The following is a 55821-nucleotide window of genomic DNA, read 5'->3' as shown; positions in this document are numbered from 1 at the left end:
CAATCTCTCGGGCGGACAGCGGCAGATGCTGGCCGTCGCCCGGGCGTTGATCGTCCATCCCACGGTGCTGGTGCTCGACGAACCGTCGGCCGGCCTGTCACCGAAATTCGTGGCGATGGTGTTCGAGATGCTGGCCGGTATCCGCAAATCCGGCGTCACCATTCTGCTGGTCGAACAGAACGCCAAGGCAGCGCTTGCGATCGGCGATCGCGCCTACGTGCTGGTCGAGGGCAAGGACCGGCACCAGGGCATCGCCTCCGAGCTCTGGAACGATCCTGTCGTCGCCGAGCTCTATCTTGGCCAGCGCCGCCCCGACCTTGGAAAAGGAGGCGCGGCATGAACCTGCAATTCGTCGCCGACGGGCTGCTGGCAGGCTCGATGATCGGCCTCGGCGCCATCGGCGTGACGCTCACCTATTCAATCCTGCGCTTCTCGAACTTCGCCCATGGCGACTTCATGGCCTGGGGCGCCTATGCGACGCTCGCCGTGGTTGGCGCTATCGGCGCGATGTTCGGCAAGATCGCGCCGATCGCACCCCTCTCCTTCGGCTGGCCGCTGATCGTCGCGCTCATCATCGGCATGGCGGCCACCGGCCTGCTGGCGCTGGCGCTCGACATGGTGCTGTTCGCGCGGCTGCGCGCCAAGGGCCAGGCGATCATCGTGGTGATGGCGAGCTTCGGCGCCTCGATGGCGCTGAGAAGCCTGCTCGAATTCATCTTCACCTCGCGTCCGACCTATTTCAGCCGGGCGATCCAGATCGCCATGCCGATAGGCTTCGGCATTCGCATCACCCCGGACCAAATCGCGCTGCTGCTGCTGACCGCCGTTCTGGTGCTCGGCGTACATCTTTTGATGACGCGTACCCAGACCGGCCGCTCGATGCAGGCGTTGAGCCAGAACGCGGCACTTGCCCGCATTGTCGGTATCGACGTCGCCAAAGTCGTGCGCGTCACCTGGATCATCGGCGGGGGGCTGGCCTGTGTCGCCGGCGTCATGATCGGCATGCTCATTCAGATCCGCCCGTTCATGGGTTTCGAGATGCTGCTGCCGATGTTCGCGGCCGCCATCCTCGGCGGCATCGGCAGTGTACCCGGCGCCGTTCTCGGCGGCTTGATCATCGGTTTGGCCGAAGCCGGCGCGGTGCAATTGATCGGCGCCGAATGGCGGGCGGCCATCTCCTTCATCATCCTGATGGCGGTGCTGTTCGTGCGGCCTATCGGCCTTTTCGGAGTGGGGGAACGCTGATGGATCTGCTCGGCTACGGCGCTTTCTTCCTGACCACCGCGCTGATTTTTTCGCTCGTCACGCTCGGGCTCAATTTGCAATGGGGGCTGACCGGGCTTTTCAATGTCGGGGTCGCCGGCTTCGTTGCCATCGGCGCCTACACCTCGGCACTGCTGACCACGCCCGACGATGCCGCGCGACTCGGCGGCTTCGATCTGCCGATCCTTGTCGGCTGGCTCGGCGCCATGCTGGTGGGCGGTGTCGCCGCCGCCATCACCGGCATCGCCACGCTGCGCCTGAGATCGGACTATCTGGCGATCACCACCTTTGGCGTCGCCGTCGTCGTGCAATTGGTGGCTCTCAATGCCCAGACGCTGACCGGCGGCCCGTTCGGCATCGGCTTCATTCCGCGTCCGTTCGGCGGTCTTGCCGAAACCCCATTACTGTTCAACCTGTCGAATCTTGCCGTCGTCTCGGTGGTGACGCTGATCGTCTATCTCGCGCTGGAGCATCTGTCGCGCAGCCCGTGGGGGCGCGTGTTGAAGGCGCTTCGCGAGGATGAGCGGGCCGCGATATCCCTGGGAAAAAGCGCGCGGTTCTACCGGGTCCAGGCCTTTGCCGTCGGCGGCGCCATCATGGGGCTGGCCGGTGCGCTGCAGGCGCATTTCACCGGCTTCATCGCCCCGGACAATTATTTGCCGGCGCTGACTTTCCAGGTCTGGGTGATGCTGATCGTCGGCGGCTCGGGCAGCAATATCGGCGCCGTCATCGGCAGCATCCTGGTCTGGGCGATATGGGCCGGATCGGGAGCCTTGACCAGTATGTTGTTCTCGCCGGAACAGCAGGCCCGCGCCGCTTCGCTGCAGATCGTCGCCATCGGCGTGATGCTGTGCGTCATCCTTCTGGTCAGGCCGAACGGCCTGTTTGGCGACAGGCCGCGGCGTCCAAGGTTCGGCAAGCGTGCACGCGTGGCCCCGAGCGAGAGCGGCTCATGAACGCTGTGACCCGGCCGCACGGCGTTTCCCTTTGGCATGCCGTCAGCCGCAGTCGCCGCGACCGGCCCACCCTCGAAGGCGCACTCGATGTCGATCTGGCAATTGTCGGCGGCGGGTTTTCGGGCCTTTCAACCGCGCTGCACACCGCCGAAAGAGGCATCTCGGTGGCCGTCCTCGAGGCGGAAATCATCGCCTGGGGGGCAACCGGCAGGAACGCCGGCTTCGTCGTGCCGAATTTCGCGAAAAGAGACCCCGACGATATCATTGCCCAGCTTGGGCCCGAACGCGGCGAACGCCTTGTCGATTTCGCCGCCGGCAGCGCCGACCTCGTCTTTGCCCTGATCAAGCGGCATGCCATCGAATGCGATGCCGTCCAGAGCGGCTGGATACAACCAGCCCATTCACCGGCCGCTTTGCAAAAGACCAGATCGCGCGCCGAACAATGGGCACAACGCGGAAGACAGACTGTCGCGCTGGACAGACAGGCGGTCGAAGAGCTGACCGGCGTTCGCGGTTATCTCGGTGGCTGGATGGACAGGTCGGGTGGCGTCCTCAATCCGGTCGAATATGCGCGCGGATTGGCCGACGCGGCGGAAAAGGCCGGAGCGCGCATCTTCGAGCATACGCGTGTCGCGTCGATCGATCACATAGGCGATGGTTGGGCTTTGAAGACGGCCGCCGGTTCGGTGCGTGCCGAAAAAGTGCTGGTCGCCACCAACGCCTATGGCGGGGCGCTGGATCGCGCGCTGCAGCGAACCTATTTCCCGCTGAAAATCTTCCAGATCGCGACGGCGCCGCTGCCGCGCGAATACCGCACCCGCCTGCTTCCAGGAGGGCAAGGCGTCGGCGACACAAGGCGCAATCTCTTCACCTTCCGCTTCGATGGCGAAAACAGGCTGATAACCGGCGGCATGCATGTTCTTAGCCTCGGTGCCGACACTCGGGTGCCGCAGGCAATCTGGCGACGGCTTGCCAGGCATCTCGATCTCCCGGGAATGCCGCCGATCGACTACAGCTGGTCGGGTATGGCTGCAGTCGAGCCCGACTTCCTGCCGCGCCTCGTCGATCTCGGCCCCGGCCTGGTTGCGGGCTTTGCCTGCAATGGGCGCGGCATCGCCATGACGACTGCCATGGGCCAGGTGCTTGCCGACTGGGCTGATGGAACAAAGCCTCAGGATTTGCCGCTGCCGTTTGGACCGTCGTCGCCGATCCCGTTCCACAGCCTGATGCGGCATGCACCAAACATGGTGCTCCCCTGGAGCATGCTGCGCGACCGGCTGGATGGCTGATCGACGCGCGTGTCCGTCCGCCGTCCTGATACCCGAACTGCTAGACTCGCCCACATCATGTTGTTAACGACAGCGGATGAAGCAGAACTATCTTTATCTCATCATCGGCGCTTTGGTCGTCGCCGTCATTGCCTTGGGCATCTATGTTTATCGCGAGGAGACTAAGCCGAAAGGCGTGGAACTTCGTATCGACGATTCCGGCATTTCGGTTCAGGAAAAATAGACCAGGTATTCGTGTTGCCCGACTTTACGGTAGACGTCGGCTTGCACCGTTTCAGCCAAGCTCCAACGTCGTTATCGCAAAAACCCCGGACTGCATGAGCTGCGGCGCCCTTCCCTTGTACATCCGAGCTGTCTCGAAGCCGGGTTGAAGGCCGGCGGACGACAGCAAATCTGCAAATTGCCCGCTGGTCTCGGGCACGTCGAGATGGACGTTTCCGGGACCGGACATGTGCGCGAGTGCGGCGAAGAGACGGCTCGCTGCATCCAGGCTGTCGGCAAAGAGCGGGCCGATCTTGCAGCCGTCCCGGCATTGGCGCGCGACGCCATATCCTGCAATGGCGCCGTGCTTGACGATCGCATGGGCCATATGCGGCGGGCGCAGCCAGTGCTCCAGGAAGGATCGCCTCGGGCCGGGAAAGAAGCGGCGGTCATAGTCCAGTATGTCCGGCACGAGTTCCGGCCCTACGGCGCGAATGTCGCTGCCGGCGGCTGCCGGGGCATTCGACGACCCCATGAGCCGTATCGTCCGGTAGGCCGGCGCAAAACCCATGCTGCGGTAGTTGGCCTGTTGTTCGACGACGCCGTCGAGGCCGATCGTGCGGTTGTCGAGCCGCGCCATGCCGGCATCCCAAACGGCCTTACCATGGCCTTGGCCACGCCTGTCCGGCCGGCAGATATACAGGCCGATGAAGCCGAATTCCTCGCCATAGGCAACGGCTGAAATGCCGGCCGCCATCTCGCCGTCGACAAAGGCGCCGATGAAGCCCTGCGGGTCGGCTGCCTGGAACAGCGCGGCGTCGCTGAGGCCGGGGTTCCAGCCTTCCGCCGCCGCCCAATCGACAAGGGTTTGCACTTCTTCACGTGCGAGCGTTCGGATCGTTCGGGGCATTGCGATCACTCGGCGGCATCAGGCGCGAAGGACTTCAACGCACCATGATAGGGCTTTGCCAATGGGCTTGCATAGGCGCCGCGCTTGGATGTCGTCAGGCCAAGCGTTATCAAGGCCTCGGCCTGCTTGACTGCGGCGCCGACGCCGTCGATGACCGGAAGCCCGAATTCCCGCTGCAGCGCGGCCGCCAAGTCGGCCATGCCGGCACAGCCGAGCACGATCGCTTCGGCGCGATCCTCGTCGATGGCGCGCGCAATCTCGTTGCGCAGCTTCAGGAGCGCATCGGATGCCGGATCTTCGAGGGCAAGAACCGGGATATCGGCAGCGCGCACGCGCGCGCGCCCCGCCATGCCATAGCGCTGCACCAACCCTTCGACCGGCACGTGCGAGCGTCCGGTGGTGGTGACGACGGTGAAGCGCTGGGCGATGAACGAGGCCGTGCTGAGCGCTGCCTCGCAAATGCCGATGACCGGAATGTTGGCCATGGCGCGTGCGGCGTCGAGGCCGGTGTCGTCGAAACAGGCGATGATCGCAGCCTGCGCGCCTGAGCGCTCGCCGGCAGCGATCTCGACCAGCAGGCCGGGTACGGCAAGCGCTTCATCATAATAGCCTTCGATCGAAACCGGGCCCATCGTCGAGGTGACGGCAACGATCTTCGTCGATTGACCAGCGACCGATCGGGCCGCCGCCGCAATAGTCTCGGTCATGCTGGCGGTGGTGTTTGGATTGACCACGAGGATCTGCACTGTCAGGCACGCTCCCGGCGGCGGCCGACATAGACGATTGCGCCGAGCGTCAGCAGGATCACCAGAAAGGAAAACACGGTCGTCACTGTACCGAGCGCATAGAGCACCGGCGTCGTCACATTCGTCGTCATGCCGTAGATTTCGAGCGGCAGCGTGTTGAAGGTCCCCGAGGTCATCAGCGTGCGGGCGAACTCGTCATATGACAGAGTGAAGCCGAACAGGCCGACACCGATCAGGCTGGGCGCGATCATCGGCAGAACGACATGGGCGAAGGTCTGCCACGACGATGCTCCGAGATCCCGCGCGGCTTCCTCATAGGCCGGCGAGAACCGGTTGAAGACCGCGAACATGATCAGCACGCCGAAAGGCAAGGTCCAGGTCAGATGGGCGCCGAAAGCAGAGGTGTACCAGGCGGGGCGGAAGCCGACCTGCTGAAAGACGACGCCGATGCCGAGGCTGATAATGATCGACGGCACGACGAGGCTGGCGACGGCCAGATAGAACAAGGCAGTTGCGCCGCGAAATTTCTGCCGGAAGGCAAGGCCGGCAAGCAGCGACACGACGACCGTGACGATCATCACCATCAGGCCAAGGACGAGCGAGCGTTTGAAACTGCCGCCGAAATCGCCGACCGCCTGGCGCTCGAACAGATTGGCGAACCAGTGCAGCGAAACGCCGTTCAACGGAAACGTCAGACCGCCATTCTCGCCCTGGAAGGACAGGATAAGGATCGCCGAAAGCGGGCCGTATAGGAATAGCACGAAAAGCGCGAAGAAGGCCGCCAGCACGTAGAATTCGAAGGTGCGCTTGTCGTGGCTCATCGCCTCACAGCTCCTTGCGAATATCGACGATGCGCAGGATGCCCGCGACCATCAACAGCACCAGCACCAGCAGCACGACGGCGTTGGCGGCGGCTGCCGGATATTGCAGCAGCGACATCTGGTTTTTCATCATCAGCGCGACAGAGGCGCTCTGGCCGCCGGACATCACCTGCACCGTCGAAAAGTCGGCCATCACCAGGGTGACGACGAAGATGGTGCCGATCGCCATGCCGGGCTTGGCAAGCGGGATGACGACGTTCCACAGAACCTGCCAGCCGGAAGCGCCGGCGTCGCGCGCGGCCTCGACCAACGACTTGTCGATGCGCATCAGCGTGTTGAAGATCGGCGTCACCATGAACAGCGTATAGAGATGCACCATGGCCAGCACCACGGCGAATTCGGAATAGAGCAACCATTCGATCGGCTTCGGGATCAGCCCCATCTGCACCAGCGTCGAGTTGACCAGGCCATTGCGGCCAAGCACTGGAATCCACGAGATCATGCGGATGATGTTGGAGGTCAGGAACGGCACGGTGCAGACGAGGAACAGCACCATCTGCATGGCTGTGGTTCTGATGTGGAAGGCGAGGAAATAGGCGACCCAGAAACCGATGAACAGCGTCAGCGCCCAAACGATGGCGGCGTATTTCAGCGTGTTCAGATAGGTTTTCCAGGTGACCCAGGAGCCGAGCGTGTCGGCATAGTTGGTGGTCAGGAAATCCGGATACATCGCCGCGAAATCGTAGTCCCAGAATGAGACCACGGCGATCATCAGGATCGGCAACAGGAGGAACGCGCCGAGGATCAGCGCCAGCGGTGCCGCCTGGAGATAGGGTGCGACGCCGGCAAAGGAGCGCCTAGGTCTGGCCGGCTTCGCAGACGTAACGTGCGTGGATTGTTCGAGCGCTACTGCCATCTATCTCTCGGTCCAAGTCGGCGATGCGACTGAGGGGTGTTCCCTTCTCCCCCTGTGGGAGAAGGTGGCCGAGCGAAGCTCGGTCGGATGAGGGGTGTTCCAGCGTGGCACCAACAGTGCTCCGTCCAGCACCCCTCAACCGTCTTGGCGCTGCGCGCCAATCCACCTTCTCCCACAAGGGGAGAAGGCAGAGGGCATCAAGCAGCGATGAACTCGTTCCAGCGCTTTACCATATAGCGGTCCTCGTCCATGACCGAGTTCCAGCAGGCGACCTTGCCCATGCGCTCTTCGAACGAGCCGCCGTCACGCACGGCGCCTGCCTTTTCCATGACCTTGCCGTCCGGCGACAGGATATCGCCCTTTGCTGGCTTACCTTCGATCCAGTAGCCCCATTCGTCCTCGGACATGAACTTCTTGGCCGACACCATGTTGGCCGAGTAGTAGCCCTGGCGATTGAGGTAGCCGCCCACCCAACCGGACGTGTACCAGTTGATGTATTCATAGGCGGCATCGAGTTCGGCGCCGGAGAGATGGGCTGCCAGGCCAAGCCCGCCACCCCAGGACCGGTAGCCTTCCTTGAGCGGCTGGAACCGGCACGCGATGCCCTTGGAGCGGACCGCGGCCACGGCCGGCGACCACATCGACTGGATCACCACTTCGCCTGAAGCCATCAGGTTGACGCTTTCGTCGAAGGACTTCCAGAAGGCACGGAACTGGCCGTCCTGCTTGGCCTTAATGAGGAAATCGATGGTCTTGTCGATCTCCTCCTTGGTCATGTTGCCCTTGTCGGCATATTTGATATTGCCAGTGGCTTCCATGATCATCGCCGCATCCATGATGCCGATCGACGGGATGTTGAGGATGGCTGTCTTGCCCTTGAAGGCCGGATCCATGATGTCGGCCCAGGTGGTGATGTCACGGCCGACGAGGTCGGGGCGGATGCCGAGCGTATCGGCATTGTAGATCGTCGGCACCATGGTGAACCAATTGGTCGGCGCCTTGGCGAATACCTTGCTGTCCTGCGCCTCGACGTAACCGACCGTGTGCGGCGCGGTGCCCTGGGCGATGACGCTGTCCGGCGTCAGCTTGCCGGTTTTGAACAGCGGCACGAGCTCGTCGTAGTATTTCAGCTTGGTGACATCCATCGGCTGCAGGACGCCTGTCGGAAACACCTTCTTGCAGATCCAGTATTCGATATCGGCGATGTCGTAGCTGTCGGGCTGCGTTACCGCGCGCTGGGCGGCGGCATCGGAATCGGTTGCCGTCATCTCCAGCGTGATGCCGAGATCCGCCTTGCACTTGTCGGCGATGGCATTGAGGTTGGACACGCCGGTGCCGAACTGGCGCAACGTGATGTTCGATTGCGCCCAGATGGTCGGAAAGCCTGATATAGCGCCGGAACCGGCGGCAAAACCGACGGCGGCGGCGCCTGTCTTGAGCAGCGAGCGACGCGATATTCCAGTCTTCTTGTCTGTGGTGTTGGTCATGTTCAGTTCCCCTGTTTTGGTTGGTTATGCTGGATTTCAGGAATCGAGACGGCCAAGGACGATCGCGTCCTCGGCGTCCCAGGCGATCGGCACTGCGTCGCCGACGGCAACCGGGCTGGCGAAGAAGCTGGTGTCGTCGACGATCACCGTGAAATCCTCGATGCCCGCGCCATTGACCGAGAGCTTCACGGTCGAACCGCGGTACTCGACGTTTGAAACGATGCCAGTGAAGCCGAGCCCCGCCGCGGGCGGCTCGCCGATCCGCACGTGGTCGGTGCGAATGGCGATGTCGATGGGCTCCCCGGTCTCCCTGCCCTGCCCACTGGCGGCGAGCGTGACGCCGCCGGGCACATCGAAAACGACCATGCCGTCGCGACTACCGGTGACGCGGCCGGAGAGGACATCGTGGTCGCCCATGAAACGAGCGACGAAGGCCGTAGCCGGCCGCTCGAACACCGTGCGAGGGTGCGCCGCCTGCTCGATACGGCCATCGTTCATGACCACTATCAGGTCGGCCAGCGCCATCGCCTCTTCCTGGCTGTGGGTGACGTGGACGAAAGTGATGCCGAGCGACGTCTGCAGCTTCTTCAGTTCGGCCCGCATGCGGATCTTCAGGAACGGATCGAGCGCCGAAAGCGGTTCGTCGAGCAACAGCGCCTCGGGATCGGTGATCAGCGCGCGGGCGAGAGCAACACGCTGCTGTTGGCCGCCGGACAGCTGCGCCGGACGGCGGCTGGCATAAGCCTCCATCTGCATCAGCTTCAGCATGTCGAGTGCCTTGGCGCGGCGCTCCTCCTTGCCGACGCCTTTCATCTTCAGGCTGAACGCGACATTGTCGATCAGGTCGAGATGCGGAAACAGCGCGTAGGATTGGAACATCATGGCAGTGCCGCGCCTGGCCGGCGGCAGGTCGGTGACCACTGTGTTGCCGAGCCGCACATCGCCGCTCGATATGCTCTCGTGCCCGGCGATCATGCGCAGCGTCGAGGTCTTGCCACAGCCGGACGGACCGAGCAGGCAGCAATAGGTTCCCGCAGGGATTTTCAGGCTGATGCCTTCGACGGCAGTCGTCGCGCCATAGACTTTCGAAACGGACACAATGTCGATTTCGGCGGCTTTGGACATCCAGCTTCCCCTTTGGTCGGATTAGCCAAAGCATCATGTGTGCCAGTTGCGCGCCGGTGCACCAACCGACTGAATCCTCGAAGAAATCAGGGCTGCATCTACATGGCTGCCGATACGGCATCCTTGTGCAATGCACAAATTATAGGCGATCGCCGCCGATCCTCGCAAAAATCGTATGCAATCTTTTCCATCCCTGTATTCACTTTGTCTCTCGTCCAAGCGATGCGATTCAGGGTAGAAGAACGCAGGACCATCGCCATGAACATTGCCGACCAGACTTTCCCTGCCATCGAGGCCGCCAACGAGGATCGCGCGCAGGCGATTCGCGACCAGTTGCGCGACGCCATCGTCGATCGCCGGCTGGCGCCGGGAACCAAGCTTTCCGAAGGCGAAGTCGGCACGCTGTTCGATGTCAGCCGCACCGTGGCGCGCGCCGCACTGCAGATGCTCTCCTTCGAGGGATTGGTGCGCACCGAACGCAATCGCGGCGCCTTCGTCGCCAATCCGTCGCCGGAGGAAGCGCGGCAGGTCTTTGCTTCGCGCCGACTGATCGAGCCCGGAATCGCAATCGCCGCGGCTGGGCGGATGACGCCGGCGCATGTCGCCGCGTTCAAAGCCCAGCTCGATGAAGAGGGCCGCTTCATTGCCGAACGCGGACCGAACGCAAGGCGATCGGAGATCAAGGCGTCGGGAGATTTTCACCTGCTTCTGGCGTCGGTCGCCGGAAACGTCATCCTGCAGCGCTTCATGGAGGAGCTGGTCGCTCGTTCATCTCTGGTGATCGCACTCTATGGCCGCTCGGGTATCTCGAGCTGCGGCCACAACGAACACACGCAGATCCTCGAGGCGCTGGAAAATGGCAATGCCGAACGCGCCAGCGCGCTGATGCTGCACCACATCGACCATATCGAGGCCGACCTCGATTTGCGTGTCAGGAGCGGCCCGGCACTCAGGCAGGCGCTCGAGTTCTGAGATCGCGTCAACGCACGATCCTCACGCACATCGGCGTGCCAATGCCGATGGATCGGCCGGTGTCGGTCAGCCGGCCGGTTGCGGCATCACGGGCGAAAATCGAGATGCGGTCGGCATTCTGGTTGGCCGAGAACAGATGGCCGCCCGAGGGCGTCAGTGCCAGATTGCGCGGCGTGGCACCGCCGCAAGGCGTATAGTCGACAAGGGCAAGCCTGCCGGTTTGCTGGTCGATCGAAAACACGGCGATGCTGTCATGGCCGCGATTGGAGCCGTAGAGAAAGCGGCCGTCGGGCGAGATCTGGATGTCGGCACAGTGATTGCCGTCGCGTGCCTCGGCCGGCACGGCCGGCTTGCTGTCGACCACTGTAAGCTTGCCTGATGCTTCGTCCAGCGCCAGCGAGACGACCGTCGAATCCAGTTCGTTCATGACGAACACGAAGCGGCCGCCGGGATGCAGCGCGAGATGGCGCGGACCTGCGCCCGGCGCAAGCGCCGACTCGGCCAGTTTGGTCAGGCTGCAGTCTGAGCCGATGCGGTAGGACACCAGCCGGTCGATGCCGAGGTCGGCGACGATCGCAACACCGCCGGCAACCGTCTCGGTTACGCTATGGGCATGCGGCCGCTCCTGGCGTGCGAGGTCTGGTCCGGTCCCGCTATGGGCGACGCTCGACAATGGCGCGGTCAGGCCGCCATCATCGCGCAGCCCGAAGACCACGACCGAGCGATCGGGGCCACCCTCGCCCATGCCGTAATTGGCGACCAATAGCTTCGTCCGGTCGCGCGTGATGGTGTTGTGCGCCGTTATGCTGCCCAGCGTCGGCTGCTTATTGATGTAGGACAGCGTGGCGGCCTGCCTGTCGAAACGGTAGGCCGAGACCGCGCCTTCGCGCCAGGTGAACACTTCGGAATTGGCGTAGATGTAGGAGCCATCCGGCGTCACCGACAGGAAGGTCGGATTGTCGATGCCTCCCGTCTCGGCCAGTTTCTTCGTCTCCAGCGCCCCCTCGTCGAAACTATAGACGCCCAGCCCGACGCCGCGCGCGCCCTGAAAATATGGGGCGTCGCGGTTGAGGCTGCCGACGAAAACCAGACAGGCATTCTGCATCATTTCCTCCTGTTCCGCCGGCGTTGGCCGCCGCGGATCGCAGCAAAATTTCGCTGAGACTCGCTTGCAACACAACCCCATATGTGAAAATACTATTCACAAAAGAAGATTGACGGGAGGATCGATGATGCATTTCGCTGGTCTGCGGCGCGCCCTGATGGACGATTCCCGCTCCCAGAGGAAGTCGTCATGAGCGGCTTCGCGCCGACCGTTGGCGTGGCATCGACACACCCCGCCAACATGCCGAAGGAACACGCCGACCTTGCCGTCTGGAACGCGGAGAACTGGTTCTACGAAGACTGGCCGGTCGGCCAGAAAATCCGTTCGCTGCGCCGGACCATTGCCGAGGGCGACAGCCATCTCTTCAATACGCTGGTGCTCGACATCCATCCATACGTGCAGGACCAGATGTTCGCTGAAACGGAAGGCATCTTCGGTAAGCGGCTGGTCGCCGGCGCCTTCGTGTTCTCGGCCGGGCTCGGGCTCGTCGCCACCAATTGCATCAACGCCTTTTCGTATGGCTACGACAAATTGCGCTTCATCAAGCCGGTGTTCATCGGCGACACGATTTATTCGATCCGCTCCAACCTCGACAAGAAGCCGAAATACAAGGAAATGGGGCTGATCCGCGCCAGCTATGAAGTCTTCAAGGGCGAAGGCGAGCTCGTGCTTTATTGCGAGCACCTGCAGACGGTGAAGTACCGCAATCCGGCCGATTTCGCCGGCAAGACGGAGAGATAGGCAATGGCTGCCATTGCCGAACTGCCGCTGACCGGGCTCATCGTCGTCGATATGAGCCAGTTCCTGTCCGGGCCTTACTGTTCACTCAGACTGCTCGACCTCGGCGCCCGCGTCATCAAGATAGAACGGCCGGATGGCGGCGACCTGTCGCGCCGGCTTTATCTCAGCGACACCGAGATCGGTGGCGATTCCACCATTTTTCATGCCATCAACCGCGCCAAGGAAAGCCTTGCCATCGACTTGAAGGACGAGGCCGATCTTGCGGCGCTGCGCGGCCTGCTGGCCAAGGCCGACGTGCTGATCCAGAATTTCAGGCCCGGCGTCATCGAACGCCTGGGCTTCGATTACGAGGCGGTGCGCAAGATTAATCCGCGCCTGGTCTATGCCTCGATCAGCGGCTATGGCGAGGAAGGCCCCTGGGTCAAGCGGCCCGGTCAGGATCTGCTGGCGCAGGCCCGCTCCGGCGTGATGTGGCTGAACGGCGACGAGGACCAGGGGCCGGTGCCCTTCGGGCTGGCCATCGCCGACATGCTGGCCGGCTCCGCCGCCGCGCAAGGCATCCTTGCCGCACTGGTGCGGCGCGGCGTGACCGGCAAGGGCAGCCATGTCGAGACCAGCCTGCTCGAAGCACTGGTCGACTTCCAGTTCGAGGTGCTGACGACGCATCTCAATGACGGACGCCGGCTGCCGCGGCGGTCATCTTTCCGCAGCGCCCATGCCTATCTGTCGGCGCCCTACGGCGTCTATCCGGCCAAGGACGGTTATCTGGCGATCGCCATGACGCCGATATCGAAGCTGGCCGATCTTCTGGGCCTCGAAGAGCTTGCGCCCTACCGCGATCAGCCGTCGACCTGGTTCACCGCCCGCGACGAGATCAAGGCGATCATCGCGCAAAAAATCGCGACGAAGACGGTCGACGAATGGCTTGCCATTCTCGAACCTGCCGACATCTGGTGCGCCAAGGTTTTGACCTGGCCGGAAATGATGGCCAGCGAAGGCTTCAAGGTTCTCGACATGCTGCAGACGGTGACGCGCGAGGATGACGTTTCGATCCTCACCACGCGCTCGCCGCTCAGGGTCGACGGCATCCGCGCCAAGGTCGAGCGGGCCGCGCCACGCATCGGCGAGCACAGCGCAAAGATCCGCGAGGAGTTCGGGCTGTGAGCGACGTGACGCTCAAAGGCATGACCTGGAGCCATCCGCGCGGCTATGACCCGATGGTCGCCTGTTCAGCGCTGTGGACGGAACGCACCGGCGTCGCCATCGAATGGGACAAGCGCTCGCTGCAGGATTTCGAATCCTTCCCGGTCGAAGAACTGGCCCGTGCCTACGACCTGATCGTCATCGACCATCCGCATGTCGGCCAGATCACCGCCGAGAATTGTTTGACGCCGCTCGATGCGGCCGGCCGGGAAGCCGAACGTGCAGCACTTGCGGCGGGCAGTGTCGGCCGGTCCTTTCCGAGCTACAACTGGCAAGGCCGGCAGTGGGCGTTTCCGATCGACGCGGCAAGCCAGGTGGAGGCCTGGCGGCCGGACATGCTTTCGGCTGCACCGGCGAACTGGGCCTATGCCCTCGATCTGGCCCGGCAAGGCCACGTGCTGTTGCCGCTCAGGCCGCCGCATTCGCTGATGGTGTTCTACACGCTTGCCGGCACTCTCGGCCGGCCCGCCGGTGAAGGCCCTGGCGACCATGTGGACCCGGCAACCGGCAAGCAGGTTTTCGAGATGATGCGCGAGATCGCGGCCCTCGTCGATCCGGCCTGCCTTGGCATGGATCCGATAGCGGTTCTGGAGCAAATGGCCGGATCCGGCTCGCGGATCGCCTGTGCACCGCTGATCTATGGCTATGTCTCCTATGCCATCGCCGGGTTTCGACCCAACCGCCTGGCTTTCACGGATATCCCGGCGGCGGGCAATGCCGGCCCCAAAGGCTCGGCGCTCGGCGGGACTGGCATTGCCGTGTCAGCTTTTTCGAAGGCCAGGCAGGAGGCCATCGACTTCGCCTACTGGATCGCCAGCGGTGACGTGCAGCGCGGCCCTTACGCCTCGGGCGGCGGCCAGCCCGGCCATGCGGCAGCCTGGGAGGATGCCGCCGTTAACGCTGCCACCGGCAATTTCTACAAGGACACCCGAGCCACACTCGAAGGTGCCTGTGTCAGGCCGCGGCACGACGGCTACATGGCCTTCCAGCAGGCGGCGTCAGATCGCGTCAATCTTGGCCTGAGCGAAAGGCACAATGCCGCTCGCGTCGTTGCCGATCTCAATCGCCTGTTTCGGGAGAGCCTTTCGACGCAGGTGTCCGGCGTTGCCGGCGGAGGAGCCTGAAAACAACCGAACGGAGGAGAACATGAACAGCCTGATCCGCGGCCTTATGGCCGCAACCGCACTTGCATCGCTCACGACCATAGCCTGCGCTCAAGACGTTTCGGGCGTGATTGCTGGATTGCCGACCGAACTGAAGGCGCAATATGACGGCGCGCCGCAGAAGATGCTGCCGTCGGCCTGGGACAATTTCACGCCGCCGCCAAAGCCGTGGAAATGGTGCCACTCCGAGTCCTACCAGGGCAATCCGTGGCGCGTCACCGTCACTAAGGAGTTGAAGCGGCTGGTCGACGGGCTGATCGCCGACGGCACGGTGGCGAGTTTCGAAGTGTCGGATTCCAACAACGACGCCAGTCAGCAGATCAACCAGATCCGCGCCTTCATCGATAAGAAATGCTCGATCATCACCTCGATCCCCGGCTCGGCGACGGCGTTGGACGATGCCATCGATGCCGCAGCCAAAGCCGGCATCCCGTTCATCACGGCGGCTGGGTCGGTGACCAGCCCGAATGCCATCAATGTCGATTCCAACTATGCCCGCTGGGGCTACGACATGATGACCGCGATCGGCAAGGCGATGCCGGACGGCGGCAGCGTGCTTCTGGTCGAAGGCATCGCCGGCCATCCGATCGTCGTGCAGGAGCGCCAGGGCGGCGACAAGGCGCTGGCCGAAAATTCAAAGCTCAAGGTCTCGCGCAGCGTCAACGGCAACTGGACGGCCAATGTCACCAAGACGGCGGTGCTGCAGGCGATCGCCACCAATCCGGCGCCGATCGATGCGGTGTGGACGACCGGCAGCGAAAGCCGAGTCGTCGCCGAGGCCTTTGCCGAAGCCGGCCGCCCTGCCCCGCTGATCACCGGCTCGATCACCGGCGATGCGCTCGGCTACTGGAAGGCCAATCCCGACAAATACCGCTTCGAAGGCCATGCGGTTCTGCCGCACTGGACGGCCGAGACGCTGTTTCGTGTCGGCGTGCGCATGCTCGATGGGCAGAAGCCGAAGCTCAACACGCTGCTGATCCCGATTCCGCCGGTGCACAATGCCGACCTCGGGGCCTGGTACAAGGACTGCATGACGCCGGACGCCGTCTCGATCTTCCCGGTCCCGCCGAAGGATCCGATGCCGGAGGAATGGCTCGATGCCTACTTCGCCAATCCGGCACCGACCAAGGGCTGGGATTATTCGAAGGTGCCGGACGCCTGCGCCAAGTAGCATTTATGAAGGCCGGCTCCGCACGGGCGGTGCCGGTCTTCTCCATCAGGATTGCTCATGCTGGAAGTCCAGGCCATCTCGAAGCGCTACGGCGAAACGATTGCGCTGGCCAATGCCTCCATCGCGTTCCGCGCCGGCACGATCCACACCATCCTGGGCGAGAACGGCTCGGGCAAGAGTACCCTGGTCAAGCTGCTGTCCGGGATCGTCCAGCCGGACAGCGGCGCGATCCTGCTCGACGGAGCGCCCTTTGCCGGCCTCTCGCCGGCGGCGTTCCAGGGCGCCGGGTTGGCCACCGTATTTCAGGAAGTGCTGATCGCGCCTGACCGTTCGGTGACGGACAACATCCTGCTCGGCCTCGACGGCTTGCTGACGCGCACGGTGCCGCGCGCCGAGCGGCGGCAGCGCGCCCAAGCGGTGCTGAAACAATTCGCAGTGACCGAGATCCCGCTCGACCAGTTGGCCGGCCAATTGCCGCTTGCCGTTCAGCAATTGGTAGTGCTCGCCCGCGCCGTGGTCCGCAACCCGCGCATTCTCATCCTCGACGAGGTGACGGCGGCGCTAGACTTTGCCGATCGCGAGGCGGTTTTCGCCATGATGCGCAAGCTTGCTTCGGAAGGCTGCCTGATCCTGTTCATCACGCATCGCATGGACGAGGTGAGGGCGCTGTCCGATCGGATTTCCGTGCTGCGCGGCGGCAGCGTGGTGACGACCGAGGAACGCGGCACGTCCACCGCATCCGAACTTCTCAGGGCGATGGCGCCTCGTACGGCGGCGGAGCTGGCGCATGGCTGATCGCGCCGGCCTTTCGGTGCGCGGCCTGGTGATCGCGCCCGGCGTAAGCCCCACGACGCAAACCATTGCGCCAGGCGAGATCGTCGGCCTTGCCGGTCTCGACGGCCATGGACAGGAGCGGTTCCTGAAAGTGCTGGCCGGTCTGGAACGCCCGGCTGGCGGCGAGGTGACCGTCGAGGCGCCAACCGGGGCGCGCGCGATCACCAATTTCCGCAAAGCGGTCGCCTGCGGCATCGCCTATTTGCCGCGCGACCGGCGCACCACCGGCATCTTTCCGACCCAATCGGTACTCGACAATTTTGCCGTTTCGACGTTGTCGCGCGACATGCGGTACGGCCTGCTCAGCTTCGCCGGGCGACGGCAGCGCTATGAGAGCTACCGGGACAAGTTGTCCATCGTCGCGCCGCGACCGGACGCGCCGATCACCACGCTGTCGGGCGGCAATCAGCAGAAAGTGCTGCTGGCCCGTGCACTGGCGCTGGAACCGGCGATCCTGCTCCTCAACGATCCGACGCGCGGCGTCGACGTGGCGACACGGCATGTCCTTTATGACGTGTTCCGTGGGCTCGCGGCGGACGGCATGGCTCTGGTCATCCTGTCGAGCGAGATCGAAGAGATTCTGCTGCTTTGCCATCGCGTGCTGGTGTTCCGCGAACAGCAGGTCGCGGCTGAAATCACCGGCGACGAGATGAAAAGCGATACGGTGATCGCGGCCATGTTCGGGCGCGCGGCATGAGCGGGTTGCGGCGCATGGCGGCGCGATGGCGCGGCGCTGGCTTTGCGGCAGTGCTGCTGGTCATCCTGATCGCGGTCAATCTGCTGCTCAATCCGGCGCGCTTCCATCCCGCCGCCTGGGGCGCGCTGATCGGGCTCGCCGCACCGCTGATCGGCGCAGCGCTCGCCTCGGCTCCAGTGATCCTCGCCGGGCGCGGCGGCATCGACATTTCCGTCGGGCCATTGATGGGCTTCGTCAATGCGATGGTGATCCAGGTGCTGTTTCTCAGGCTTGGGATGTCTTCGCCGCTGGTCATCGTGCCGGCGGCGCTTCTGATCGGCGCGGTCGTCGGCGCCGCCAACGGCTTTCTGGCGACCATCGTCCGCATTCAGCCGATCGTTGCAACGCTCGGCACCTACCTGATCCTCACCGGCGTGACATTGACCATCCTGCCAGCGCCGATCGGCCCGGCGCCGGGCTGGCTGAAGGCAATGGCCGGACCCTGGTCGGCACTGCCGCTGGCGCTGATCTTCCTGTTCTGGTGGCTGGTGCGGCAGACGCCCTATTACGACCAGCTGATGGCGGTGGGCAGCGACGACCGCGCCGCCTACACGGCCGGCGTTCAGGTCACCAAAGTCCGTTTCATCGCCTATGTCATGACCGGCATACTTGCCGCCTGTGCCGGCCTGATGCTGACCGCGCTAATCGGATCGGCCGACCCCAACATCGGGCCAACCTACACACTGATCGCGATTGCCGCGGTAGCGCTCGGCGGCGTCAGCCTTGCCGGCGGACGCGGCGGGCTCGCCGGGGCTGCGATCGGCGCCATTGACATCTTCCTGCTGCAGAGCGTGCTGACCGCCTTCAACGTCTCCACCTATGTGCTGCAGATCGCCTATGGCGCGATCCTGGTCGTGGCCGTCATCATGACGGCACTGCAGGAGCGGCTCTCGGGGCGGAAAGGCTGAGAAGCATGAGCCGGAACTGGTTCCAGTCTACCAATGCCCGCGTCGCCGGCGCCTTTGCCGTCGCTGCCGCCTTGCATCTTCTTGGCACCTTGCTCATTCCCGGCTATTCCCAGCCATTCGCCATCCGGGCGCTGTTGGTCATCGCCTCGCTGCTGGCGGTGGCATCGATCGGCCAGACCCTCGTCGTCATTCTCGGCGGCATCGATCTGTCGATCCCCTTCATCATCGGCTTTGCCAATGTCGTTGCCGCGCAGCTCTACGGCGGCGGCTGGAATTTTGCCCTTGTCTGCGCGATCGTCGGCGTGCTCGCCATACTGATCGGGGCGCTGAACGGCCTGATCTCGCGCGGGCTCGACATCCACCCGCTGATCGTCACGCTCGGCGTCGGCATGATCGTGCAAGGTGCCGTCCTGTTGTGGACCGGCGGCTTTCCATCCGGATCGGCGCCTGCAGCGGTTTCCGCCTTCGTTTCGATCGGCGGTTCGGTCGGACCGCTGCCGGTGCCGGGGCTGGTGCCATGCGTCGCGGTGCTGACCTTGCTGGTGGCGCTGGTGCTGGCGCGCACGCGATACGGGCGCCGTCTCTACGCGCTGGGCAGCAATCCAGGTGCTGCGCCGCTGGCGCTGATCGATCCAGTCCGAATGTGGACCGTCACCTATGCCGCGAGCGCCTTCTTCGCCGCCGCAGCCGGCGTGCTGCTGCTCGGCTTCACCGGCTCTGCCTATGGCGATGTCGGCCAGCCCTATCTGTTCCAGACGATTGCGGCAGTGGTGGTCGGCGGCGCCGCCCTTGTCGGTGGCCGCGGCAGCTATTTCGGCACCATCGCCGGCGTGCTGGTGCTGACTGAGATCAGTACGCTGCTGATCGGCCTCGGCTTCCGGCCTTCGACCGTGCAGGCGGCACTTGGCCTGGTCATCGTGCTCCTGGTTTCGCTCTACGGCCGCGAGCGGCACGTGTCGGCGACGATCTGAGCCGCTTACAAACGCCACAGCCGCTTTGCATTGCCGGACAGCAGCTTTTGCCGTTCGTCATCGCTTGCACCGGCGAGCAGCGCGTGCGTTGCCGCAATCCAGGTCGCAAGCCCGCCGCCGAGCGTGCAGACCGGCCAGTCGCTGCCCCACACGACGCGGTCCCAGCCGAAGCATTCGATGGTGTGCTCGACGTAGGAACGCAGCGTTTCGACAGTCCAGGATCCGGCATCCGCATACGCGACCACACCAGAAATTTTGCCGACGACGTTCGGGCGCCGCGCGATCTCCGCCATATGCTCGCGCCAGGGGTGCTCGGCACCGCCCTTGATGTCGGGCACGCCGCAATGGTCGAGCACGAACTGCACATCCGGCGCGAGATCGGCGAGTGCGATCGCCTTGGGGATCTGGTGCGGCAGAACGACAAGATCGAAGGTCAGGCCGCTGCCGGCTAGCCGCTTGATGTTTTCACGAAACAGCGCGCCCTCCGACAGCTCATCGGGCATGACGTGCAGCACACGGCGAAAGCCCTTGACGAAAGGATCTGCGCGCTGCGTTTCCAAATAAGCGGCAAAGCCGGGCTCCTCCGGACGGCAGGAGGCAATCGCTCCCCTCAGCAAACTGCCCTTTTGCCGCGAGAGCGCTTTGACATGGCCGGTTTCGGCCTCGATATCGGCTGGATCGACATCGACCTCCATATGGAACGCGCCGTCGATGCCAGCGCGACGGGCCTGGACTGCATATTCGTCGTAGGGGAAATCGCGGTTGAGCGCCGGCACGCCGGCCAGCCATGGATAGCGCAGGGCGGACTGGTCGATCAGGTGCAGATGGGTGTCGAAGATCATGGCGGCGCGCTCCTCCTTGGCGACTTCGAGATCATCTCACGGAGAAATTCTTCATTCAAATAAGAATTCATCGCGATTGCTTGACAGTCGATCCCGCCAGTTGCGACAGCTTTTCGGTCGCTGCCAGCAGCAGCTCTATCGTCCTGGTGATGTCGGGCGCCTTGGGTGCGTTGACCAGGGTTATGTAGGGGATCGACAGTGCGGCGATTGCCTTGCCGTCCGAGCCGAGAACGGGTGTCGACAGGTTGAACACGCCGGCCGTCTGCATCGACGCCATCATCTCGTAGCCGCGTTCACGAATCTGGTCGAGGCGGGCGAAAAACTCTGGCGATTGCGGTGGCTTGTCGGTGCTGCGCAGATGTTCGGAGATCATCATCTGCCGCTCTTCCGGCGGGCGGAACGCCAGCAGCACATGACCGGACCCGGTGTCGAACAGGCTGATATGCGAGCCGACGCGGATAGAGATGCCCCAGTAATCCGGCGCTTCCTGCTGGGCAATAACCACTGCGGAGCCGCGATCGAAGACGACAAGCTGGTTTGCCTGCTGTGAGGTTTCGGCCAGTTCGCGCATCAGCGGCGTCGCATAGGAAACCAGCCGGCGCACTGGCGCGTGCAGCTGCGCCAGGCCAAACAGCTTGAGCGTCAGCGAATAACGGTCGCCATCCGGCCGCGTGACGTAGCCGCGCCGCACCAGCCGATCCAGCATGCGATAGAACTCATTCGGGCTGCGGTCGAGTTTCTTGGCGATTTCCGCCTGCGTCAGGCCGCCGTCGACGCCGGCCAGCAGCTCGAGGATGTCGAGCCCTTTGTCCAGCGCCGGAGCTCGATAGCGGTCGTCTTCCTCGTCCTCTGCCATTGCGCTTCTCCAGTGAATTTCACTTTTCATATACGCAACAGCCTTGCTTCCGAAAGAACTTTCGGCTTGACGATCCTATAAATGTTTTGTTTGTATATGAATGAAGCTGCCGATCGACCTCGCTACGCGATCGATGCAGGCTCTTTGGGAGGATACCAATGACGAAACTGTTTTGCGGCCTGTCGGCCGGCGTAACGCTGCTCGCATTTGGTGCGAGTGCTGCCCTTGCTGCCGACCTGCCCGGCAAATTCGACGGCGTCACCATCGACGCCAAGCTGATCGGCGGCCAGCAATATGAAGGGCTCTACGCGCGGATCGGCGAATGGGAAAAACTGACCGGCGCCAAGGTCAACGTGATCTCGAAGAAGAACCACTTCGAGCTCGACAAGGAGATCAAGTCGGACATCGCCTCCGGCAGCATCAACTGGTGCGTCGGCTCGAACCACTCGTCCTTCGCGCCGCAATATCCTGATATCTACACCGACCTGAACAAGCTGCTGCCGAAGGAGGAGATCGACGCCTTCGTGCCGTCGACGATCAAGGCCTCGACGCTCGACGGCAAGCTGGTGATGCTGCCGCGTGCGCAGTTCGATGTCTCGGCGCTCTATTACCAGAAGAGCCTCTATCAGGATGAAGCCAAGAAGGCCGCCTACAAGGCCAAGTACGGCAAGGAGCTGACACCGCCCGACACCTGGGACGAGGTCGCCCAGCAGGCGGAATTCTTCGCCAGCCCGCCCGATTTCTATGGCACCCAGTTCGCCGGCAAGGAAGAGGCGATCAACGGCCGTTTTTACGAGATGCTCATCGCCGACGGTGGCGAGTACCTCGACAAGGACGGCAAGCCCGCATTCAATTCGGAGGCCGGCGTGCACGCGCTCGACTGGTTCGTCAATCTTTACAAGGCCAAGGCAGTGCCGGCCGGCACCACCAACTATCTGTGGGACGATCTCGGCCAGGGCTTTGCCTCGGGCACCGTCGCCATCAACCTCGACTGGCCGGGCTGGGCAGGCTTCTTCAACGATCCAAAGTCGTCGAAGGTCGCCGGCAATGTCGGCGTGAAGGTGGCGCCGAAGGGATCGGCCGGCATTCGCACCGGCTGGTCGGGGCACCACGGGTTTTCGGTCACCGAAAACTGCGCCAGCAAGGAAGCGGCCGCTTCGCTGGTCTGGTTCCTGACCAATGAGGACAGCCAGAAGCTCGAGGCGGCAAGCGGACCTCTGCCGACCCGCACGGCGGTGTGGGACTGGGACATCCAGCAGGCGGCAAACGATCCTTACAAGAAGGAAGTGCTGGCGGCTTTCCAGGAAGAGGCAAAGCACGCTTTCGCCGTGCCGCAGACACCTGAATGGATCGAAATCTCCAACGCCGTCTATCCCGAATTGCAGGCCGCCATCCTTGGCGACAAGACCTCCAAGCAGGCGCTGGACGACGCTGCCGCCAAGGCCACCCAGATCCTCGAGGACGCCGGCAAGCTTTGACCATTCTCCCAAGGGGGCGCCGCGCTCATTGAAGAGCGGCGCCCCCGAACTTTTTTCGAACCATGCGCAACCCGCTTTGTCTTGATCCCAGCTCGCCGATGGCGGGCTTCGGTGTCCGGGCACCAACCAGAACCGGATCGCCATGAAAGGCTGGAGACCCTCGCCACCATTGCTGCTCCTGCTGCCGGCGGTGATCGTGCTGGCGGCCGTGGTGATGGTGCCGTTGCTGCTGTCGCTCTACTCCAGCTTCACGCCGTTCCGGCTGACCAGGCCTGAGACGTTCTGGGTCTTCATCGGCGCCCGCAACTACGTCACCATCCTGACCAGCCGCGATTTCTGGATCGCCTTTGCCCGTACTGTGGTGCTGCTGACGGTGGCGCTCAACCTGGAAATGCTGATCGGGCTCGGGCTGGCCCTGCTGGTGGAAAAAGCTTCGCGCGGCCAGCGAGTCCTGCGCACCATCATGATGTTTCCGATGATGTTTTCGCCGATCCTCGTCGGCTTCCAGTTCAAATTCATGTTCAACGACAATATCGGCCTGGTGAACAACGCCCTGCAGGCGCTCGGCCTGACCGATCGCGCCATCCCGTGGCTGATCGACGGCAATCTCGCCTTCATCGCCATCCTGACCGCCGAGATCTGGTCGTCGACTTCGGTGTTCGCGATCCTCATCCTAGCCGGGCTGCTGGCGATGCCGCGCGAACCGGTCGAGGCGGCCCGCGTCGACGGCTGCACGCCATGGCAGACATTCCGCTATGTCACCTGGCCGTTCATCATGCCGTTTGCCTTCATCGCCATGACCATCCGCTCGCTCGACGTCGCGCGCGCGTACGACATCGTCAAGATCATGACCGACGGCGGCCCTGCCGGCCGCACCGAGCTGGTCTGGACGCTGGTCGCCCGCACCGCCTATGGCGATGCCAGAATGGGCATGGCCAATGCCATGGCCTATTTCTCGATCCTGCTGTCGATCCTGTTCACCGTCTATTTCTACCGCAAGCTCGCCGCGGCGCGCACGCAGATCGCGGCGGAGTGGTGAGGATGGACCAGAACAGCCTGCATCGCGCCGGCAACAAAGCGCTTCGGATCGTCCATGGCATCGGGCTGTTCCTGGCCATGCTGGTCATCTGCCTGCCCGGCATCTGGATCGTGCTGTCGTCGCTGCGGCCGACTGTCGAGATCATGGCCAAGCCGCCGGTGTGGATTCCGCAGCAACTCTCGCTCGATGCCTACGTCGCCATGTTCAGCGGCGTCGGCAAGGGCGGCATTCCGGTGCTCGACTATTTCCGCAATTCGCTGATCATCTCGGTGACCTCGACGCTGATCGCCATCGCCATCGGCATGGCGGGCGGCTATGCCTTTGCGCGCTATCGCTTCCACGCCAAGTCGGCGATGTTTCTCGGCCTGATGCTGACGCGCACGGTGCCCGGCATCGCACTGTCCCTGCCGCTGTTCTTCGTCTTTGCGCGGCTCGGCATCATCGACACGCATTTCGGGCTGATCCTGGTCTATGTCGCGCTCAATGTGCCCTTCACCATCTGGCTGATCGACGGCTTTTTCCGCCAGGTACCGAAAGACCTTGCCGAGGCGGCGCAGATCGACGGCTGCACGCGCTGGCAGGCCTTCTGGCAGGTCGAGTTTCCGCTCGCCGGGCCCGGCATCGCCTCGGCCGGAATCTTTGCCTTCCTCACCTCGTGGAACGAGTTCGCGCTGGCCTCGCAGCTGACACGCTCGATTAACTCCAAGACCCTGCCGGTTGGCCTGCTCGACTATACGGCCGAATTCACCATCGACTGGCGCGGCATGTGCGCGCTCGCCGTGGTCATGGTCATACCGGCGCTCACGCTTACCTTCATCGTCCAGAAACACCTCGTCGGCGGCCTCACTTCCGGCGCGGTGAAAGGCTGACATGGCAACCGTATCGCTCAAGAATCTCACCAAAAGCTACGGCCCGGTGGCGGTGGTGCACGGCATCGATCTCGAGGTCGCTGACCGCGAGTTCATCGCGCTGGTCGGGCCGTCCGGCTGCGGCAAGTCGACAACCCTGCGCATGATCGCCGGCCTCGAGGCGATCAGCGACGGCGTCATCGAGATCGGCGGCCGCATGGTCAACGACCTGCCGCCGCGCTCGCGCAACATCTCGATGGTGTTCCAGTCCTACGCGCTCTATCCGCATATGACGGTGCGCGAAAACCTCGGCTTCTCGCTCAAGATCGCCGGCGCCGCGAAAGAAGAAATGGACCGTCGCGTCGCCGAAGCGTCCGGCATTCTCGGCCTCGACCAGTTGCTCGACCGCCGGCCGTCGCAACTGTCCGGCGGACAGCGCCAGCGCGTGGCCATGGGCCGCGCCATCGTGCGCGATCCCGATGTCTTCCTGTTCGACGAGCCACTTTCCAATCTCGACGCCAAGCTTCGGACGCAGATGCGCACCGAGATCAAGAAGCTGCACGCCAAGGTCAAGTCGACGGTGATCTACGTCACCCATGACCAGGTCGAAGCGATGACATTGGCGGACCGCATCGTCATCATGCGTGACGGTTTTATCGAGCAGGTCGGCACACCCGACGAGGTCTTCCGCCGGCCGCAGACACGCTTCGTCGCGGGCTTCATCGGCTCGCCACCGATGAACCTGCATGAGGCGGTTGTCGACGACGGACAGCTGCTGTTCGCCAGCGGCGAGAAGCTGCCTCTGCCCAGCCAGTTCAAAGCCAATGTCGAAACCGGCGACAAGGTCGTGTTCGGCCTCAGGCCCGACGACATCTATCCGACCGGACACGGCATCAGCTCCGGCGAAGATGTCGACGTCCACCAGGTCGAGTTGCCGGTGACCGTCACCGAGCCGCTCGGCAATGAGACGCTGGTGTTCGCCGAATTCAACGGCAGCGACTGGGTATCACGGATGCTCAATCCAAAGCCGCTCAAAGCCGGCGACCGGGTCAAGATGAGCCTGGACCTGTCGCAGGCCCATCTGTTTTCTGCTGAAACGGGCAAGACATTGCGAGGTTAAAATCATGGCAAAGATCGAGAAAGTCGAACTGCGCATGGTCGACTTGGTGCCTAAGGTCAAGCGCACCGATGCCATCCAGAGTTTTGTCAGCCAGGAAACACCGATCGTCACCATCACCGATGCCGACGGCGCGGTCGGCTCCGGCTACAGCTACACGATCGGCACCGGCGGCTCGTCGGTGATGCGACTGCTGGCCGACCACCTTGCGCCGCGGCTGATCGGCCGCGACGCCGACATGATCGAGGCGGTCTGGCGCGAGTTGGAGTTCGCCACCCATGCCACGACGATCGGCGCGATCACGGCAATCGCGCTGGCGACCATCGACACTGCTCTTTGGGACCTGCGGGCGAAGAAACAGAGACTGCCGCTGTGGAAGCTGGCCGGCGGCGCCAAGGACCGCTGCCCGCTCTACACGACCGAAGGCGGCTGGCTGCATATCGAAACCGAGGCGCTGGTCGAGGATGCGCTGGCCGCCAAGGCCAAGGGTTTTCGCGGCTCGAAGGTCAAGATCGGTAAGCCGCACGGTTCCGAGGATCTTACTCGGCTGACGGCGGTGCGCCGGGCGGTTGGAGACTCCTACGAGATCATGACCGACTGCAACCAGGGCTTTTCGGTCGACGAGGCAATCCGCCGGGCCGAACGCTTTCGCGACCTCGACCTCGCCTGGATCGAGGAACCGCTGCCGGCCGACGACATTGACGGCCATGTGCGGCTGTCGAGTGCGACGTCGACGCCGATCGCGGTCGGCGAGTCGCTCTATTCGATCCGGCATTTCCGCGAATATATGCAGAAGGGCGCTTGCTCGATCGTGCAGGTCGATGTCGGCCGCATCGGCGGCATCACGCCGTGGCTGAAGGTGGCGCACGCGGCCGAGGCGTTCGACATCCCCGTCTGCCCGCATTTCCTGATGGAACTGCATGTCAGCCTGACATGCGCCGTTCAGAACGGCAGATATGTCGAGTATATTCCCCAGCTCGACGAGCTGACCGGCAAGAAAATGCGTATCGAGGACGGGCATGCATTGGCGCCGGACGAGCCCGGCATCGGCATCGACTGGGACTGGGATGCGATCAAGGCGAAGAGCATCGCGGAATTCACCACGACGATAGTGAAATAGGAGGCGGACATGCAGCGAATGGGAATGGTGCTCGGCCTCAAGCCGGAGAAGGTCGCCGAGTATGTGCGGCTTCACGCCGCCGTCTGGCCGGACGTCCTCAAGATGATTTCCGCCTGCAACATCAAGAATTATTCGATTTATCTGAGGGAGCCGGAGCACCTTTTGTTCAGCACCTTCGAGTACCACGGCACCGACTATGCCGCCGACATGGCCAAGATGGCCGCCGATCCCACGACGCAGGAATGGTGGGCGCTGTGCATGCCATGCCAGGAGCCGCTGCCGACCCGCAAGGAGGGCGAGTGGTGGGCGTCGATGGACGAAGTCTTCCATTATGACTGATGACATTTTCGATCCTGCCTCGCTCTCCCAGGCCTGGGCACAGCCGTCAAAGCCCAGGCCGATCGTGATTTTCGGCGCCGGCTCGATCGTCGGCGATGCGCATTTCCCGGCCTATGGGAAGGCCGGTTTCCCGGTTGCCGGGCTTTTCGACCCCGACCTGGCCAAGGCCGAAAAACTGGCGCAGAAATGGGGCGTCACCGCTTACCGGTCGGTCGAGGAAGCTGCTGCGATCAAGGACGCCGTCTTCGATCTGGCGACACCGCCGGCCTATCATGCCGGCGTGCTCAGGGCGCTGCCCGATGGTGCGGTGGCGCTGATCCAGAAGCCGATGGGCAGCAATCTCACCGAGGCGACCGAGATCCTCGAAATCTGCCGCTCCAAAGACCTCAAAGCGGCGGTGAACTTCCAGCTCCGCTTTGCACCGATGATGCTGTCGCTCAGGGATGCGATCGCCAAGGGCTGGTTGGGCGACGTGGTCGATTTCGACGCATGGCTGGCGCTTGCGACACCCTGGCAGCTCTGGGAATTCCTGTTGCAGGCGCCGCGCGTCGAGATCGCCATGCATTCGATCCATTATCTCGACCTGATCCGGCAATTGCTCGGCGACCCCAAGGGGGTTCACGCCAAGACGCTCGGCCATCCCGGCCATAAGGTTGCGCAAACGCGCACCAGCGCGATCCTCGACTATGGCGACACCGTGCGCTGTGCACTGTCGATCAACCACGATCACAAATTCGGTCGAAAACACCAGGCCTGCGAATTCCGCATCTGCGGCACCGAAGGCGCCGCCTACCTCAAATTGGGCGTCAACCTCGACTATCCGCGCGGCGAGCCGGACATCCTCGAAATCTACCCCAAAGGCGTCAAGGACTGGATTGCGGTTCCACTCGTCGGCGCATGGTTTCCGGACGCCTTTGCCGGCCGCATGGCCAATGTCCAGCGCTACGCGTCGGGCGAGGACGCCGAGCTTGTCAGTTCCGTCGAGGACGGCTGGAACACCATGGCGCTGGTCGAAGCCGCCTACCAATCGAGCGCGGCGCCGGCAACACCGATCGCGGCGAGGCCCTGACTTGGAGCAGACTGTCTATTTCGAGGACTACCAGATCGGCTCGTCGCGCATGACCAGCGGGCGCACCATCACCGAGACCGATTTCGTCGTCCATGCCGGCCATACCGGTGATTTCTTTCCCCATCACATGGACGCCGAGTTCATGAAGACGACGCCGTTCGGCCAGCGCATCGCGCACGGCACGCTGGTCTTTTCCGTCGGCGTCGGGCTGACAGCAAGCGTCGTCAACCCGGTCGCCTTCTCCTATGGCTACGACCGGCTGCGCTTCATCAAGCCGGTGTTCATCGGCGATACGATCAAGACCCGCGCCACCATCTCGGCCAAGGAAGACGACCCGAAGCGGCCCGATTCAGGCCGGGTCGTCGAGCGCTGCGAGGTGATCAACCAGCATGGCAACGTGGTGCTGGTCGCCGACCACATCTACATCGTCGAGCGTCGCGACAAGCCGAGCAGGGCCTCGACGGACGGCCCCGAAACCTGAAACAAAAAAACCGCCTTGCGGCGGGTCCTCGGTGCGAATCAGCACCATACGCAAATTAGTAGCATAGCTGCCGGCACAAAGCAAGAACAAAATGTGGCGCTGTCCGCAAAAAAATGCGAATTCACTTCACCCGTTCCCGTCTTTATCCGCTTGCCGAGATCGCGCTCAAGGCTGCCTGCCCCGGAACGTTAAGGTGGAACTGTCGGCAGGCAGCGGATGGTGCCGGCATCGGGAATTGGTCACACCCGGTTGACCGGATATACCGCCTTGCCGCCGCGCAGGACCGCTGCGACGTCGGCAAACACCTTGTTGCGAACCTCCGCGTAAGATTGCGTCGAGTAGTGCGCCGCGTGTGGACTGACCAGGACGGTGTCCAGCGCCAGCAGCGGATTGTCGGGCGAAGGCGGCTCCTGCTCGAACGTGTCGATGCCCGCGCCTGCCAGATGGCCGCGCCGGATCAGATCCGCCAACGCGACCTCGTCGACGAGGCCGCCGCGGGACACGTTAATGAATATCGCTCCTTCCTTCATCCGCGACAGGGCATCCGCCGACATGATGTTTCTGGTCTCCGGTGTCGCTGGAACGTGCAGCGAGACGATGTCGGCCCTGGCTAGCAGCTCGTCGAAGCCGACCGGTTCGGCACCGCCGGCCGTGATGCGCTCTGCCGGCATATGCGGGTCGTAGGCGATGATATGATAGCCGAAGACCCGCGCCCGCTCGGCAGTCAGGCGCCCGATCTGGCCGAAGCCGATCAGCCCGAGAATCTGCCTGTCCGGCCGCGTGATGCCGGCACCGTCGGTCATCGCCGCCCAGCGGCCGGCGCGCACCGCGCTGTCGAACTGCTTCAGCCTGCGCGCCAAGGCCAGGATCAGGGCCATGGCGTGGGTGCTGACTTCCACCAGATTGGCGTCCGGCACGTAGGTTACCTGAACACCGGCACGGCTAGCGGCCTCGACGTCGATCGAGTCGAGCCCTACGCCGAACCGCCCGATGACCTTGAGGTTCTTCAGTTCCGCCAAAACGCGAGCCGTGATCGGCTCCCGCAATACCATCAATGCGTCGGCGTCGCGGCAGTGTTCGATCAGGGCATCTTCTGTGAGCAGCGTCTTTTCGACAAACTCGGCGCTCAAGCCGTCGAGGTAGCGCAGCTGCTCCTCCTCGACTGACAGCACACCGTCGGTCTTGATGATCTTCATGGCAAACTCTTGCTATGAGGCGCTGCGCGCCGAGGCGACGCCGGCGGCAAGGCCGGCGCCGAGAAACATCGTGTCGCTGGCCAGCATGTAGAAGCTGATGCCGTGCCGCGACCATTTGCCGACATCATCCGCCGAAGGGCGAAAGATGCCGACGGCCTTGCCGGCCGCGCGCGCTACGGCCGCAATCCTGGTAATCGCGGCATTGAGCTTGTCCTGGCCGGCCGGCCCCATGGCGTCGATCGAGACCGACAGGTCGCCGGGGCCAATGAAGACCACGTCGACGCCGTCGACCTGGACGATGTCGTCGATGTTGGCCAGGCCCTCTGCCGTCTCGACCTGGATGGCGACCGTCAGGACCTCGTTGGCCGATTTGAGGTAGTCCGGAATCCTGTAGCCATAGCCGGCGGCGCGGCCCGGGCCGACACCGCGTGCGCCGACCGGCGGGTAACGGCAGGCCATGACCACCATGCGGGCTTGCTCGGCCGTCGAGACGCGGGGTACCAGGACGCCCGACGCGCCGGCGTCGAGCGCGGCCGCCATCCATTCCGGCGTGTGGCCGGGAACGCGCACCATCGCGGGAACCTTGTGGACATCGGCGGCGCGAACCAGATCCTCGAGCCGTTCGCGGCCGATCTGCGAATGCTCCCAGTCGATGCACAGGAAATCGACCCCGCTGGCGGCCGCCACTTCGACCGCCACCGGGTGCGGGATGGCGCAGAACGTGCCGATGAGGCGATCGAGAGAGACACATTTCTTGCGAAAGTCGTACATGAAATCTCCAGAGATTTTTCGGCGTCGGCAAAACCTGTTTGCGCTATGTGGCCCGCGGCAAAGGATGCACGGCTTCCGTCGACATCGGGAAATGCCGGCTGCCGCCTGAAAACGGCGGGAAAGTCTTGTAGTCGGCGCGCATCTCCAGCCGCGCCGGCGACTGCAGGGCGTGCGTCAATGCCGCGGGGCTGTCGAACATGACCCGGTTGCGCTGCATATGGTCGATGCGCGGCCAGGGCAGCGAACCGCACCAATCCAGTCGCGACAGAACCTCGATGTGGCGAATGCCGGGGAAGCCCCGCATCAATTGCGGATGATGCGTCACATAGTGGTAGAGCCAGACATTCATGTCTTCGGCCGGCCCGGGATAGTGGACAAGATAGCTGCAGGGGAGTCCCGACGTCTGGACGCCAGCGTCGTCGACGGGAAACGGACGCACGCACATAGCCTGTTGCGTCGGCCTCGAACCGGCGACGCTCGACAGCATACCCGGTGCGGCAAGCGCCTGCAGATGGCCGGACGGCGCCAGCGCCGCCTCCATGTCCGCCAATTCGTCGAAATAGAGCTGGAAGCCAAAGACCGGCGGTGGGCCATCCTTGTTGAACATGTCCGTCGCCACTTCGGGCAGATAGATGTTTGCAAGCGCAAGGCCCGGCGTCGATGCAATCACCCGCCGCACGGCATCAACGTCTTCACCGGCGATGGCCAAATTTGCCTCGCGGTCATCATGGAAGAAAGCAAGATAGGCAAAGCGCATTTGGACACCTGCTGGATCGAGTTCGACTAGATCAAATTCGGAAGAAAGAGAGCGATCTGCGGAAAGAGGACAATCAGCAGGATCAGCAAAAGCGTCAGCGCGATGTAGGGTGCCGCTGACATGGCAACCGTCTTGAGCGATGTGCCTTTCGGCGCAACACCGATCATGATGAACAGCAGCAGACCAAACGGCGGCGTGGTGAAGCCGACCTCGTAGGCGAGCAGCAGGATCAGCCCGAACCATACCGGCTCGTAGCCGAATTGGTGGGCGATCGGCAGGAAGATCGGCAGCGTGATCAGCATCATCGAGACCTGATCCATGAACATGCCGAGCAGCAGGATGACGAGCACCATCATGAGCAGCATGGGATACGGTCCAAGATCATAGCCGACGATGAACTGGATAAAGCCGTTGGAGGCGCCGGAGAAGGCGAATATCTGCGAAAACGTCGTCGAAGCCGAGATGATCAGGAAGGTCATGCCGGTGACCTTCATCGCATCGTCCAGCGACCTCCAGACAACCGCCCAGCTGAACCGCCGGTAGACAAACAACAAGGCGAACACGGCGGCACAGCCGAGCCCCGCCGATTCCGTCGGCGTCGCTATTCCAAGGATGATCGTGCCAACCACCATGAACACGATGACGCTCATCGGAATGATGTTGACGGCAACCGCCCTCACCTTCTCGGCCGCAGGAACGGCGGGCACCGGATAGTGCGGAGAGGCGTCCGGATCGATCTTCGTCTGTGCGAAGATCAGCGCCGCGTACATGACAACGAGGAGCAGCCCGGGCAAAGCCCCCGCTATGAGCAGCGCGCCTACGTCGATCTGGGCCAGCGAGCCGAGCAAGACGGCCAGCGAGGATGGCGGGATGATGACGGCAAGGCTTCCGGCGCCAAGCACCGGGCCGTAGGCCATATGCGGCTTGTAGCCCCGCTTCAGCATCTCCGGCACCATCAGCGAACCCATCATGCCGGTATTGGCGAGGCTCGAGCCCGACAGCGCGGAAAAGATTGTGCCGGCGGCGAGAACGACATAAGCGAGGCGTCCGCGCAGATTGCCGATGCACAGGTCGAGCGCGTAGATGACCTTCTCGCCGAGGCCGGAGCGGAAGAACAGGCTGCCCATGACAAGAAACATCGGCAGCGGAGCGAGCGCATAGGTCGAGACGGCGTCGGAGAAGTTGGCGACCATCTGCGTCACGCCGATCGAACCGCCGAAGAACAGGTACAGCCCGATCACATTGGTGACGAAGAAAGCGAAGGCGACCGGCAGCCCAAGCCCCATCAACACGAGGATGGTGCCAACAAGCACGGCGAATGGAAACAGCCAGGCCACCGGTCAGAGCCCTTCCATTTCCAGCGGATCGAGCGTGTACAGCGTGTCACGGCCGAGGAGATATCTGAGCCATTCCAGCGCAGAGAGGTAGAAGGCGAGCATGATGGGCAGAAAGACCAGCCATTTCGGCATGTCGAAACTGCGCGTTTCATATTCGCCGCCCGCCACGGCGCTTGTCAGGGAAAACAAGGCGACGCTGCCAAGGTAGAGGCTGACGCCGATGCAGGCGAGATAGACCAGTTTTTCAAGCACCGCCCGAGCCCGCATCGGCAGCGCCTTGCGCAGGAACTCGACGAAGACATGGCCCTTGCTGTGGACCAGCCAGGGCATCGGCAGGAATGCCGCGTAAAGCAGGCCGTATTCCGTCGCCGATACTGCCCAGGCAAGCGGCCTCAGGCCCAGATTGCGGACGCATACATCAGCAACCACCGCGACGATGATGAGGCCAAGCACCACTTTTGCCGTCGCCGCCAACGCAAGGCTCAGCTTCGCAATCGCTGCAAACAATCTGTCCATGTCCGACGACCCTCATGTCCACCGTTGCCCCGCTTTTGCCCAGCTTTGATGGAGGGCTTACAAGGCAGCCTCCGCTCGGCTACTGGAAGAATTTCTTCAACTGATCGATGTTGGTGGGATCGCGTTTGGCCATTCTCGCCCAGCTCGCCTGCGTGGCAGCCGCCAGGAATTTGTCGCGGCCGGCACCGGTCAAGCTGATCACCTTCTGCCCGCCGTCGATCATCGCCTGTGCCTGCTTTTCCGACTCGGCAAGATTGGCGTCATAGCTCGCGCGCTCGTATTCGACGGCCGTGTCGGCAAGCAGCTTCTGCGCCTCGGGCGACAGCGTGTCCCATTTGGCCTTGTTGATCGAGATCAGCACGTCGGTTTTGAAGAATTGCGGGTCGACACGGTATTTGGTGAACTTGTCCCAGCCGAACGACGCATAGCCAAACACGGTATAGGCGTTGGCATTGACGACGCCGCGCTCGAGCGAGGTGTAGACGTCCCCTGGCGCTTGCACGATCACCGTTGCGCCCAGGGATTCAAGGAAATCGCGATAGAGCGGCGACGAGCGGATCTTCAGGCTGCTCCAGTCGATGCTGCCTTCGCTGTTGAGCTTGGGTTCGTCGATGGTGAAGACATTGAAGCCCGAGCCCGCGTCGACATGCGCCAGCAGATGGGCATTGGCCTTCTTCTCGAAAATTCCGCTGATGAAGTCCCAGCCGCCATTCTCGCGAACCTCCCACGGCGTCTTTGTCGATGCGGAGAACACCTCGCCTTCGGGCACGAGCTCGAGGAACTGCCCTGCCGGCGTGTCGATCACGTCGATCAGGCCGCTCCTGAGCGCCGCGCCCTGCTGGATCGGCGGAATGACCTCCGGCCCGCCACGCACGTTGATCTGGACCACACCCTTGCCCTTTTCGTTCACCTTCTGAACGAACTTCAGGAAGCTCTGGGCGTAGCCGTTCTGCGTCGGCGTAAAATGCACGGCGTTGAGGACGACCTCCTCGGCCGGGGCGATACCCGCCACACCCGACAGGAGTGCAGCCAGAACAAGGGATTTCCAAATGCGCATTGCCGTACTCCCTTTGATAGTTCGCCCATGATCGGGCCGATCTGAAAATTACAATCGCTGCGCCGCCACGCGAACGGCGGTTAACTGGCATCATCTCCTACTGTCAGGAACCGTCCATGTGCGTAGAAGACCGGCGATCGGTCAGCGCGGTCCAGCGCGACGCCTGAGACGATGCCGATGACGATCATGTGCGACGCCCGCACAATGATTTCGGCCACCCGGCATTCGAACATTGCCCGCGCGCCGACAAGCAAGGGCGCGCCGGTTTCGCCACGCACCCATGATCCGGACGAGAACCGCGCGGCCCCCTTGGCTTTGGTCATGCCGCCAAAGGCACGCACAACGTTCTCCTGGTCGCCGGCTGGCAGATTGACCGAAAAGGGCAAGCCTTCGCGAATGGCCGAGGCAAAGGTGCTGCTGCGGTTGACGCAGGCCAGCAGCGAAGGCGGCTCGGCACTGAACGAGCAGAGTGCCGTCGCCGTGATGCCGCAAAAGCCGATCTCGTCATGTTCCGACGCGAGGATGNGAGCCCGCCACGGCCCGCATTGCCTGCTTGAAGGCGCGCGGATTGATGGCGTCGTGTCCATCCACCCACGGCGTCGGAATGGCGGCCGCCGGCATCAATTTACTCGAAGCCCGGCCTGGCGCATCAGCGGCAGCACGCGGTCGCAGAAGAAGGGCAATTCGTAGGTATAGTTGACGAATGTGAGGGCGGCGCCGGAATAACCCTGGTCCATGATCGCAGTGAGGTCGTCGACGATCTTTTCCGGCGTGCCGATGAGCGGGAAAGTTCCAGCACCGCCGGCGAACCTTTGCCGATATTCGGTGAAGGCCTTCGCATCATGCGAGTTCGCGAATTCCTTCTTCTTGCGCATATGCTCGTCGACGGCGCCCTCGTCCGCGCATTCCAGCGCGTAATGCCGGTAATAATCCTCGGCTTCCTGCTGGGTTTCCCGGCAGACGACGTGACAAACCGTATAGACGCCGACTTCGCGTCCGACTTCGGCCGCTCGGTTGGTGATGTCGACCACATGCGCACGGCCGTCGGCAATTTCGGAAAAAGTCGAAAACAGGTAGTCGCAGTGGCGCGCCGCATAGTTGCGCCCCGGCGCGCCGAAGGCGGCGTTCATGGTCACCGGTCGCGGCGCCTGCAGGCTTGGCGGGCGGCTGACGACCCCCTTCAGATCGTAGAACTCGCCGCTGAAGTCGAACGGCTCCCTCGATTGATAGGCACGCACGATGATGTTGATCCATTCCTCGGCCTGATCGTAGGTCCGCTCGCCGACCGTCTGCCCGAACATGGCGAACTCGTCCGGGTTCCAGCCGCAGACGATGTTCAAGCCGGCACGCCCGTTGGAGATGTGGTCGACCGTCGCCAGCGCTTTTGCAGCCTGCAGCGGATGAACCAGCGGCACATGCACCGTCATGAACAGGCCGATGTTTTCGGTGGCGACAGCAAGACCCGCCGCCCAGGTGAACGTCTCGAACGACCATTCCCGCACATGCGTCAAACCGCCGAAGCCGCGCCAGCGGGCGATCGGCAGCAGAAACTCGAGGCCGGCGCGATCGGCGATGCAGGCGGAGTTGAGGTTGTCTTCCCAGCGGGCACGCCAGCGCTCGGGGACGGTGGTCATTGCCAGGCCGCCATCGGCGTTCATGGAAAAGACGCCGAGCTTGAACCTGTTCGGCCCTTTCAGCGGGTGCTGCTTCCTGATCATGATTTCCCCCGCCGTGACATGCTCTTGCCCTCGCCGTCGGAGTTTTGAAACGGTGGGCTCAGCTTCATGAAACGCTCCTCGGCGTTCTGAATGAAGTGGGTCATGCGGTCGTAAGCGGCGACGGCGTCGCGCTTGACGAATGCCTCGTAGATGGCGCGCATGCCGGCCACGATAACGGCCTGCGTCGGCTGGTGCGACAGCGTCCTTAAACGGACGACGAGTACATGGTCGACGAAGCGGGCAATCGTTTGTGAAAGACGCTCGTTCGCGACCGCGCCAAGCCAACAATTCCTGAATGCCGAATTGGCCTGGAAAAAGCGGTCGGCATCGCCATCTGCGGCCGCAGCCTCTGCCTCCCGGAGCGCGGCTGCCAGGGTCTTGAGGCCAGCGGCGTCAAGTGTCCGTGCGGCGTGCGCGGCGGCCCGCGGCTCGAGCAACCGGCGGACCTCGAAGATGTCGGCGACATCCGTTGCGGTAAGCGTGGGCAGCGTGAAGCCGCGTGTGGTGCCGACGAGATAGCCCTCATGCACCAACTGCATCAAGGCGTCGCGGACAGGCATTCTGGAAATGCCGAGCCGGGCGGCAATATCGACATCGACCAGCTTCTGGCCAGGCGCCAATTCGCCATGCTGTATCGTCAGCCGGACTTGTTGATAGACCTGGGCACGCAGATTGCCATCGCCAACCCGTTTGAGCTCTATCGTTTCCGTCATCCACGCCTTCCCATGCGAAGATTTCGTATATCGTTTGAGGCTGTGATCTCGCAGTCGTGCCGTTGAAATGCAGCCATATATCGGCAGAAATCGACCTGTCAGCCATGTTCCCGGCTCAAGTGAAGCACAGGCTGGATCACCTGGCAAGATATTTCAAGTCTATAATGTATACTGTTTGAGCTCGCTGTCCGGAGGGCAGAGGATCGCGCCGTCTGTGCTGCCGCGCCGCGCGACGGCGGGTACAGGGCGCGGTTCGGTAAAAAACGTACAGACGTTTTTCCGTGACACATCGAAGTTGGCGGATTTAACTAAAATTACTTGCGATCTGCGCGCGCCGGCACGCCCACCCCCGATCCCCTCGCCGGTGCGCATTACTGGATCGCCCGCCGTATCGAAAGGTGCGGCGGGCTTTTCGTTTCGTTTGGCGGGGAGGCGCTTATGCGAGACTTGCCCAGGAATATCGACGCCGACGTCGTGATCGAAATCAGCAAGTTGCTCGATGACCGGGCGAAGTCCGTGCCGGTGCCGGTGCACAAGCTGGCTGTGATGATCCGGCTGGGCGTCGAGACCCTTCTGACCGATCACTCCATCGAGGAGCTGATCGTGGAAATGGCCGCGACGCGGGGGCTTCCGATGCTGTTCGACTTGCCGGTGGTCCCGGTAGCAAATCTCGACAACGTCGTGCCGATTGCCTTGGCGCGCCGTCCCCGCTGACACTTCGCTCGAGCCCATCGGTCGTCGCGTCGCCGCCCGACTTCACTTGTTCTGATGCGCCGGCCGAGTGTCGCCTTTCTTTTCGGGGTCATGGGTATGGTGGCTGTCGCGTTCGCCGCCGCCGCCGGAGACCTTGCTGTGGCTGCGCAGGTCTGAATCGGCCGGCGGCTTTTCGACGCTCAGCGGCTTCTTGGCGTTTTCGTGCGCGGCGCCGGGACCGCCCTGGCGGATGCTGGCAGGAGTTTTCTTCGACGTGGACATGACCTAGCGATCCTGGACGTTGCCTTGATGGGTGGTGTTGACCTTCGTATTGCCTTGCTGACCCTGTTTGTCGGGATCGGGGACGGTGGATTGCGGTGCCTGGTCGGCTGCTACCGATTTTTTGTCACCGGCCCCCTTTGGGCTCAGATTCTTCGGCGGCACAGGGGGAGGTTTTGTGCTCATGGCGTTTCTCCTTCCGCCACCCAAACAAGCGGCTCGGGAGAAAGGTTCCCGAGGGTCCGATACGAACGGTGATTGCCGCAACGAGCCGGGTCCACAGGCCGTGGCTTGGGGCCGGCGGCAGGTCCGCACAATCCAGGATTATTTCTTGATGATGTTTCCGTTGTTCAGATCGAAGGCCTGGGCACCGAACGCCTGCCTGAAGAAATCCTCCTGCAGATCTCCCCATTCGCCGAGATAGGCGCCGCAATTGCTGCAATAGATCGGCGTCGAATCCTTCGGATTGTCGGGAATCTCCATCAGGATCGTCCCGCACGCCTTGCAATCGAGCTTGTCATCCAAACGGCGGCCCATTGGCACATGATCGCGCGTTTTCAGCCGCGCGCCAATTGTCGTTTTCGTACGAAGCCAGACTGGCACGTTTTCCAACCAGCGAGGGGATCGAAAGCTAGCGTTCCGCCGGATTTCCGAAGACCGGATCTCGCCGCCTCGAATACGTCCCCACCCGCGGCAGCTCGTCTGGAAAGTCCACCCAGGGCAACCTCATGTCCCAGTATGCGTGGGCCTGTGGCGGAAACCGTTCGGGGTGATCGAGAAAGCCGATCGCCAGATAGAGTTCGTCAGGCAGGCCCTGGTCGACATAGCCGATCGATGTTCCGCAATCCGCGCAGAAGGACCGGAGCACGCCGGGGGTTTTCGAAAAGGTCTTCGGTGCGCCGGTGAGCAAGGTGAATTCAGAGGGCCGATAGCCGACCCACACCGTTAGCGGGCTTCCTATCGCCTTGCGACAGTCGTCATCGTGATCGGAGCAAACCCAGAACGGCTCGCCGCGCATTTGCGCCGTTATGGCGCCGCAAAAACAGGAACCCGTTTCAGTTCGTGGCATTGGCTAACTTCATGGCTGGACTCGCCTTCACTGCTGGCCTGGCATTTCGGTATTTTCCTTCGGGTTCTTCTTGATGCCGGCGGCAGGCGAGGTCTCGGCCGGAGCATTGCCGCCCTGGTTTTGCTCAGGGGCTCTTTTGAGCGGCGAGGTTTGCCAGCCCATATCGCCGTACAAAAAGCCTATGAGAAAGCCGACGATGATGATGGCCGAAATCACCATCGCAATTAACGCGTTGCGTCGCTCCATTTCGCACGGCTCCTTTCTTCGAGCCGAACAAACCATGGCGGAAATGGTTCCGGTGGCACGGCGCGGAGCCGGCCGGAACATTCAGCCCCATGGCGGGTTCGTATGAGTGCTCTTCTACAGAGAGTGGCTCGCATGAGACCCGCCGTAACCGATCGCATCGAAACCAAGAAATACGACCACCCGACAGGCGGCTGGGGATCGCTCAAATCCCTGGTCCGCAAGGCGCGAGGCGAAGGCCTGCTGTTGTCCGGGATATGGAGCACGCTGCTCAAGCAGAACAAGGCCGACGGCTATATGTGCGTGTCTTGCTCATGGGCAAAGCCAGCCCAGCCGAGGCCTTTCGAATTCTGTGAAAACGGCGCCAAGGCGACGATGTGGGACCAGACCAAGCTGCGCTGCGAACCCGCTTTCTTCGCCGAGCATTCGGTGGCGGAATTGCTCGATTGGCCGGACCACGATCTGGAGAAACAGGGCAGGCTTACGGAGCCCATGCGCTACAATGCCGCCGTCGACCGTTACGAACCGGTTTCCTGGGACGATGCATTCCGCGACATAGCTGCCGAATTGCGACGGCTCGATCCCAAATCGGTGGTATTGTACACGTCCGGCCGCGCCTCGCTCGAGGCCTCGTTCATGTATCAGCTTTTTGCGCGGATCTACGGGTCTTCGAACCTGCCCGATTCGTCCAACGTGTGTCATGAATCGACCTCGGTCGGCTTGCCGGAATCGATCGGTTCGCCGGTCGGGACCGTGCAGCTCGAAGACTTTGCGAAATGCGACATGATGCTCTTCTTCGGGCACAATACCGGGGTGACGGCGCCGCGCCTGTTGCATCCGCTGCAAGAGGCACGTCAACGCAACGTGCCCGTCTTCACTTTCAATCCTTTGCCCGAGCGGGGACTGAAGCGCTTCAAGAATCCGCAAAACTCCATCGACATGCTGTCGCCCGGACCGGGCACCAAAATGTCCAGCGACTTCTTCCAGGTCCGTTCGGGCGGCGACATCGCCGCGATAACGGGCATCGCCAAAGCGTTGCTGGCGCTCGACGATGCCGCCCGCGAAAGCGGCAGGACGCGTGCCCTCGATACGGCTTTCATCGCCGAGCACACGCATGGCTTCGCCGAGTTCGAAGCCTTCCTGCGCAACACCCAGTGGAGCGATATCGTCGCACGATCGGGCATTGCGCAGGCCGATCTGGAGCATGTCGCCGAGGTCTACAGCCATGCCAACGCGGTGATCGGCAATTACGGCATGGGCCTGACCCAGCATCGGCACGGCACCGAGAACGTCCAGATGCTGTGCAACCTTTTGATGATGCGCGGCAATATCGGAAAACCCGGCGCCGGTATTTCGCCGCTGCGCGGCCATTCCAATGTCCAGGGACAGCGCACCGTCGGCATATCGGAAAAACCCGAGCTCGTCCCGCTCGACAAGTTCGCCGAATTCTACGCCTTTGAACCGCCGCGTGAGAAAGGTCTCGATACGGTCGAGACCTGCGAGGGCGTCATCGACGGATCGGTCAAGGGCTTCGTCGGGCTCGGCGGCAATTTCGTGCGGGCCGTGCCGGAAACCGGCCTGGCCGAGAAAGCCTGGCGTGGGCTCGACCTGCATGTCGAGATCGCGACCAAGCTCAACCGCAGCCATCTGATCGCCGGCCGGACAACCTATCTGCTGCCTTGCCTGTCACGCCTGGAAAGAGATCATCAGGCGAGCGGCGACCAAAGGGTGTCGATAGAGGATTCCACCGCCTGTATCCATGGCTCGTTCGGATCGCGAGCTCCGGCTTCGCCGCATCTGCTTTCCGAGCCCCGGATCGTCGCCGAACTTGCCAAGGCGACGGTGCCGGGCAGGAGTTCGATCCCACGGGATGAGTGGGTTGGCGACTATTCCCGCATCCGTGACGAGATCGAGCGCTGCTACCCCCAACATTTCCGCGACTTCAACAAGCGCTTTCTGACGCCCGGCGGGTTCCATCGCGACATCAAGGCGAGCAAGCGGGTGTGGGAGACGCCGAACAAGAAGGCCAATTTCAAGCTGCCAAGTGGCCTTGAAACCGATCCTGACATCGATGTCGCCGGCCGCGATGTGCTGACACTGATCACGGTGCGCTCCAACGATCAGTTCAACACGACCGTCTACGGCTACAACGACCGGCTGCGCGGCATCAGCGGCACACGCATGGTGCTGTTGATGAACGAAAAGGACATCCAGCGCCTCGGCTTGAGCGCGGGACAGGAGGTCGATCTCGAAGCCAATGCGCAGGATGGCGCGGAGCGCCGCGTGCGCGGGCTGCGCATCACGCCTTTCTCAGTGCCGAAGGGAAATTGCGCCGGTTATTATCCCGAGCTCAACCCACTGATTCCTCTCTGGCACAGAGCCGAGAAGGCTCATGTCCCGGCCGCCAAATCGGTACCGGTGCGGATCTTGCCATAGGCGTTCGTGTTCGCGGCAGGCACGCACCATGCGGATGTGACTTGGTTCAAAATCGAGACCTCAGCAGGCTCGCGCGAGTTCATCCACGGCATTCAGGATCGCACTCTGGCTCGCCGGCTTCTGCACGATCCTGCAAGCGCGGAAACCTGCCGGAATTTCGCGTTCGCCATACCCGGAGAGGAAAGCGAACGGCACGCCGCGCGTCCGCAACGCTTCCGCGATTGGATAGCTGGTCTCGTCGTTCAACTGGATATCCAACAGCGCCGCGTCGATGCCGCCTTCACCGACGAGGCGGAGGGCCGCCGTAACCGACGAAACCGGCCCGACCACCTGATGGCCGGCCTTGCGCAGGTAAGCCGCCGCGTCGTCGGCGATCAGCCATTCATCCTCGACGATCAGCACACGCACCTTTCCGGTCACGACGAGCCCTCGCGGGTCAGAGGGAATGCAATTTCCACCTCCAAACCATTTGAGCGGAAACTTGTTTCAACTTTTCCGCCCAGCCTGTAACCGATTTCTCCACGCAGAAGGGTAAGGCCGAAGCCGCTGTCGGTTGGCTCCTTGATGCGGGGGCCGCCCTTCTCGCGCCAGACGAGCTTGAAGGTGCCATCCACCACCGACCATTTGACAACTATGCGCCCGGCAGGTTTCGACAGTGCGCCATATTTGGCGGCATTCGTCGCCAGCTCATGAATTGCCATGCCGAAGGAGAGCCCTTGCACAGGCTTGAGGCTTACCCGCTTGCCATCGAGCTCGAACCGTTCGGCCCCAAAGGGATCAAGTTCCTGGCGCAGCAGTTCCTCGACGGAGGCTTCCGTCCAGCTTTCTCGCGAGAGCAGACTGTAGGCTCGTGACATCGCCTGCAGCCGGCCGATCAAGGCTTCGGCGAACTCGTCTTTCGACGCCGAGTTTTCACGCGTCCGGTTGGTGATGCTGGCGACGACCGCCAGCATGTTCTTGACGCGATGGTTCAGCTCCGAGATGAGCACCTGCTGACGCTCTTCAGCCTGCGCCAGCGTCGTCACGTCGATCAGGGTCACGACCACGCCCTGGATGCTGCCGCCTTTGTCCCGGTACGGGTTGATGCGAACCAGGTAGAACCGGCCCTTGTTGTCGCGCGCAAGGTGATGGTTCAGGGTCTCTCCCGTCTCGAACACCGCCTGGATGTGCCGCTTCAACTCGGGGTAGTCGAGCTGGCTCGAAAGATCGGTCAGCGGTCGGCCGACATCGGACGGACGCAAGTTGAAGAACGACGACGCGGCGGGAGTAAAGGTCCGCACCACAAGGTTGCGGTCGAGGAAGATGGTGGCGATTTCCGTGCTTTCGAACAGGTTTCTGAGATCGCTGTTGGCGCGGTCGAGTTCCTCTATCTTGCCAGTCAGCTCTGCGTTGATGGTATTGAGCTCTTCGTTGAGCGACTGCATCTCCTCCTTCGAGGCCTCAAGCTCCTCATTGGTCGACTGCGCCTCTTCATTGACGGAGACGAGTTCCTCGTTCGAAGACTTTACTTCCTCCAGCGCGGTTTCGTATTCCTCGATGGTCGACTGCAGCCGCTCGCGCGTGTCGCGCAACTCCCGTTCGAGATCGGTCGCATCGTCGGCGCCGCGGCTTTCGCGTGCCGGATCGGAGCGGATCTGGGCCTGTCCCACCGGATTGAACAGGACGAGGTAGAGGGGCTCGCCATTGCCGCGTTCCGTGTACGGCTCGACCATCAGTGCAATGAACTGAAGCTGTCCGTCGTCTTCTTCGACCGCTATGTTCTCCCGAACGACCGTGCGGCGCGTCGTGGCTGCCTCCCGCAACGCGGCTCGCAGCTCAAGTCTAAGCCCGCGGCGGGCCAGTGTCAGCAACTGCCGGCTCGGGGCGCCTTGCGGTGCTTCCAGATATTTGCCCGTCCTCGCCGAATAGTAGACGATGTCGCCATCGCCATTGACCAGAACGTGAGGCGGGGCGAACCGCTCCAGCACCTGAGCCTCGATCGCCTGGCGCAGTGAATGGCTGGCGGCATCCTTCGTCGAGCCGCCGCGTCCGACCGGAAGGGCACCCGTGGGGCCATTGCCGATCAGAACCAGCGGCCGCGGCATTGCATGTTCCCGCGCCTGGAAAATCCGATGCTTCTTGTCGACCGTGGCAAACAGGTCGCCGTGCTGACCGACGCTTTCCGAGGTGCCGAGGAACAGATAGCCGCCCGGCCTCAGCGCGTAATGGAAGATCGGAATCACCCGGTTCTGGATCTGCGGGCCGAAATAGATCAGCAGGTTGCGGCAGGAAATCATATCCATGCGCGAGAAGGGAGGATCGCGGATAATGCTGTGCGGCGAAAAGATGCACAGTTCGCGCACCTCGTTGCCAAGCACGTAGCTCGCGCCGTCGCTGTGGAAAAAGCGTTGCCTGCGCTGTGGCGAAAGCCCGTGCAGCAGCGCTTCGGGATAACGCGCCGCACGCGCCACCGCGAGCGCCGGCTCGTCGATGTCGGTCGCGAATATCTGGACGCGCGGCGGCGCGGAAAGCTTCTCGATGCGCTCGCGCATCAGCATGCCGATCGAGAACACCTCCTCGCCGGTGGCACAGCCGGGCACCCAGACACGCACCGCATCGGAGGCGTTCTTGCCTTCGAAAATCTGCGGTATGATCTTTTCCTCCAGCAATTTGAACGCTTCGGCGTCGCGAAAAAAGCTGGTGACGTTGATGAGCAGGTCGCGAAACAGCTTCGCCACCTCGTCCGGATCGCCTTTCAGCCGTTCTATGTAGGTGGTGACCGACTGCAGCTGCGTGATCTGCATGCGCCGCTTTACGCGACGCAGGAACGTCTTGGTCTTGTAGCCGGAAAAGTCGTGACCGGAATGGCTGCGCAAAATGGCGTAGATTTCATCGCGGGCCCGATCCATCTCGGCCTTGTGTTCGTCGTCCGCTTCGGTCAGGCCGTTCAGCACGTCGAAGCCGCGGACAAACGCCTGAAGCTTTGCACCGATCTGCTCGGCGGGCGCCGCTATGTCGATCAGGCCGCTCGAAATCGCACTCTGCGGCATGTCCGGATTGCGGGGGCCGTACCCGTTGGAGGCCTGGGCTATGGTCAGCCCGCCATGCTCCTTGATCGCCCTGGCGCCGAGCGTGCCGTCCGAATCGCCACCCGACAAGATGATGCCGACGGCATACTCGCCCTGGTCCTCGGCCAATGCGCTGAAGAAGATGTCGATCGGCTTGCGCTCGCGGTTGAGCGTGTTCGGCCGGCGCAGCGAAAGCGCGCCCTTACGGATGGTGAGGACGACGTTTTGTGGCATCACATAGACCTGGTCCGGTTGGACCGCTACGCCCTCCTCGGCCACGACGACCGGCATTTCGGTGTAACGTTGGATAACCTCGTGCAGCAGGCTTTCCCGTTCCGGGCTAAGGTGCGTGACGACGACAAACGCCATGCCGGTGCCGTCGGTCAGTCCTTTGAACAGGCCCTCCATCGCGGGAATGCCGCCGGCCGATGCGCCGACGCCGACAATGGGAAATCTTCCATTCTGGGATGCCACGCCACGCCCCTGGTAACCGCCGCAACACGAAGCCGTCCAATCGGGCCTTAGACCCAAATCACGCGTCAGATTAAGACCGGGCTGAGCCCGAGGCCAGTAAATAGTCCACCAACGGAACAAAGCACCGCCGGTGGGCATTAACATCTGACTTCGGAGGCGGTTCCAATGGCAAAACGACCACCTGAGATAAAGCCGGCCAAGCGAGTCCTGTTGCCGTCGCCGGATCTGACCAAGTTCCCGGTATCCGAAAATATTCCGCCTCGCCTGCTCGCGCTCGCGGAACGGTTGCAAGAGGTCCTGGCGCGCCACTTTGCAGACGTCCGCGCCGACAGCCGTAAATCCCGCAGGAAGAAGGAACAATGAGGTGCGCGACCTGCAAGGCTTGCATATCCTGATCGTCGAGGACGAATGGATGCTGGCGGGCGATCTTGCACGTTATTTCAGCAAGATGGGCGCCGTCGTACTTGGCCCCGTGGCGACGGTCGAACAGGCATCGAAACATACGGATGAGGCGGAAGCCGCGATCCTGGACGTCAATCTCAACGGAAGGCGGGTATTCCCGATCGCCGACGAACTGATGCGCCGTGGCGTGCCGTTCGTGTTTTTCAGCGGCGACGAAGACATCGTTATTCCTGAGCGCCTTCGATATGCCAGCAGCCTCAGAAAATCCTCGGACGGCCAAGCAGTCTTCGATGCTCTCTTCCCAGCCGAGACGTCGGCATCGAAAGGAGGCCGAGCGTCCGAGCCCTCAGACGACGTATTTTCGCTGCTGCCCAAGCTCAGGCTCGCGGCGCGTCTGCTGCTGGGAGATATGGATGCTTCCGACCGGCTGGTCGAGCGAACGCTCGAGCAGGCCATCGGCGAGATCGACAACAGACGATCCGGTTCCTCGACAGAGGATTGGCTCAACGGCATCATGCGAAACATCGTCAAGGCACGTGGAGCAAACCTGCTGCACTGACCATGGCCGCCGGCAACTAGACGATGTTAGCTTTTCCGGCTGCGCTCGACGAATTTGTTGAAGCGGCTGGTCTTTCCGCCGCTGGTCTCATCCTGGTAGAGGAAGGCCAGTTCGTTCTCATCGAATATCCTGAAGAACTCGTCCCACTCGACGGGCTCGAACGTCTCTTCAGGCTCGCCGAAATCGATGCGCAGTATGCCCCCCTCGCCCTTGGTGCGCACCACCGCCGGCCGCCCGTCGCGGTCTTCGGCCCAACGGCGGATTTCGTCATGATCGGTGGTCGTCTTCGATTCAGACATGGCAATCTCCCTTCGATTCCACCGCGAGATCCCCCGCGTTGCACAACCAGCAGATGCATCGCTGCCCGGCATGTGCGCGCGGTTGGTCGAACATGGCTCCTAACACCAAGCAGCCTTCGATGTTCCCACGCCTGGTTGAAACCTACCCCGGCGAGCCTCCTGAACTTTGTTGAAGCAAGGGAACAAACCTTTCGCCCGGAAGTTTGGGGCGGCAAAGCCATTCGTATGAGGAGTTGTCGTGAAACGTATACTGGTCACGGGAGGCTGCGGTTTTATCGGCCGCCACGTCGCCCAGGAACTCGTTGAACATGGCTATGGGGTTTCAATTCTCGATGCGCTGCTGGATCAGGTGCACGGCGGCGAGGCAATCAGCCTGCCGGCAGGCGCCAAGCTGATCAAAGGCGACGTTCGCGATCGCGACGCTATCATAGAGGCGGTCGAGGGTGTCGACGCGATCATTCACCTGGCGGCTGAAGTGGGCGTCGGCCAGTCCATGTACGAGATCGCCCGCTATGTCGGCGCCAACGACCTCGGCACCGCCACGTTGCTGGAAGCGCTGATCAAACGGCCGATCGAACGGATTGTGGTCGCTTCTTCGATGAGCGTCTATGGCGAGGGTCTCTATGCCACGCCAGACGGCCGGCGCATCGACAATGCAAGACGGCAGCCGGACGACATCCGCAGCGGCCAATGGAATCCCCTGTCGCCGGAAGGTGAAGTCCTGTCGCCGCTGCCGACCGACGAGGAGAAACCGGTCGATCTAGCCTCGATCTACGCACTGACAAAATACGCCCAGGAACGCGCCGTACTGATCTTCGGCGAAGCCTATAGCGTCGACGCGGTGGCGCTGCGCCTGTTCAATGTCTTCGGCGCCGGACAGGCGCTCTCGAACCCGTATACCGGCGTCCTGGCGAACTTCGCCTCCCGCATCGCCAATGGCCAGCGGCCGCTGATTTTCGAGGACGGCGAACAGCAGCGCGATTTCGTGCATGTGCGCGACGTTGCCCGCGCCTTCCGCCTGGCTCTGGAACAGCCCCAGGCGCGCGGCCACGTCATCAACATCGGCAGCGGTCGGGCCTACGCGGTCAGCGACGTCGCCCGGCTGCTCGCCGAAGCCATGGGCGTGCCTGGCCGCCAGCCGGAAATCCTCGGCAAGGCACGCTCCGGCGATATCCGCAACTGCTTTGCCGATATCTCGAAGGCGCGCGAACTGCTCGGCTTCCAGCCGCAGCACCGGCTGGAGCATTCGCTCGGCGATTTCGTCGCATGGGTGCGCAACACCGTCGCCATCGATCGCAGTGCCGAGATGAAGCGGGAACTCGAAGCGCGAGGGCTGGTATCATGAGACCGGAGTCACCCGATTTTCGCGAAGCGCCCATCGCCATTATCGGCGGCAGCGGCTTTATCGGCTCCAACCTCGCCGACAGCCTGTTGTCGGATGGCGAACCGGTGCTGGTCATCGACAACCTGAGCCGTCCCGGCGTCGAACAGAACCTGGAATGGCTGACGCAAAAGCACGGCAGCCGTCTGACCATCGAAATCTCCGATATCCGCGACGCAGAGGCGCTCGCGCCGCTGGTGGCGCGTTCGAAAGCGGTTTTCCACTTTGCCGCGCAGACCGCCGTCACCACGAGCCTGGTTCGGCCGGACGAGGATTTCGACGTCAACCTGCGCGGAACGTTCAACGTCCTGGAAGCCGCTCGCCGCAGCGGCAAACGCATCCCCGTCGTTTTCGCCAGCACCAACAAGGTCTATGGCCGCCTCGCCGACCTCGCCATGGGCGAAGAAGACGGCAGATACGCGCCTCGCGACGCGGCCATCCATGCGCACGGCATCGACGAGACGCGCGGCCTCGATTTCTGCACGCCCTATGGCTGCTCCAAGGGCGCGGCGGACCAGTATGTCCTCGACTACGCCAAGTCATACGACCTGCCGACGGCGGTGCTGCGCATGAGCTGCATCTATGGACCGCGCCAGTTCGGGACGGAGGATCAGGGCTGGGTCGCCCACTTCCTGCTTAGCGCCTTCTCCGACCGGCCGATCACCATCTATGGCGACGGCAAGCAGGTGCGCGACATCCTCCACGTTGCCGATGCGGTCGCGGCCTATCGCGCCGTGCTCGACCGGATCGAGGAAATCAGCGGCCAGGCATTCAATCTCGGCGGCGGACCACAAAACGCCGTCAGCCTGCGCATGCTGCTGAAGGAGATTCGCGACATAACGAAACGTGACGTTCCGATCCGTTACGACCGCGAACGCACCGGCGACCAACCGTTCTTCGTCGCCGACACACGCGCGATCGAGGCGGCGCTGGGATGGAAAGCGCACGTCCCGTGGCAAAACGGCATCCGCGACCTCGCCGACTGGCTGCAGCGTCATCGCCTCGACCCGCATCCCGAACCGGCGAGGTACGTGGCATGAGGATCGCTCTGGTCAATCCGTCCTGGACGTACCAGGACAGCATCTATTTCGGCTGCCGCCAGCCGCATCTGCCGCTCGAACTCGGCTATTCGAAAGCGCTGCTCGAAGCTGCCGGCCACGAGGTGCTGATGCTGGACGGGCAGATCCAGAAGCTCGACAACGCCGCGCTCGCCGATCGCGCCGCCGCATTCGAGCCTGACATAACCGTCGTCAGCACCGCGCCGACCTACCTGTTCTGGCGCTGCGCACCGCCCGAGTTGCGCGTGCCGGCCGATTTCCTCAATCATCTTGCCGGGCGCGGCGGTCGCACCGTCGCAGTCGGGCCGCATGGCTCGGCGACGCCGAGGCCGACTTTGCGCAAGCTTGGCGTCAACATTGTCGTGCGCGGCGAATGCGAGGAAGTGGTCGCGGAACTTGCCCGGCGCGACGACTGGACTGCGGTGCCGTCCACCGCCCATTTCGAGGATGGAGAACTGGTCTCGAACGGCGGCGTGCATGCGAGCTCGTTCATCGATCACCCGCCGCTCGAATGGCCATCGGACTGGATTGCCGCGCATTCGCACCACCATCACCGCTTCGACGACAACCAGGTCGGTTTTGGCGCGGAGGTCGAGGCGTCGCGCGGCTGCCCGTATAATTGCAGTTTCTGCGCCAAGATCGATTTCCGCGATGCCTATCGCCGCCGGAACCACGAAGCAGTGATCGCCGAGATCGACCGGCTGATCGCACAGGGTGTCGGCTACATCTACTTCATCGACGAGATCTTCCTGCCGCAAAAGGCATTGCTGGAGGCGCTGGTCGATCGCGATGTGAAGTTCGGCGTGCAGACCCGTATCGACCTCTGGAAGCCGGAATTGCTGAAGCTGCTCGGTGCCGCCGGCTGCGTCTCGATCGAGGCGGGCCTCGAAAGCCTGACTGTGGAAGGCCGCGCCATGCTGGCAAAACGCTGCCGTTTGGGCACCGAGGAGCTGGCCGCGCTGCTGGTCGACGCAAGGCGCCACGTGCCGTTCGTGCAGGCCAATCTGATCGGCGTGGTCGAGGACGATCCCGCGCTCGTCGATTATTGGCGAAAGCACCTGATCGACAACGGCGTTTGGGCCAACGAACCGGTGCCGCTCTATCCTTATCCGAGTTCGCCGAGCTACCGCGAACTTTGGGGCGAGCCCGACGACCTCGCCTGGGAGCGCGCGCATGAACATTACCTCGCATCCTTCCGAACGTTCAGCGACATCCAGGAGAAGCGGCCGCGTCCGCTGGCCGAATTGGAGGCCACATGTTGCGGACACTGAGCCCGCCGCGTCGCATACTGATGACCGTCGATGCCGTCGGTGGCGTCTGGCGCTATGCGCTCGATCTGGCCGGGCAACTGGTCGCCGGCGGCGACAGCGTCGTGCTTGCCGGGCTTGGTCCGGAACCGTCCAGGCAGCAGGCCGAGGAGGCCCAGTCTTTCGCGGCGCTGACATGGCTCAACACGCCGCCGGACTGGATGACCCGCAGCGAGCACGTTCTCGACACATTGCAGCAGGAGCTGCGCCCACTCATACGTGACTACGCTGTCGACGTCGTCCATCTCAACGCGCCGACGCAGGCGGCGGCGCTCGACGTGCCCTGCCCCATCGTTGCGGTATCGCATTCCTGCGTCGTGACATGGTTCCACGCGGTCAAGGGACAGGCGGCGGACGGCGAGTGGGCCTGGCAAAAGGACCGTAACCGGCGCGGTTTCGACAAAGCAGGCATGGTCGTTGCACCGAGCCGCAGCCATGCCGACATGCTCGAAACCTGCTACGGGCCGATCGCGCGGCTGAGCGTCGTCGGCAACGGCGCACGGCCGGGCGCGAAGGGCGAAAGGCGGGAATCGGTGGTTTTCGCCGCCGCGCGCTGGTGGGATGAAGGAAAGAACGCGGCGGTGCTTGACCAGGCCGCCCCCCTGACGCGATGGCCGGTCTTCGTCGCCGGTTCGCTGCAAGGGCCGGACGGCCAGCATGTTGGCTTCAGCCACGCCGTTCCCGTCGGGCCGGTACCACACGAGGAAGTGCGCTCGCTGATGGCGCGGGCCGGCATTTTCGTATCGCCGTCGCTCTACGAACCGTTCGGCCTGGCCACGCTGGAAGCCGCAATGTCGGCGACGCCTTTGGTGCTTGCCGATATCTCGACCTACCGCGAATTGTGGGACGGGGCGGCCATGTTCTACGACGCGCGCGATCCGGGCGATCTCGCCAGATGCATCAATGGTCTTTGCAGCGACACGCAGCGCCGGCGAGAACTCGGTGAGGCAGCCGCCCGCCGAAGCCGCAGATTTTCATTGGCAAGACAGGCGACCGCCATGCGCGGCGTCTACGACAAGGCGGCCCTGGCCACCATGGCGGATAGTTGATTATGCGGTTTTTATTCTACACCCATTCGATCGTTTCCGACTGGAACCACGGCAACGCACATTTCCTGCGCGGCATCATGCGCGAGCTGGTCGCGCGTGGGCACCAGGCGATTGCGCTGGAGCCCGCCGACGGCTGGAGCCGGTCGAACCTGCTGGCCGAGAAAGGGTCCTTCGCGATCGAGCGATTCCGGAAAGATTTTCCGGAGTTGATGACGGTCACCTATGACGCCGCCTTCGACCACGAAGCCTGGATCTCCGATGCCGATGTGGTGATCGTGCACGAGTGGACCGCGCCGGACCTTGTCGCGCGGCTGGGCAGGGCGAAAGCAATTGGCGGCCGTTTCACGCTGCTGTTTCACGACACGCACCATCGTGCCATCTCGGCCACGCAAGCGATTTCCGCCTTGCAGCTTGAACATTATGATGGCGTGCTCGCCTTCGGCGAGGCGCTGCGGGAGAGCTATCTTCGCGCCGGATGGGGCAGGCGGGTCTTCACCTGGCACGAGGCAGCCGATGACCATCTGTTCCAGCCCCATCCTGAAATCGACCGTAGCGCCGACCTGATCTGGATCGGCAATTGGGGCGACGACGAGCGCAGCACCGAAATCAGGGAGTTCCTGGTCGATCCGGTGCATGAACTTGGCCTGAGCGGCACTGTCCACGGCGTCCGCTATCCACGCGAGGCGCTCGCCGACCTCGCCGCCGCCGGCCTGCGGTACGAAGGCTGGATCGCCAATGCCGACGTGCCGAAGGCATTCGCGGCGAACCGCATCACGGTTCACATCCCGCGGCGTCCATATCGCGAAAGCCTGCCCGGCATCCCGACCATCCGCATGTTCGAGGCACTCGCCTGCGGCATCCCACTTGTTTCGGCACCGTGGTCCGATGTCGAACGTCTGTTCAGGCCCGGCACCGATTTCCTGTTTGCAAACACCGGCTTCGAGATGCGGCATCATCTTCGCACCGTGCTGCGTGACGCGGATCTCGCCGCATCTCTGGCGACATCGGGCCTCGAGACGATCCGCTCACGGCATACATGCCGGCACCGGGCGGATGAATTGTTCGGCGTGCTCGCCGAATGCGGGCGCCGCCAAGCCGCCGACACGATCCTTGCAACGGAGGCCGCCGAATGAAGATCGCATTTTACGGGTCGAGCCTGCTGTCGTCCTATTGGAACGGCGCGGCCACCTATTACCGCGGACTGCTCAAGGCCCTGGCCAGGCTGGGCTATGACATCACCTTCTACGAGCCGGACGTCTACGATCGCCAGAAGAATCGCGATATCGAGGCGCCGGACTGGTGTGCCGTCGTCGTCTACGAGGCCGCCCCGCATGCGCTCATGCAGGTGGCGGCGCGAGCGGCCGAGGCGGACATCGTCGTCAAGGCGAGTGGCGTCGGTTTCGAAGACGACGCGCTGTTGCGGGCGGTGCTCGATCACGCCCGTGCCGATGCGCTGACCGTATTTTGGGATGTCGATGCGCCGGCGACGCTTGGCCAGTTGCGCGACGAGCCGGATCATCCGCTGCATCGGGCGCTGCAGGAAATCGACCTGGTGCTGACCTATGGCGGCGGCGATCCCGTGGTCTGGGCCTATCGGGCCATGGGGGCCGCCGAATGCGTGCCGATCTACAATGCGCTCGATCCGGAAACGCATCATCCGGTCGGCAAGGATAGGCGCTTTGCCTGCGATCTCGCCTTTCTCGGCAATCGGCTGCCGGACCGCGAGGCACGCGTCGAGGCTTTCTTCCTCGATCCTGCCAGCCGCCTGGCCGATCAGCGCTTCCTGCTCGGCGGATCGGGCTGGGGCGACAAGCAGATGCCCGCCAATGTCCGATGGCTCGGCCATGTCGGCACGCGCGACCACAATGCATTGAACGTCACGGCCAAGGCGGTGCTGAACGTCAGCCGCGACAGCATGGCGGCCAATGGCTTTTCACCTGCGACGCGCGTCTTCGAGGCGGCGGGTGCCGGCGCATGCCTCATCACCGACGACTGGCTCGGTGTAGACCTGTTCCTGAAACCCGGCGAGGAAATCCTGGTCGCGCGCGATGGCGACGATGTCGCCGAGATCATGCAAAGCCTTAGCGCCGAACGGGCCAAGGCGATCGGGGCATCTGCGCTTCGGCGTGTGCTTGGCGAACATACCTATACGACACGGGCCGTTTTGGCCGACGCCATTTTCAGGCGCCATTTCGAGCGCCCGACCGTGGAGGCTGCGGAATGACAAAGCCACTCGACATCGTCTTTCTTGGCCTGTCGCTCTCCTCATCCTGGGGAAACGGCCACGCCACCACCTTTCGGGGGCTGCTTAAAGGTCTCCACGAGCTCGGCCACCGCATCACCTTCCTCGAACGCGACGTGCCGTGGTACGCAAGTCACCGGGATCTGCGCGATCCCGATTTCTGCGCCTTGCGCTACTATGAAACGACCGATGATCTTCGCCGCAATTTTGCGCGCTGCCTGCGCGAGGCCGATATCGTGGTCGTCGGCTCCTTCGTTCCGGAAGGCCCTGAAATCATTGAGGTCGTGGCGTCGCTGTGCACGGGTCAGTTCTGCTTTTACGACATCGACACGCCGGTTACGCTGGTGAAACTTTCAACCGATGATTGCGAGTACATTGCCAGGCGGCAGGTCCCGTATTTCGATGTCTATTTCTCGTTCACCGGCGGACCGACGCTTGCCCGTCTGACGGCTGAATTCGGCGCAAGGCGGGCCGAGCCGCTCTACTGCTGCGTCGACCCGGAACGGCATCACGGAACCGGTGATCCAATGCGCTGGGATCTCGGCTATCTCGGCACCTACAGCCCCGACCGCCAGGCGACGCTGGAGGCGCTGCTGTTCGAGCCGGCGCGTCGCATGCCGGAGCGCCGCTTCGTCGTGGCCGGCTCGCAATATCCGCGCGAAATTGCCTGGCCGGACAATGTCGATCGCATCGAACACCTGCCACCGGCAGATCACGCAGTCTTCTATAGCCGCCAACGCTACACGTTGAACGTCACGCGCAGTTCCATGATCGCGGCCGGATGGTCGCCCAGCGTGCGCCTCTTCGAGGCAGCCGCCTGCGGCACCGCGATCATCAGCGACTGCTGGACCGGATTGGACAGCCTGTTTCCGGAGCGGACAATCCACACGGCGCGCAGGACCGAGGACGTGATCGGCATCCTGTCTGGGGAATCCGACGGTGCCCGGCTTGCCATGGCCAGGCAAGCGCGCGCGCTCGTCCTGGCAGCCCACACAAGCACCGCGAGAGCCCGCGAATTCGTTTCGCTGCTGGCGCGGGCCAAATCGCCACGTTCTGCTCTCGATCTGGATGTCGAGAGTGCAGCATGACCCGCAGACGGGAGAAAATAGAGATGCAGCTATCAAGAAAGGCGGAACGGACCAGGACCGTGCTTGTCGCCGGCGGCGCAGGCTTCCTCGGTTCGCATCTTTGCGAGACATTGCTCCAGGCCGGCTGGCGCGTGATCTGCGTCGACAACTTCCTTACCGGCCGCATGGAGAACATTGCATCGATCGCCGATCGTCCGGATTTTCGGCTGATCAAGCAAGACATTTGCCGGCACTTGGAGCTTGGCGAACCTGTGGACCGCATTTTCAACATGGCGTGCGCGGCCTCGCCACCACGCTATCAGGCCGACCCGGTCCACACGACGCGGACTTGCGTCATCGGGACGCTCAATCTGCTGGAGCTCGCCGCCCGCAACGGCGCCCGTTTCCTGCAGGCGTCCACCAGCGAAGTGTATGGCGATCCAGAACAGCATCCGCAAAAGGAGGACTATGTCGGCCACGTGAACTGCATCGGCCCCCGCGCCTGCTATGACGAAGGCAAGCGCACCGCCGAAACCCTGTGTTTCGACTATTTGAGAATGGGAAAAGCCGATATCCGTGTCGCGCGCATCTTCAACACTTATGGTCCCAGGATGGACCCTGCGGACGGACGGATTGTTTCCAATCTGATCGTGCAGGCACTCGAGAGACGGCCGCTGACGATATTCGGCGACGGGCTGCAGACCAGGTCGTTCTGCTATGTTTCCGATCTGGTCGACGGCTTGATCCGGTTGATGGAGGTCAATCCCAGCCCGCGCCAGCCGGTCAATCTGGGCAATCCGGGGGAGTTCACCATCCTGCAGTTGGCGGGCCTGGTGAGGCGCATGACCAGAACCGGATCGGCCTTGAAATTCCTGCCGCTGCCGCAAGACGATCCTCGTCGTCGGCAACCCGACATTTCCCGTGCAAAGAAGCTTCTCGGCTGGTCGCCAAAAGTGCCGCTCAGGCAAGGTTTGATGCATACAGTCAGCTATTTTACCGAGCTTGAGACGACGCAGACGGTCGACAGAACACGGCGAATTGCCACCAGCGTGCATTCTGCATCAGGCCGGCTGCAAAATCTGCCGGCCTGACGGCAGTATTTGCCACGTTCCCCTCGGAGATCACGGTCGTTTCGCGCCGATCGTCGGTCACTTTTTCTCGTCGCGGGAACAACCCGTCCAGCTTGCGGTTCGGCCAGGGTACCGGCATGGAGACGATTTGTGCATCCAAAGCGATCCGCCAAAGACATCGAGCAAATGGCCGCAAGGGAGACGGCTGCCTTCCTGCGGCGCGCCTCCATCACCTATCTGGAATGTTGCGTGAGCCTGATGCTGACGCATCTTCAGCGGGAAGAGGTAGCCGCCATCCTCGAAAAGGAAGCGGATATGCTTCGCCGGCTGGACTGATCCTGCTCGAAGGGCCGCAGGTGCCCTTGGGTATCCAG

The 55821-nt window shown here is 62.9% G+C and carries 61 protein-coding genes (2 of these 61 cut by a window edge); 34 read left to right on the top strand and 27 right to left on the bottom strand.

The window, feature by feature from the left end; genetic code table 11:
* The 5 genes from X760_RS41850 to X760_RS74205 all read left to right on the top strand — a co-directional run.
* Positions 1–340, top strand: the final stretch of a protein-coding gene (locus tag X760_RS41850) for an ABC transporter ATP-binding protein (RefSeq protein ID WP_023716680.1). 410 nt of this gene lie to the left of the window's left edge; only the last 340 of its 750 coding nucleotides appear in the window; its start codon lies off the left edge, out of view; it ends in the stop codon at positions 338–340.
* Entirely contained in the window at positions 337–1245 is a 909-nt protein-coding gene (locus tag X760_RS41845; RefSeq protein WP_023716679.1) for a branched-chain amino acid ABC transporter permease, read from the top strand. Before X760_RS41850 ends, X760_RS41845 begins: the two co-directional genes overlap by 4 nt.
* Complete coding sequence (locus tag X760_RS41840; protein ID WP_023716678.1) at positions 1242–2219, top strand: branched-chain amino acid ABC transporter permease; 978 nt, start codon at positions 1242–1244, stop codon at positions 2217–2219. Before X760_RS41845 ends, X760_RS41840 begins: the two co-directional genes overlap by 4 nt.
* A complete protein-coding gene (locus X760_RS41835; RefSeq protein WP_023716677.1) occupies positions 2216–3508 on the top strand; it encodes an FAD-dependent oxidoreductase in 1293 nt (430 codons plus the stop codon). The genes X760_RS41840 and X760_RS41835 overlap by 4 nt, the downstream gene beginning before the upstream one ends.
* Before the next feature lie 76 nt (positions 3509–3584).
* Positions 3585–3731 (top strand): hypothetical protein, encoded by a 147-nt coding sequence (locus tag X760_RS74205; RefSeq protein WP_023716676.1) that lies wholly within the window; start codon positions 3585–3587, stop codon positions 3729–3731.
* 51 nt (positions 3732–3782) lie between these two features.
* Here the strand turns inward: X760_RS74205 and X760_RS41825 are convergent, their stop codons facing one another.
* From X760_RS41825 to X760_RS41800, 6 genes are all read right to left on the bottom strand, one after another.
* Positions 3783–4619 carry a GNAT family N-acetyltransferase gene (locus X760_RS41825; RefSeq protein WP_023716675.1) on the bottom strand — a complete coding sequence of 279 codons (837 nt, stop codon included), beginning with the start codon at positions 4617–4619 and terminating at the stop codon, positions 3783–3785.
* Between the two features lie 5 nt (positions 4620–4624).
* Positions 4625–5365, bottom strand: a complete 741-nt coding sequence (locus tag X760_RS41820) for an aspartate/glutamate racemase family protein (protein ID WP_023716674.1) — start codon at positions 5363–5365, stop codon at positions 4625–4627.
* 2 nt (positions 5366–5367) lie between these two features.
* Positions 5368–6186, bottom strand: coding sequence for an ABC transporter permease (locus tag X760_RS41815; protein ID WP_023716673.1), 819 nt, complete (start codon positions 6184–6186; stop codon positions 5368–5370).
* 4 nt (positions 6187–6190) lie between these two features.
* Positions 6191–7102, bottom strand: coding sequence for an ABC transporter permease (locus X760_RS41810; protein WP_023716672.1), 912 nt, complete (start codon positions 7100–7102; stop codon positions 6191–6193).
* Between the two features lie 197 nt (positions 7103–7299).
* Positions 7300–8589, bottom strand: coding sequence for a PotD/PotF family extracellular solute-binding protein (locus X760_RS41805; protein WP_023716671.1), 1290 nt, complete (start codon positions 8587–8589; stop codon positions 7300–7302).
* A 36-nt stretch (positions 8590–8625) separates the two neighbouring features.
* Positions 8626–9714: an ABC transporter ATP-binding protein gene (locus tag X760_RS41800; protein WP_023716670.1), complete on the bottom strand. Its 1089-nt coding sequence runs from the start codon at positions 9712–9714 to the stop codon at positions 8626–8628.
* A gap of 258 nt (positions 9715–9972) precedes the next feature.
* Here X760_RS41800 and X760_RS41795 point away from each other — a divergent pair, with 258 nt between their 5' ends.
* Positions 9973–10686, top strand: coding sequence for a GntR family transcriptional regulator (locus X760_RS41795; RefSeq protein ID WP_023676076.1), 714 nt, complete (start codon positions 9973–9975; stop codon positions 10684–10686).
* Between the two features lie 7 nt (positions 10687–10693).
* On the opposite strand, the gene X760_RS41790 is transcribed toward X760_RS41795, so the two are convergent.
* The gene (locus X760_RS41790) at positions 10694–11791 is read right to left on the bottom strand and encodes a lactonase family protein (RefSeq protein ID WP_023716669.1); all 1098 of its coding nucleotides are present in this window, start codon (positions 11789–11791) and stop codon (positions 10694–10696) included.
* 189 nt (positions 11792–11980) lie between these two features.
* Here X760_RS41790 and X760_RS41785 point away from each other — a divergent pair, with 189 nt between their 5' ends.
* The 8 genes from X760_RS41785 to X760_RS41750 are packed head-to-tail and all read left to right on the top strand — an operon-like array spanning position 11981 to position 19518.
* The gene (locus X760_RS41785) at positions 11981–12532 is read left to right on the top strand and encodes a MaoC family dehydratase (RefSeq protein ID WP_023716668.1); all 552 of its coding nucleotides are present in this window, start codon (positions 11981–11983) and stop codon (positions 12530–12532) included.
* Positions 12533–12535: 3 nt separating this feature from the next.
* Positions 12536–13696, top strand: coding sequence for a CaiB/BaiF CoA-transferase family protein (locus tag X760_RS41780; RefSeq protein ID WP_023716667.1), 1161 nt, complete (start codon positions 12536–12538; stop codon positions 13694–13696).
* A 20-nt stretch (positions 13697–13716) separates the two neighbouring features.
* Complete coding sequence (locus X760_RS41775) at positions 13717–14859, top strand: ABC transporter substrate-binding protein (RefSeq protein WP_198030453.1); 1143 nt, start codon at positions 13717–13719, stop codon at positions 14857–14859.
* Positions 14860–14881: 22 nt separating this feature from the next.
* Entirely contained in the window at positions 14882–16069 is a 1188-nt protein-coding gene (locus X760_RS41770) for an ABC transporter substrate-binding protein (RefSeq protein WP_023716665.1), read from the top strand.
* A gap of 57 nt (positions 16070–16126) precedes the next feature.
* Entirely contained in the window at positions 16127–16864 is a 738-nt protein-coding gene (locus X760_RS41765; protein ID WP_023716664.1) for an ATP-binding cassette domain-containing protein, read from the top strand.
* The gene (locus X760_RS41760; RefSeq protein WP_023716663.1) at positions 16857–17600 is read left to right on the top strand and encodes an ATP-binding cassette domain-containing protein; all 744 of its coding nucleotides are present in this window, start codon (positions 16857–16859) and stop codon (positions 17598–17600) included. The genes X760_RS41765 and X760_RS41760 overlap by 8 nt, the downstream gene beginning before the upstream one ends.
* The gene (locus tag X760_RS41755) at positions 17597–18547 is read left to right on the top strand and encodes an ABC transporter permease (protein ID WP_023716662.1); all 951 of its coding nucleotides are present in this window, start codon (positions 17597–17599) and stop codon (positions 18545–18547) included. Before X760_RS41760 ends, X760_RS41755 begins: the two co-directional genes overlap by 4 nt.
* Positions 18548–18552: 5 nt before the next feature.
* Positions 18553–19518 (top strand): ABC transporter permease, encoded by a 966-nt coding sequence (locus X760_RS41750; protein ID WP_023716661.1) that lies wholly within the window; start codon positions 18553–18555, stop codon positions 19516–19518.
* 5 nt (positions 19519–19523) lie between these two features.
* Here the strand turns inward: X760_RS41750 and X760_RS41745 are convergent, their stop codons facing one another.
* Both X760_RS41745 and X760_RS41740 read right to left on the bottom strand, forming a co-directional pair.
* Positions 19524–20360 (bottom strand): amidohydrolase, encoded by an 837-nt coding sequence (locus X760_RS41745; protein ID WP_023716660.1) that lies wholly within the window; start codon positions 20358–20360, stop codon positions 19524–19526.
* 67 nt (positions 20361–20427) lie between these two features.
* Positions 20428–21216, bottom strand: coding sequence for an IclR family transcriptional regulator (locus tag X760_RS41740; protein WP_023716659.1), 789 nt, complete (start codon positions 21214–21216; stop codon positions 20428–20430).
* 158 nt (positions 21217–21374) lie between these two features.
* On the opposite strand from X760_RS41740, the gene X760_RS41735 reads away from it, so the two are divergent.
* From X760_RS41735 to X760_RS41700, 8 genes are all read left to right on the top strand, one after another.
* On the top strand, positions 21375–22694 hold the full coding sequence (locus tag X760_RS41735; protein ID WP_023716658.1) for a sugar ABC transporter substrate-binding protein: 1320 nt from the start codon (positions 21375–21377) through the stop codon (positions 22692–22694).
* 142 nt (positions 22695–22836) lie between these two features.
* On the top strand, positions 22837–23733 hold the full coding sequence (locus tag X760_RS41730; RefSeq protein ID WP_023716657.1) for a sugar ABC transporter permease: 897 nt from the start codon (positions 22837–22839) through the stop codon (positions 23731–23733).
* Between the two features lie 2 nt (positions 23734–23735).
* Positions 23736–24602: a carbohydrate ABC transporter permease gene (locus tag X760_RS41725; RefSeq protein WP_023716656.1), complete on the top strand. Its 867-nt coding sequence runs from the start codon at positions 23736–23738 to the stop codon at positions 24600–24602.
* Between the two features lies 1 nt (position 24603).
* Positions 24604–25701, top strand: coding sequence for a sn-glycerol-3-phosphate ABC transporter ATP-binding protein UgpC (gene ugpC, locus X760_RS41720; RefSeq protein ID WP_023716655.1), 1098 nt, complete (start codon positions 24604–24606; stop codon positions 25699–25701).
* A gap of 4 nt (positions 25702–25705) precedes the next feature.
* Complete coding sequence (locus X760_RS41715) at positions 25706–26818, top strand: mandelate racemase/muconate lactonizing enzyme family protein (RefSeq protein WP_023716654.1); 1113 nt, start codon at positions 25706–25708, stop codon at positions 26816–26818.
* 9 nt (positions 26819–26827) lie between these two features.
* A complete protein-coding gene (locus X760_RS41710) occupies positions 26828–27157 on the top strand; it encodes an L-rhamnose mutarotase (protein ID WP_023676093.1) in 330 nt (109 codons plus the stop codon).
* Positions 27150–28226 carry a Gfo/Idh/MocA family oxidoreductase gene (locus X760_RS41705; protein ID WP_023716653.1) on the top strand — a complete coding sequence of 359 codons (1077 nt, stop codon included), beginning with the start codon at positions 27150–27152 and terminating at the stop codon, positions 28224–28226. The genes X760_RS41710 and X760_RS41705 overlap by 8 nt, the downstream gene beginning before the upstream one ends.
* A 49-nt stretch (positions 28227–28275) precedes the next feature.
* A complete protein-coding gene (locus tag X760_RS41700) occupies positions 28276–28707 on the top strand; it encodes a MaoC/PaaZ C-terminal domain-containing protein (protein ID WP_051409582.1) in 432 nt (143 codons plus the stop codon).
* Between the two features lie 239 nt (positions 28708–28946).
* Here X760_RS41700 and X760_RS41695 read toward each other — a convergent pair whose 3' ends face one another.
* From X760_RS41695 to X760_RS41660, 9 genes are all read right to left on the bottom strand, one after another.
* Entirely contained in the window at positions 28947–29903 is a 957-nt protein-coding gene (locus tag X760_RS41695; protein ID WP_023716651.1) for a C-terminal binding protein, read from the bottom strand.
* Between the two features lie 12 nt (positions 29904–29915).
* Positions 29916–30674, bottom strand: a complete 759-nt coding sequence (locus X760_RS41690) for an aldolase/citrate lyase family protein (protein WP_023716650.1) — start codon at positions 30672–30674, stop codon at positions 29916–29918.
* A 43-nt stretch (positions 30675–30717) separates the two neighbouring features.
* Complete coding sequence (locus X760_RS41685) at positions 30718–31431, bottom strand: hypothetical protein (protein WP_023716649.1); 714 nt, start codon at positions 31429–31431, stop codon at positions 30718–30720.
* Between the two features lie 26 nt (positions 31432–31457).
* Positions 31458–32768 carry a TRAP transporter large permease subunit gene (locus tag X760_RS41680; RefSeq protein WP_023716648.1) on the bottom strand — a complete coding sequence of 437 codons (1311 nt, stop codon included), beginning with the start codon at positions 32766–32768 and terminating at the stop codon, positions 31458–31460.
* Positions 32769–32771: 3 nt separating this feature from the next.
* The gene (locus X760_RS41675) at positions 32772–33284 is read right to left on the bottom strand and encodes a TRAP transporter small permease (protein ID WP_023716647.1); all 513 of its coding nucleotides are present in this window, start codon (positions 33282–33284) and stop codon (positions 32772–32774) included.
* Between the two features lie 79 nt (positions 33285–33363).
* A complete protein-coding gene (dctP, locus tag X760_RS41670; RefSeq protein ID WP_023716646.1) occupies positions 33364–34341 on the bottom strand; it encodes a TRAP transporter substrate-binding protein DctP in 978 nt (325 codons plus the stop codon).
* 80 nt (positions 34342–34421) lie between these two features.
* On the bottom strand, positions 34422–34928 hold the full coding sequence (locus X760_RS0136860) for a flavin reductase family protein (protein ID WP_023716645.1): 507 nt from the start codon (positions 34926–34928) through the stop codon (positions 34422–34424).
* A 33-nt stretch (positions 34929–34961) separates the two neighbouring features.
* Positions 34962–36056, bottom strand: a complete 1095-nt coding sequence (locus X760_RS41665; protein ID WP_023716644.1) for an LLM class flavin-dependent oxidoreductase — start codon at positions 36054–36056, stop codon at positions 34962–34964.
* Positions 36056–36772: a GntR family transcriptional regulator gene (locus tag X760_RS41660; RefSeq protein ID WP_023716643.1), complete on the bottom strand. Its 717-nt coding sequence runs from the start codon at positions 36770–36772 to the stop codon at positions 36056–36058. The genes X760_RS41665 and X760_RS41660 overlap by 1 nt, the downstream gene beginning before the upstream one ends.
* A gap of 438 nt (positions 36773–37210) precedes the next feature.
* Here X760_RS41660 and X760_RS41655 point away from each other — a divergent pair, with 438 nt between their 5' ends.
* A complete protein-coding gene (locus tag X760_RS41655; protein ID WP_023716642.1) occupies positions 37211–37486 on the top strand; it encodes a hypothetical protein in 276 nt (91 codons plus the stop codon).
* Positions 37487–37528: 42 nt separating this feature from the next.
* Here X760_RS41655 and X760_RS41650 read toward each other — a convergent pair whose 3' ends face one another.
* From X760_RS41650 to X760_RS41630, 5 genes are all read right to left on the bottom strand, one after another.
* Entirely contained in the window at positions 37529–37747 is a 219-nt protein-coding gene (locus X760_RS41650; protein WP_023716641.1) for a hypothetical protein, read from the bottom strand.
* A 3-nt stretch (positions 37748–37750) separates the two neighbouring features.
* Positions 37751–37930, bottom strand: a complete 180-nt coding sequence (locus X760_RS41645) for a hypothetical protein (RefSeq protein WP_031193315.1) — start codon at positions 37928–37930, stop codon at positions 37751–37753.
* A gap of 138 nt (positions 37931–38068) precedes the next feature.
* Complete coding sequence (locus X760_RS41640) at positions 38069–38281, bottom strand: hypothetical protein (RefSeq protein ID WP_036244132.1); 213 nt, start codon at positions 38279–38281, stop codon at positions 38069–38071.
* A 94-nt stretch (positions 38282–38375) separates the two neighbouring features.
* Positions 38376–38813 (bottom strand): GFA family protein, encoded by a 438-nt coding sequence (locus X760_RS41635; protein ID WP_023716638.1) that lies wholly within the window; start codon positions 38811–38813, stop codon positions 38376–38378.
* 27 nt (positions 38814–38840) lie between these two features.
* Positions 38841–39059 carry a hypothetical protein gene (locus X760_RS41630; protein WP_023716637.1) on the bottom strand — a complete coding sequence of 73 codons (219 nt, stop codon included), beginning with the start codon at positions 39057–39059 and terminating at the stop codon, positions 38841–38843.
* Between the two features lie 132 nt (positions 39060–39191).
* Between X760_RS41630 and X760_RS41625 the strand changes: the two genes are divergently transcribed.
* A complete protein-coding gene (locus tag X760_RS41625) occupies positions 39192–41492 on the top strand; it encodes an FdhF/YdeP family oxidoreductase (protein WP_023716636.1) in 2301 nt (766 codons plus the stop codon).
* A 60-nt stretch (positions 41493–41552) separates the two neighbouring features.
* Here X760_RS41625 and X760_RS41620 read toward each other — a convergent pair whose 3' ends face one another.
* Together X760_RS41620 and X760_RS41615 are read right to left on the bottom strand one after the other, a co-directional pair.
* Positions 41553–41894 carry a response regulator gene (locus X760_RS41620; protein ID WP_245278487.1) on the bottom strand — a complete coding sequence of 114 codons (342 nt, stop codon included), beginning with the start codon at positions 41892–41894 and terminating at the stop codon, positions 41553–41555.
* Positions 41895–41908: 14 nt separating this feature from the next.
* A complete protein-coding gene (locus tag X760_RS41615) occupies positions 41909–45013 on the bottom strand; it encodes a CheR family methyltransferase (RefSeq protein ID WP_023716634.1) in 3105 nt (1034 codons plus the stop codon).
* A 165-nt stretch (positions 45014–45178) separates the two neighbouring features.
* On the opposite strand from X760_RS41615, the gene X760_RS77080 reads away from it, so the two are divergent.
* Positions 45179–45376 (top strand): hypothetical protein, encoded by a 198-nt coding sequence (locus X760_RS77080; protein ID WP_023716633.1) that lies wholly within the window; start codon positions 45179–45181, stop codon positions 45374–45376.
* 1 nt (position 45377) lies between these two features.
* Complete coding sequence (locus X760_RS41605) at positions 45378–45974, top strand: response regulator (protein WP_023716632.1); 597 nt, start codon at positions 45378–45380, stop codon at positions 45972–45974.
* Between the two features lie 26 nt (positions 45975–46000).
* On the opposite strand, the gene X760_RS41600 is transcribed toward X760_RS41605, so the two are convergent.
* Positions 46001–46273 (bottom strand): hypothetical protein, encoded by a 273-nt coding sequence (locus tag X760_RS41600; protein ID WP_023716631.1) that lies wholly within the window; start codon positions 46271–46273, stop codon positions 46001–46003.
* Positions 46274–46511: 238 nt separating this feature from the next.
* Here X760_RS41600 and X760_RS41595 point away from each other — a divergent pair, with 238 nt between their 5' ends.
* The 8 genes from X760_RS41595 to X760_RS41560 are packed head-to-tail and all read left to right on the top strand — an operon-like array spanning position 46512 to position 55468.
* A complete protein-coding gene (locus X760_RS41595; RefSeq protein WP_023716630.1) occupies positions 46512–47618 on the top strand; it encodes an NAD-dependent epimerase/dehydratase family protein in 1107 nt (368 codons plus the stop codon).
* A complete protein-coding gene (locus X760_RS41590) occupies positions 47615–48694 on the top strand; it encodes an NAD-dependent epimerase/dehydratase family protein (RefSeq protein WP_023716629.1) in 1080 nt (359 codons plus the stop codon). Before X760_RS41595 ends, X760_RS41590 begins: the two co-directional genes overlap by 4 nt.
* The gene (locus tag X760_RS41585; protein WP_023716628.1) at positions 48691–49983 is read left to right on the top strand and encodes a TIGR04295 family B12-binding domain-containing radical SAM protein; all 1293 of its coding nucleotides are present in this window, start codon (positions 48691–48693) and stop codon (positions 49981–49983) included. Before X760_RS41590 ends, X760_RS41585 begins: the two co-directional genes overlap by 4 nt.
* On the top strand, positions 49968–51068 hold the full coding sequence (locus X760_RS41580) for a glycosyltransferase family 4 protein (protein WP_023716627.1): 1101 nt from the start codon (positions 49968–49970) through the stop codon (positions 51066–51068). Before X760_RS41585 ends, X760_RS41580 begins: the two co-directional genes overlap by 16 nt.
* A 2-nt stretch (positions 51069–51070) precedes the next feature.
* Positions 51071–52201 (top strand): glycosyltransferase, encoded by a 1131-nt coding sequence (locus X760_RS41575; RefSeq protein WP_023716626.1) that lies wholly within the window; start codon positions 51071–51073, stop codon positions 52199–52201.
* A complete protein-coding gene (locus X760_RS41570; protein ID WP_023716625.1) occupies positions 52198–53292 on the top strand; it encodes a glycosyltransferase in 1095 nt (364 codons plus the stop codon). The genes X760_RS41575 and X760_RS41570 overlap by 4 nt, the downstream gene beginning before the upstream one ends.
* Entirely contained in the window at positions 53289–54398 is a 1110-nt protein-coding gene (locus tag X760_RS41565; protein WP_023716624.1) for a glycosyltransferase, read from the top strand. The genes X760_RS41570 and X760_RS41565 overlap by 4 nt, the downstream gene beginning before the upstream one ends.
* Before the next feature lie 23 nt (positions 54399–54421).
* The gene (locus X760_RS41560; protein WP_023716623.1) at positions 54422–55468 is read left to right on the top strand and encodes a UDP-glucuronic acid decarboxylase family protein; all 1047 of its coding nucleotides are present in this window, start codon (positions 54422–54424) and stop codon (positions 55466–55468) included.
* Between the two features lie 251 nt (positions 55469–55719).
* On the opposite strand, the gene X760_RS41555 is transcribed toward X760_RS41560, so the two are convergent.
* A protein-coding gene (locus X760_RS41555; RefSeq protein WP_023716622.1) for a hypothetical protein crosses the window boundary here: on the bottom strand, positions 55720–55821 show its final stretch. It continues 1731 nt past the right edge of the window; 102 of the gene's 1833 nt are visible here — the last part of the coding sequence; its start codon lies beyond the right edge, outside the window; its stop codon occupies positions 55720–55722.

The organism is Mesorhizobium sp. LSHC420B00 (genome assembly GCF_000503055.1).
GTDB lineage: Bacteria > Pseudomonadota > Alphaproteobacteria > Rhizobiales > Rhizobiaceae > Mesorhizobium.
Note: the sequence above shows the minus strand (reverse complement) of the source record. Positions and strands in the feature narration are given on the sequence as shown.

Bases quoted from the DNA above. Each gene is read 5' to 3' on its own strand.
- X760_RS41845 (WP_023716679.1), top strand. From the start codon at position 337: ATGAACCTGCAATTCGTCGCCGACGGGCTGCTGGCAGGCTCGATGATC.
- X760_RS41835 (WP_023716677.1), top strand. From the start codon at position 2,216: ATGAACGCTGTGACCCGGCCGCACGGCGTTTCCCTTTGGCATGCCGTC.
- X760_RS74205 (WP_023716676.1), top strand. From the start codon at position 3,585: ATGAAGCAGAACTATCTTTATCTCATCATCGGCGCTTTGGTCGTCGCC.
- X760_RS41825 (WP_023716675.1), bottom strand. From the start codon at position 4,619: ATGCCCCGAACGATCCGAACGCTCGCACGTGAAGAAGTGCAAACCCTT.
- X760_RS41815 (WP_023716673.1), bottom strand. From the start codon at position 6,186: ATGAGCCACGACAAGCGCACCTTCGAATTCTACGTGCTGGCGGCCTTC.
- X760_RS41810 (WP_023716672.1), bottom strand. From the start codon at position 7,102: ATGGCAGTAGCGCTCGAACAATCCACGCACGTTACGTCTGCGAAGCCG.
- X760_RS41805 (WP_023716671.1), bottom strand. From the start codon at position 8,589: ATGACCAACACCACAGACAAGAAGACTGGAATATCGCGTCGCTCGCTG.
- X760_RS41800 (WP_023716670.1), bottom strand. From the start codon at position 9,714: ATGTCCAAAGCCGCCGAAATCGACATTGTGTCCGTTTCGAAAGTCTAT.
- X760_RS41795 (WP_023676076.1), top strand. From the start codon at position 9,973: ATGAACATTGCCGACCAGACTTTCCCTGCCATCGAGGCCGCCAACGAG.
- X760_RS41790 (WP_023716669.1), bottom strand. From the start codon at position 11,791: ATGCAGAATGCCTGTCTGGTTTTCGTCGGCAGCCTCAACCGCGACGCC.
- X760_RS41785 (WP_023716668.1), top strand. From the start codon at position 11,981: ATGAGCGGCTTCGCGCCGACCGTTGGCGTGGCATCGACACACCCCGCC.
- X760_RS41780 (WP_023716667.1), top strand. From the start codon at position 12,536: ATGGCTGCCATTGCCGAACTGCCGCTGACCGGGCTCATCGTCGTCGAT.
- X760_RS41775 (WP_198030453.1), top strand. From the start codon at position 13,717: ATGACCTGGAGCCATCCGCGCGGCTATGACCCGATGGTCGCCTGTTCA.
- X760_RS41770 (WP_023716665.1), top strand. From the start codon at position 14,882: ATGAACAGCCTGATCCGCGGCCTTATGGCCGCAACCGCACTTGCATCG.
- X760_RS41765 (WP_023716664.1), top strand. From the start codon at position 16,127: ATGCTGGAAGTCCAGGCCATCTCGAAGCGCTACGGCGAAACGATTGCG.
- X760_RS41760 (WP_023716663.1), top strand. From the start codon at position 16,857: ATGGCTGATCGCGCCGGCCTTTCGGTGCGCGGCCTGGTGATCGCGCCC.
- X760_RS41755 (WP_023716662.1), top strand. From the start codon at position 17,597: ATGAGCGGGTTGCGGCGCATGGCGGCGCGATGGCGCGGCGCTGGCTTT.
- X760_RS41750 (WP_023716661.1), top strand. From the start codon at position 18,553: ATGAGCCGGAACTGGTTCCAGTCTACCAATGCCCGCGTCGCCGGCGCC.
- X760_RS41745 (WP_023716660.1), bottom strand. From the start codon at position 20,360: ATGATCTTCGACACCCATCTGCACCTGATCGACCAGTCCGCCCTGCGC.
- X760_RS41740 (WP_023716659.1), bottom strand. From the start codon at position 21,216: ATGGCAGAGGACGAGGAAGACGACCGCTATCGAGCTCCGGCGCTGGAC.
- X760_RS41735 (WP_023716658.1), top strand. From the start codon at position 21,375: ATGACGAAACTGTTTTGCGGCCTGTCGGCCGGCGTAACGCTGCTCGCA.
- X760_RS41730 (WP_023716657.1), top strand. From the start codon at position 22,837: ATGAAAGGCTGGAGACCCTCGCCACCATTGCTGCTCCTGCTGCCGGCG.
- X760_RS41725 (WP_023716656.1), top strand. From the start codon at position 23,736: ATGGACCAGAACAGCCTGCATCGCGCCGGCAACAAAGCGCTTCGGATC.
- ugpC (WP_023716655.1), top strand. From the start codon at position 24,604: ATGGCAACCGTATCGCTCAAGAATCTCACCAAAAGCTACGGCCCGGTG.
- X760_RS41715 (WP_023716654.1), top strand. From the start codon at position 25,706: ATGGCAAAGATCGAGAAAGTCGAACTGCGCATGGTCGACTTGGTGCCT.
- X760_RS41710 (WP_023676093.1), top strand. From the start codon at position 26,828: ATGCAGCGAATGGGAATGGTGCTCGGCCTCAAGCCGGAGAAGGTCGCC.
- X760_RS41705 (WP_023716653.1), top strand. From the start codon at position 27,150: ATGACTGATGACATTTTCGATCCTGCCTCGCTCTCCCAGGCCTGGGCA.
- X760_RS41700 (WP_051409582.1), top strand. From the start codon at position 28,276: ATGACCAGCGGGCGCACCATCACCGAGACCGATTTCGTCGTCCATGCC.
- X760_RS41695 (WP_023716651.1), bottom strand. From the start codon at position 29,903: ATGAAGATCATCAAGACCGACGGTGTGCTGTCAGTCGAGGAGGAGCAG.
- X760_RS41690 (WP_023716650.1), bottom strand. From the start codon at position 30,674: ATGTACGACTTTCGCAAGAAATGTGTCTCTCTCGATCGCCTCATCGGC.
- X760_RS41685 (WP_023716649.1), bottom strand. From the start codon at position 31,431: ATGCGCTTTGCCTATCTTGCTTTCTTCCATGATGACCGCGAGGCAAAT.
- X760_RS41675 (WP_023716647.1), bottom strand. From the start codon at position 33,284: ATGGACAGATTGTTTGCAGCGATTGCGAAGCTGAGCCTTGCGTTGGCG.
- dctP (WP_023716646.1), bottom strand. From the start codon at position 34,341: ATGCGCATTTGGAAATCCCTTGTTCTGGCTGCACTCCTGTCGGGTGTG.
- X760_RS41660 (WP_023716643.1), bottom strand. From the start codon at position 36,772: ATGACGGAAACGATAGAGCTCAAACGGGTTGGCGATGGCAATCTGCGT.
- X760_RS41655 (WP_023716642.1), top strand. From the start codon at position 37,211: ATGCGAGACTTGCCCAGGAATATCGACGCCGACGTCGTGATCGAAATC.
- X760_RS41650 (WP_023716641.1), bottom strand. From the start codon at position 37,747: ATGTCCACGTCGAAGAAAACTCCTGCCAGCATCCGCCAGGGCGGTCCC.
- X760_RS41645 (WP_031193315.1), bottom strand. From the start codon at position 37,930: ATGAGCACAAAACCTCCCCCTGTGCCGCCGAAGAATCTGAGCCCAAAG.
- X760_RS41640 (WP_036244132.1), bottom strand. From the start codon at position 38,281: ATGGGCCGCCGTTTGGATGACAAGCTCGATTGCAAGGCGTGCGGGACG.
- X760_RS41635 (WP_023716638.1), bottom strand. From the start codon at position 38,813: ATGCCACGAACTGAAACGGGTTCCTGTTTTTGCGGCGCCATAACGGCG.
- X760_RS41630 (WP_023716637.1), bottom strand. From the start codon at position 39,059: ATGGAGCGACGCAACGCGTTAATTGCGATGGTGATTTCGGCCATCATC.
- X760_RS41625 (WP_023716636.1), top strand. From the start codon at position 39,192: ATGAGACCCGCCGTAACCGATCGCATCGAAACCAAGAAATACGACCAC.
- X760_RS77080 (WP_023716633.1), top strand. From the start codon at position 45,179: ATGGCAAAACGACCACCTGAGATAAAGCCGGCCAAGCGAGTCCTGTTG.
- X760_RS41600 (WP_023716631.1), bottom strand. From the start codon at position 46,273: ATGTCTGAATCGAAGACGACCACCGATCATGACGAAATCCGCCGTTGG.
- X760_RS41590 (WP_023716629.1), top strand. From the start codon at position 47,615: ATGAGACCGGAGTCACCCGATTTTCGCGAAGCGCCCATCGCCATTATC.
- X760_RS41585 (WP_023716628.1), top strand. From the start codon at position 48,691: ATGAGGATCGCTCTGGTCAATCCGTCCTGGACGTACCAGGACAGCATC.
- X760_RS41580 (WP_023716627.1), top strand. From the start codon at position 49,968: ATGTTGCGGACACTGAGCCCGCCGCGTCGCATACTGATGACCGTCGAT.
- X760_RS41575 (WP_023716626.1), top strand. From the start codon at position 51,071: ATGCGGTTTTTATTCTACACCCATTCGATCGTTTCCGACTGGAACCAC.
- X760_RS41570 (WP_023716625.1), top strand. From the start codon at position 52,198: ATGAAGATCGCATTTTACGGGTCGAGCCTGCTGTCGTCCTATTGGAAC.
- X760_RS41565 (WP_023716624.1), top strand. From the start codon at position 53,289: ATGACAAAGCCACTCGACATCGTCTTTCTTGGCCTGTCGCTCTCCTCA.
- X760_RS41560 (WP_023716623.1), top strand. From the start codon at position 54,422: ATGCAGCTATCAAGAAAGGCGGAACGGACCAGGACCGTGCTTGTCGCC.